Raw genomic sequence first — 57,671 nt, forward strand, 5'->3', positions numbered from 1 at the left:
GCCAGCGGTGTGATCGGCCATGCCCTGGCGGTCGCGGTCGATGGCCACCAGCACACCCTGCTTGATCGCCTCGGCGGCGTGCGCTTTTCGCTGACCCAGTCGATGTCGCTCGGCGGCCACGACGGCGCGGCACTGGCGTGGCCGAACGCCGCCGACGGCGAGGCCTTTCACGCCCTCTACCAGCAGCTGACGCTGCAGGCGCAGGTGCTGGCATTCGCCGATCTGTGGCGCGCCCTGGCCGTGGTCGCCCTGCTGCTGCTGCCGGTCTGTCTGCTGCCCAACCGGACGTTCGCACCACGCTTCAAGCGCCCCAAACCGCTATGAGTCGTCGCCAATCTCATTGGCCCCTCACCCCTCTCAATGACCCATCATCCATTCCCCTGAAACCTCGAGAGCGCCATGACGCAGTCTGCCGATAACGCCCAGCCCCGGCGGCGAAAGCCGCTGATCCTCGCCCTATGCATCGTCGTAATCGCCGTTGTCGCCGCCGCCGTTCTGGCAGGGCAGACGTTGACGCCCGACGACGACGCGTGGACCAACGATGCCCATCTCGACGCCGATTACGTCGTGATCTCACCGCGAGTGAATGGCAATCTGGTTGCCGTACACGTCGACGACCACGACCGCGTGGCGCGCGGCGACGCGTTGCTGGAGATCGACCCGCGCGACTATCGCGCTGCCGTCGATGAAGCCGAGGCGCAGGTGGCCGCCGCCCGGGCAAATCTGGCCGAAGTCGAGGCCGAGCTCGCCCAGCAGCCGGCGAAGATTCGCAATGCCGAGGCAACGGTGAGCCAGGACAACGCCAATGCCGACTACGCCCGCGCCGATGCCGAGCGCTATCGCCGCCTGCGCAACAACAACAACGTCTCGGCCCAGGACGCTCAGAAGGCGGATGCCAATGCCCGGGCCCTCGACGCCCGGCGCGAGGCGGACCAGGCGAATCTGGAGAGTGTGCGTCAGCAGCGGAAGATCCTGGAGGCGCAGAAGGAGAGTGCCGAGGCAGCGCTGGCGAGCGCACGGGCGCAGCAGGAGAAGGCGCGACTGTCGCTCTCCTATACGCAGATCGACGCCCCGGTCGATGGCGTCGTCGCCGAGCAGTCCGCCCGCGTCGGCGCCTGGGTCGATGCCGGTAGCGCCCAGCTCGCCATCGTGCCGGTGCACGGCATCTACATCACCGCCCACTATCGCGAAGTCGATATCACCCATATCGAGCCCGGCCAGCCGGTGGATATCACGGTCGACGCCTATCCCGATCTCGACCTGCACGGCCACGTGAAGAGCCTGTCACCGGCCACCGGCGTCACCTTCTCGCCAGTCTCCAGTAACGAGACCTCAGGCAACTTCACCAAGATCCTCCAGCGCCTGCCGGTGCGCATCGCCCTCGACCCGGACCAGCCGGGCCTCGATCGCCTGCGGGTCGGGCTGTCGGTGGAGACGACGATTCATACCAACGCGCCCGATTGAGCAGACACGCGAGCTTCGCGTCTTCATCAAAAAGCCCGGCTGATGCCGGGCTTTTCAGTGGTTGGGGAGGGCGCGGCGCCAGGCCGGAAACCACGCCGCAACGCGCGGGCCGGCCTCTAGTGACCCGAGTGGCCTGAGTGACCGGCGGCGCGTTCGCAGTTGGCGGTGTAGGCGCTGGCGTCGACGTCCAGCGTCAGGCGGTCGTTGACGGTGTCGTAGAAAAACGGGGCGTGGTCCGTGTCGGACCCGGCAAGCTGGTACTGCCCACAGACACCGTAGTCGTACTGCACTTTCTGCAGTTGAGACAGTTCCACGGACGACGAGGTGTCGAGTTCGCTCGCGATCGCCTGCTGGATCTCTTGATCGACCTGGCTGGGCGAGAGCACCTGTTTGCCGAAGATGACCGCCCCAACGATCACCATGGCGGCGAGCGGAAGGACGACCTGCAGTAGGAAGGGGCGAGATTTGATCATGGAATCAGTGTTCCTTGGCTGTGAAGTCATTCAAGAACGTCACGACGCGAGAGCGGCGCCGAGGCATCGACGACGCCTCGACGCCTGCACAATCACGACGTCGCCGCGGTCTGCCGCGCGCGCTCACCGCGCCGGCGGACGACAGCGTCGATCAGCGCCATGACGATCATCGAGGCGCCGGTGAGCGGGAAGATCACCCCGCCGATCGCCAGCAGTGCGAGCACGCCGCGCAGCCGCCGCGGGTCGGACGGTGCCGGCGGCACGCCCATCCGGCCGCTGGGTCGACGCTTCCACCACATCACACCGCCGCTGGCGCAGAGCAGCACGATCCCGGCGCAGGCGAGCGCGAGGACGAGCTGGTTGGCCAGCCCATACTGCTGTCCCATGTGGGTATTGATGCCCCACTCCAGCGTTTTGCCCATCGGGCCGTAGTCGGCGTAGTTCATGTCCAGCAGCGGCTCGCCACTGTACTGGTCAAGATGCACCACTCGCTGTTGTGACAGGTCGTCGGGATAGATCGACCCGGTATACACGCCGGTGGCGCGACTCGGCAGGCTGATGGCGTAGCCCGGCGCCAGACCGAGATCGTCGAAGGTCTCGACGGCGCGATCCAGCCCGATCGGCCCGGCGGCGGACGGCTCGGAGGTCGGGATCTGCGCCTGCTCCATCGACCAGGTCGTGGTGGTCTCGCGCTGAACCAGGCGCTCTTCGGAGACCGGCACGTTGACGCGCACCCCGTCCGGATAGCCGAAGTTGTTGCCGTTGGCCCACTCGTTGACCTGCGAGCCCCACAGCGTCGACCAGGGCATCCCGGTGACGGCGAGAAAGAGGATGAAGCCACCGACGAAGATTCCCGTCACGGCGTGCAAATCACGCCAGAAAAGCCGCTTCGCCGGCCGCGAGCGCACCGTGACGACACCGCCCCGCTGCCTTTGGGAACCGGCGCCCCTTGGCCACCAGAGATAGATCCCCGTCAGCACGAGCAGAATCGCCCAGCCGCCGACGATCTCGATGATCAGGCTCGCAGTCTCGCCGAAGTAGCTGAGGCTGTGGATGTACCGAATGGTCCACATGATGCTGCCGCGATAGGGGGTCGACCCGGTCACCTCGCCGCTATAGGGGTCGACGTAGACCGCCTGCTTGCCATTGGCGGTGGTGATATCGACTTCCGCCGCCCGGTTGTCGGCCGGCGGCGGCACGTAGCGGAAAGCATCGCCGGCGTACGCCGCCAGCGCGGCATCGACCTGGCGCTCGGGCGTGACGGTCGGCGTCGCCTGCGCCTCGACCATCACGGTGTCGTTATAGAGCCACTGGTTGATTTCGTCCTTGAACAGATAGAGCCCGCCGGTCACGGCGAGCGACAGCAGAAACGGAATGACGAACAGGCCGGCGTAGAAGTGCCAGCGCCAGACCGCACGATAGAGATCGCCGGCGTTGGATGGTGAACGAGCCATGAACCCTCGCATCGAATCGTCGACTGCCCGTCCGGGCAGCGGTTAGGGAGATCCCCGCGGCGCGATGCGTCGCGGCGGATCTCGTCATCACGAACGATCGAGGAAGCGTGGGGGCGCCCGAGTCAGGGCGTTGGGGAAGGTAGTGGCGACCGCGCGGGCGTCGCGCACGGGCGGGCAACCGGCGCGCGGTGGCGGCACGCCGCCGAGGTTCAGCCCCAGCTCCGCCTGCGCCACCGCCGGGCAGTGGCTGAACAGCGAGCAGTAGCCGCACTGGTCGTGCAGGCCGGGACCGTCGGCGTCCCCGGCGTCACTGGCCGTGTCAGCGGCGTGCGATGCCCCCATGACGTGGTGCATCGCATGCGCCTCGTGGGAGGCCGCGTCGCCGGAGGCGTTGATCGCCGCGCTGGTCTGACCGATGGGCGCGCCGAGCACCAGCAGCAACATGGCAGCGAGGCTGAGCCAGGCCGCGAATCGCGTGCTGTGGGGCGGGCGTGACGTCATCGAATCAACCGTGGATCGCAGGGGTAGATGGCAGCAGCGGGTGCCGCGGTGAATGGCGGCGATGAAAAGCCGCGGTGAATCGCCGCGAGCGAGGCCATGCTAGCGCATTCGTCGATACGAACCACGGCTGTCAGCGCCATGCGACAAAGTGTCTCGGTGAGACGCGATCCGGACGGCGACTCAGCCGGCGCTGTTGCCGGCGCCCTCGGGCAGGCTGTTGGTCGCTTTCAGGGCGTCGGCGACCTCCGGGGGCATGTAGTTCTCGTCGTGCTTGGCGAGCACCTGCTGCGCGGCGAAGTCGCCATCGTCGCCGAGCGTGCCGATCACCACCACGCCCTGCCCCTCGCGGAACAGATCCGGCAGGATGTCGTCGAAGCGCACGGGCACGTCCTGAGCGAAGTCGGTGACGACGAAGCTGACCGCCAGCGAGTCGGGGTCGCGCTGGACGCTGTCATCCTTGACCACCCCGCCGAGACGCATCGTGCGGTCGTGGGGCGCGTCGCCGGCGGCGATCTGCGACGGCGTGAAGAACAGATCGATATTGGCGCGCAGGGCGTAGAGCGTCAGCCCCACGGCGATGGCGACCAGCGCCATCAGCCCGGCAATGATCGTCAGCCGCCGTTTGCGCTGGAGCCTCATTCGCCCGCTCCTGGAGAGGCGACACTCGTCGGGCGCTCGCCGCCGCCCACCTGACGCTGCCGCCGACGGATCTGCGCGCGGGTGCGCTGGCGTTCGCTGCGGGCGAACAGCAGCGAGCCAACCAGCAGCAGCGCCGCCAGCCCCCAGGCCGGCCAGACGTAGGGCGCATAGCCGTGCATGGAGAAGAAGTCAGCCAGTGAATCAAAAGCCATCGCGAAGACTCCAGTAAAAGAGCGCGTTGCGTAAGCGCCAGACAGCGCGCGCATTGCGTAAGAGAGAGCCAGGCGTGCGCATCAGGGAGCCGGCACCACATGGTCGATGACCACGGTTGGCGAGGCGTCGTCGTCGAGGCTGACCGTATCCAACCGGCCGTAGAGATCGCCGGGCTGCGGCTTGGCCTGGCCGCTGGCAGAGACACGCACCAGCAGGTCGACGCGCGTCGCCTGGGAGAGCGTCGCCGCATCGGTCATGGCGCTGTCGTCGTTGATCGCCAGCGTCTGCGGCAGCGCCCCCAGCGTGGTACGGGTGACGGCCAGCGGTGCTCGGCCCCCATCGCTGTCGCGGGCGACCAGAAAGACGCTGGCGTCGCTCGGCAGCCGCCCGGCCAGCCGCGGGTCGAGCGTGACCTGCACGCGCAGCGCCGCCGCGGCCGGGGCTGCGTCCTGTCCCAGTCGCTGCTGGGCGGCGGCCACTGCCTGCTGCAGTGCCTCCACGGTCTTCGGCTCGTCGTAGCTCGCCAGCGCCTTGCGCCAGTAGCCGATCGCCTGCTCATAGCGGGCATGCTCGAAGGCCTCGACACCCAGCAGATTGTTGACCACCGGCTGGCCGGGCTCGCGGGCGAGGGTTTCGTCCACCAGCGCACGGACGTCGTCCGTCAGCGTGCGGTCGGCGGCGAAGAACTTCACCTGCGCCAGCTGTGCCAGCAGCGTCGGCTCGCGGCCCTCGAGGCGGATCAGCGCCTCGATCGCTTCCGCGGCCTTGGCGTAATCACCGCTGTCGCGATAGCGCGGAAACAGCTCGAGCCAGACGTCGGGGTTGTCGGGCTGGCGCTCGGCTTCGGCTTCCAGCGCCGCCTGCTGCGTTTCCGGCGGCAGATGCTCGAGCGACTGCACCAGCCGGTAGAGGGCGAGATCCTCCCGCGCGCCGAAATGATCGTAGAGCGCGCCGCCGGCCACGATGACGCCGAGCGCCACCACCGGCAGCAGCCAGCGCCCCGCGTTGGGCGCTGCGAGCGCTCGGCCCCGCTTGGCCTCGGCGTCCTCGAGCAGCCGGCGCTCCAGCTCCAGCCGATCCTGCGCGAAGCGCTGCTGGTCGATCTCGCCGGCGGCAAGCTCCGCCTCCAGCGAACGCAGCCGCTGGCGATAGATCGCCACGTTCTCGGAGTTATGGGTGTCCTTCGACTCGAAGGCGAGCTGTGCCTCGCGCAGCGTCGCGGCCCGGCGCAGCGGCCAGGCGACGAGCGCCAGTGCCAGCAGGGTGAGCAGGCCAATGCCGATCCAGAGCGGTGTCATGTCGCCTCCGGGGGGCACGGCGTGCGGTAGGCAGGTAGCGGTAGCGCCGTCACTTCACCGCCTCCTGCACCCAGCGGGTGCGCGATTCGCGCTTGAGGATCTCGCTGCGCAGGCGGTAGAGCGTCAGCGCGGTGAAGAAGCAGTAGAAGCCCAGCACCATGAGCAGCAGCGGCATCCACATGCTCTCCGGCATGGCGGGGCGCTCGGTGAGGGTGAAGGTCGCCGGCTGATGCAGGGTGTTCCACCACGACACCGAGTACTTGATGATCGGAATGTTGACCACGCCGACCAGCGTCAGCACCGCGACCGCCTTGGCGCCCTGCTCGGGGCGGCTGAACGCGCCCCGCAGGGCGATGATGCCGATGTAGATGAAGAGTTGGATCAGCATCGAGGTCAGCCGCGCATCCCAGGTCCACCAGGTGCCCCAGGTGGGAATCCCCCACACGGCGCCGCTGAACAGCCCCAGCAGCGTCATCGCCGCGCCGAAGGGCGCCATCACGCTGGCCGCCATGTCGGCGAGCTTGATCTTCCACACCAGAAACACCACCGAGGCGAAGGTCATGGCGAGAAAGACGCTTTGCGCCAGAATGGCCGCGGGCACGTGGACGTAGATGATCCGGTAGCTGTCGCCCATCTGATAGTCCGGCGGCGAGAACGCCAGCGACCAGACCGCCCCCACCGCCAGCAGCGCGGCCGCGGCGATCCAGAATACCGGCTGCAGCCGCCCGCAGAGTTGATAGCACCACTTGGGCGAGCCCAGCTTGTGTATGAGTTTCCACATTCCGATCTGCTTACCTCTCAATGCATTCATTCCGCCGGAGCGGGTCAGCCGTCGACACTGATACGCAGCGCACCGGCGATGGCGAACGGCGCGCCGGCGATCGCCAGCGCCAGCATGGCGCCGAGCAGCGCCATCGGCGCCGTGACCGGGTCACCGGCAATCGCGGCATTCACCGCCCCGGCCCCGAAGATCAGCACCGGGATGTAGAACGGCAGAATCAACAGCGACAGCAGCACCCCACCTCGGGGCAGGCTGACCGTCAGCGCCGCACCGACCGCGCCGATCAGGCTGAAGGTGGCCGACCCCAGCAGCAGCGCCGCCATCAGCGTGGCGACCCCCGCCGCCGGCAGCGACAGCAATAGCCCCAGCAGCGGTGCGATCAGCGCCATCGGCACCCCGGTCAGCAGCCAGTGCGCGAACGTTTTGGCCAGACAGAGCGCCGGCAGCGGCTGCGGCGAGAGCAGCATCTGCTCCAGGCTGCCGTCGTCGAAATCACTACGGAACAGGGCGTCCAGCGAGAGCAGCACAGCCAGCAGCGCGGTGACCCACAAAAGCCCCGGGGCGAGAGTCGCGAGCAGCGCCGGCTCCGGCGAGATGCCCAGCGGGAACAGCACGATCACCAGCGCCTGAAAGAGCAGCGGATTGATCCACTCGCTGCCGCGGCGCCGGGCGATCGCCAGCTCGCGCTTCACCTGCCTCACGCAGGTGGCGGCCAGCCCGCGGGGCGCTAGCGTCGGCGCCGCGGTCGCGGTCGACTCAGGCGGCGGCATGCGTGGCTCCCAGCCGCAGGCGCTCGATGCACGCGGTCGGTGCGAATTCATGATGGGTGGTCAGCACCACAGCCCCCCCGGCGTCGCGGTGCGCCAGCAGCCGCTGCTCCAGCCAGGCCACGCCGGCGCGGTCGAGCGCGGTGAAGGGTTCGTCGAGAATCCACAGCGGCCGCGGGATCAGTTCGAGCCGCGCCAGCGCGATGCGCCGCCGCTGCCCGGCGGAGAGCTGCCCGGCGGGCAGATCCTCGAAGCCGTAGAGCCCGACGGTCTGCAACGCGGCCTCGATCGCGGCCGCGTCGACGCAAAGATCCGCCAGCGCCGCGGACCAGGCGAGATTCTCCATCGCGGTCAGCGACGTGGTGACGCCCGGCTCGTGGCCCAGATAGAGCAGCGCCGTGCGGTAGTCCGCGCGCGCCCTGGCCAGCGGCTGGCCGCGCCAGCTCAGCGTCCCCGCCGTCGGCGCCAACTGCCCGGTCAGCATCTTGAGCAGGGAGGTCTTGCCGCTGCCGTTTGGCCCCTCGATGCGCAGCAGGGTGCCGTCGACGACGTCGAGATCCAGCCCGTGGAGCAGCTCGCGCTCGTCCCGCTCACAGGCGAGCCCGCGTCCCGTCAGCGCAACCGTCATGCATCCCGCCCGGGGTCGTCGGCCTGCCCTGGCTCATCGTCACGGGCATTGTGACGTGCGATCAGCCCGTCGAGATGCCGGCGCTCCTGCGCGCTCAGCGTCTGCGGGCCCGCCCGCCGCCGGCGCACGACGAACAGCGCAACGATGCCGCCGCCGATGACGACGAGCCCGAACGGCAGCCCCCACAGCAGCCAGGTTCGCGCTTCGAAGCGCGGGTCGTAGAGGGCGTAGTCGCCGAAGCGCTCGACCATGGCGCCCTCGATCTCGGCGTCACTCGCGCCGTCGCGCAGCATGGCGGCGACCCGGGCGCGCATGTCGCCGGCAATCGGTGAGTTCGACGCCCCGATCGACTCGTTCTGACACTTGGGGCAGCGCAGCCGCCCGCTCAGCGCCTCGAAGCGCTGGGCCAGCGCCGGGTCGTCGAAAGACTGAACGTCGATCGCCGCCTGCGCCGCCGTGGTCAGCAGGAGCATCGCCAGCAACACCAGCGGCCGGGCGAGCCCCAGGAGACGCGTTACCGCCATTTCGCGATCTCCGGCAGAATCACCTGCTCGACGTCATCCGGCGTGATGTAGCCGGTATGGTGATAGCGGATGAACCCGTCACCATCGACGATGAAGCTCTCCGGTGCGCCGTAGACGCCGAGGTCGAAACCGAGGCTGCCTTTCGGGTCGAACAGTGAGACGTCGAAGGGATCGCCGTAGGTCTCGAGGAACTCGTGGCCCTTGTCGCGGGTGTCCTTGTAGTCGACGCCGACCAGACGCACGCCGCGGTCGGCCAGCGTCTGAAGCTGCGGCATCTCCTTTTTGCACACCGGGCACCACTCGCCCCAGACGTTGACCAGGGTCACTTCGCCCTCGCTGTCATCGCCGCCCTCGAGCAGCGAACGGTCCAGGCGCCGGTCGGGGTCGTCGAGCGTCGCCAGATCGAAGGCCGGAAAGCGATCAGCGAGCTTGGCCGAGGCGCGCGCCGAGGGGTCATGGGAGAGACCGCGGTAGAGAAAGACCACCAGCACCGCAAAGATCAGCAGCGGCACCAGCAGGAGCAGACGACGTTTCATGACAGCGCCTCCGGGGAAGGGGTCACGGCAGCGCGGGGCGCGGTTCGGCGGCGGTAGCGGCGATCCAGCACCGCGAGCACGCCGCCGCTGGCCATGATCAGCGCGCCGAGCCAGAGCCAGCGCACGAAGGGTTTGATCTGGATGCGCAGCGACCAGTCGCCGTCGTCGACCTCGTCACCCAGCGCGACGTAGAGATCGCTGAAAAGCCCCGGGCGCAGGGCAACATCGGTCATCGGCATGCGGCTGGCCTGATAGAAGCGCTTCTCGGGGTAAAGTTCGAATGCGCGGCGCCCCGGCGGCACGACCTCGATGGTGGCGGTATCGGCGAGATAGTTCGGCCCGCGGCGTTCGTTGAAATCGGTCATGCTGAAGCGATAGCCACCGACCTCGACCGTCTCTCCCGGGCCGAGGCGCACGTTTTGCTCCGCGCTGTAGTTCGACACCATCACCACGCCGACGATGGTCACCGCGACGCCCAGGTGCCCGAGGAGCATGCCCCAGTACGCCGGGGTGAGCTTTTTCAGCGCCGTCCAGCGCCCCGGCGAGCCCTCATGGCGCGGGCGAATTCGATGGATCAGGTCGCGGGCGAGGGACAACACCAGCCAGAGCGCGAGCAGCAGTCCCAGCGAGACGCCGAGATTCCACGTGCCGCCGTAGAGCGAGGGAACGATGGCCGCGATGACCACCGCCGCCAGCGCCGAGAGCGCCAGCCGCCTGCCCAGCTCCCGGCCCGGCATGCGCTTCCAGCGCGCCAGCGGCCCCAGCCCCATGAACACGCAGAGCAGTGCGGTGAGCGGCACGAACAGCGCGTTGAAGTACGGCGGGCCGACGCTGATCTTGCCGAGATCGAGCGAGTCCAGCAGCAGCGGATAGAGCGTGCCCAGCAGCACGGTGACGGTGATGATCACCAGCAGGATGTTGTTGATCAGCAGCAGCGCATCGCGGGAGAACCAGCCGAACCCGGAGGCAGAGACCACTCGGGGGGCGCGCAGCGCGAAGATCGTCAACGACAGACCCACGGTGATCCCCAGCAGAATCAGGATAAAGGTGCCCCGGGCCGGGTCGTTGGCGAAGGCATGCACCGAGGTGAGCACGCCGGAACGCACCAGAAAGGTGCCCAGCAGCGACAGCGAGAAGGTGAAGATCGCCAGCAGCACGGTCCAGTTCTTGAAGGTGCCGCGCTTTTCGGTCACCGCCAGCGAGTGAATCAGCGCCGTGCCGGCGAGCCACGGCAGCAAGGATGCGTTCTCGACCGGGTCCCAGAACCACCAGCCGCCCCAGCCGAGTTCGTAGTAGGCCCACCAGCTTCCCAGCGCGATGCCCACCGTCAGGAAGGCCCAGGCGAGGTTGGTCCAGGGGCGCGCCCAGCGGGTCCAGGCGGCGTCCAGCCGGCCACCGATCAGCGCCGCCAGCGCGAAGGCGAACACCACCGAGAAGCCCACGTAGCCCATGTAGAGCATCGGCGGATGGATGATCAGGCCGAAGTCCTGCAGCAGCGGATTGAGGTCGTTGCCGTCCGCGGGCACGTTGGGCAGCAGCCGCGAGAAGGGGTTGGAGGTCATCAGGATGAACAGCAAAAAACCGCTGCTGATCCAGCCCATCACTGCCAGCACCCGGGCGAGCATGTCCCGCGGCAGATGGCGGGAGAAGACGCTGACGGCGAAGCTCCAGCCGCTCAGAATCAGCGCCCACAGCAGCACCGAGCCTTCGTGACTGCCCCATACCGCGCTGAGCTTGTAGTACCAGGGCAGCATCGAGTTGGAGTTGTGGGCGACGTAGGCGACGCTGAAGTCGTCGAGCAGAAAGCTCGCCGCGAGAAAGAGAAACGCCAGCGCCAGAAACGCGAACTGGCCCCACGCCATCGGCTGGGCGAACGCCATCCACAGCGGACGACGCTGCGCCGCCCCGATCATCGGCACGCTTGCCTGAACCAGCGCCATGGCCAGCGCCATGATCAGTGAATAGCTGCCCAGTTCAGGGATCATCGTCGTCATGGAACCGCTCTTTACTCAAGGGATGGTCTTGCTGGCCGCGACAGCTCGGCTCGATCTCGCCTCACCGTGCCAAACCGGCTGTGGATACTTCACAGGATGTGGATATCTCGAACGGCGCGAACACGTCGCCCGCGGTGGCGACGTCACCCCGAGCGCATCACCGAAAGACGCGAGGCGTGAGTTCGCATCGAAGTCCGGCGGTCGCGCGCGCAACGTCAGCCAGCTTCGCGTGCACGATCAGTGACTTAGTCAACGACCCCGCCCACGACTGAGTTAGCGAGAGGCGGCGCACCGCGGGCAAAGCACCGCCGGCCGGGCCGATAGCGGGGCGCTACGATACCAAAACAGACCGCGAGAGGCCCGTTTAGCGTGCGAATGATGTATTCATCTAGCTGTTGGCGCTTGTCGCCGGTCGCACTCTGTTGCCTCATCGCCCCGCCCCACGATGGCAACAGCGTTGCAATAGCGGGCGTCGATGCCGGCCGTGAAGCGCTCCGATTAGAAAGTGACTTGGACGGCGGCGCTGACCCGCGATGTCTTGCTGGACTCAGGCTACGCCGGCCGATTCGGCGACGACGTTAAAGACACGGGAGCAACGCGGCCCTGACTTGGCAGCTTTGAGCGGGTGACTAGGGCTTTGAGTTGAGGAGGAGTCTTCGGTAGCGAGGACTGCGTCAGAGAAGGCGCATAGAGCGTTGACGACTTAACTGCCGACGCCGAGAGTGCGAAACCAATGGACTGGGAGTGCCCGGTCGGCGTCTACACCTCGGTGAGTACACCGGGATTTTTCGCTTTTTAGCGGGTAACGAAGCGACTCTCGACAGCATGGCCTTGGCGTCTCGGCGCCCAATGTTACCTATAGCGCGTCTAGGCGAGCCTCTTGAATCGCCTTCAATGTCTTACCGCTGGCGTCCTTCCAAGCCACTCGCCCGTTCGATGCGCCACCCACCAATACGCCGGCGGCGGTCGAGGGTGAGGCAAACCGGAAGCCCTGGGTGAATATCAGCTTGCCCTCCTGCGGCGCCAAAACGCCGCGCGTTTTCAGCATCTGACGCTGCTCGCGCATGTAGTCGTGAATGGAGGCGGTTTCATCCGCGCGTGCCAACGAGCCCTTCAACACCACGAAACCATCCGTCACTTCTTTACCGCTACCTTTCGCGCCTCGCTCGTCGAGATAAAGCGTTAGAGACGGCTCGGTCGATTCCGATGACTCATTACTGGTTTGGCTACTGGCCGACTCAAAAGCATCGACGCCCAGCAGCGGGAAGATCACCAGCATCTCAGCGAGAAACCACTCGGCATCGGCCTTATCCGCTTCATTGAGCGGGGGTGGTGCAGGGTAAGCGGTATTCTCCACCGCCCATTGGTTGGCGGATTTGGCCAACGCCAGCAAGCGCGCTTCCAGATAGCGCACGTTGGCCTTGTTCAAGCCTTCGTTGGTGCTGGTAAAGGCAATGGCCCGCGTCCAGAACTCCTTGCCCGCCACGTGCTGTTTGATTCGCTCGCCGAGCGCATCCGCTTCGCCGACATAGAGCTTGGCCGCGCCGTCGTCCGTTTGCCCCGTGAGGACATACACGCCCGGCTGAGTCATCTCGCTTCGCGTCAGCGCGCCTTCGAGCTGGGAGCGGTTGGCCACCACCGCCCGGCCGGTCCAGTTGGACTTCTCGACGATGCGCAGGCCCTCGGGCGTGCCGTCAGCGAGGAAGATGCGGATGGAGGTTGGGCGGCCCTGCGGCGGTGTCATACAAACTCCAAAACGGTGATGATCATTGATTCGACAGAAACTCGGCCTGCCTGAGAATCAGCTCGATTACCTCAGGCGATTTATCCGGTGGATACTTGTAACGCTGCAGCGTGCGTCGCACCAAACGCGCAGCTTGGCACGCACGCTTTCGCGTACCTGCCAGTCAATGCACCGCGGCCGCCGTGGGCATCCGCCAACGAATTGAGCCGCAATCAAAGTCACTGCTAGACCGTGACCAAAGAGGACTTCGCCCGACCATATAGTCGGCATCATCCGTTTCCACGGCTAAATCAAAGGTTGCTTAAACCAATAAATAAAAAAAGACTCTTTACCTCACCAAGTCCATAAGCTTGCCGTAGGAATCCACTACGTCATACGTCACCTTCGCCGTCGCGATCGTGTCGAAAAACTCATTGGCACACTTGATCTTGGCCTTCTCGATTTCACGAAGCTCCAACGATGACATGCTGCCCTTGGTCTCTGCCACGAAGTAGACGTACTTGACGTCATTTTTGTTGAAAGCAATGGCCCAGTCGGGGTTGTAGTTGCCCACCGGCGTCGGGATGAAGAAGCTCTTCGGCAACTTGGCGTAAACCACTACCTCCTTTCCAGTATCGAGCTCTTCAACGAAATCCCGCTCGATCTTGGAGTCGGTCACCACGTAATCATAGACGTGGCGGTCGGCCTTGTAGGCTTGATCGAGCTGGTTCTCCGACTTCTCAATGGTGAAGATTTCCCGACTGTGCTGCTCATTGAGCGGGTCGTAGCTGATGTATTCAACCACCATACTGGCCTTCTGCTCATTGATCAGCCTGGCGGCCTGGGCCATGAAGTCCTCGGGGTTCATCTGGTATTGCTTGAAGGTCTTCGGCTGTATCTTAAAGAGAATTGCCGCGATGGTGCGCCGTGTCAGCTGTGTAGCCTCGGCCAGGCGGCCGATCAGATCGTACTGAACCGCCGAGTGAAGCGCGCCGTCATGTTCGACCCGCTCGCTCTCGTTAACGGTGAAAGCCTGCCCGCTGGTCATGTCTTGATAGCTGGCTTCAGCCTTCTGAGTGCCGCGCTCCACCTGATACTCCAAGCGCTTCACCTTGAGTTTCTCATTGAGCTCACCGACGCATTTCTCTACCAGCTCGTTGGAGTCGAAGCTAACGGAGTAGGCGGCCTTGCGGTTAATGCGCTCCCAGAGCTCTTGGAATTCCTTCTTATGGAAATTGTCGTTGAGCGGGTTCAGCTTGGCCTTGCGGCCGTCCCCAATGTGCGGCAACTGGGCGTTACTGAAGACGCTGTCGATCAGTTGGAAGACCTGCTGAGCATAAGGCTGTAGTGCCTCCGGCAGTTCGGCCAAGGTGCCCGCCTCCTTGGCCTGGTGGTAGTCATCGGTGATGTGATCGGCGCTATCCGTGTAGTCGTTCTTGAGCAGATAGCGGTAAATCTCCTTGGCCATGGCGGGCGTGACCTCGGTCTCCCCCTCATCCGACACTAGCAGCTTACCGGTGAAGTAGGCCTCATCGGCGACCCGTGGACGCTCGGAGAGTTCCTTACTGATATCGCGCTGCAAGGCGGTGACGAAGTCTTTATAGCTCTCGCTTGCGACCACTGTCAGCTCGTTGATGTCGTGCACCGTCATGGGATCATCCATGCGATCACCTAGCTGGTTGACCGCAAGACGCAGGCCGCGCCCCACTTCCTGACGCCGGGAGATGGTGTTGTCGCTGTGCTTCAGAGTGCAGATGACGAACACGTTGGGGTTGTCCCAGCCCTCCCGCAGTGCGGAGTGGGAGAAGATGAATCGCGTGGGCTCCTCAAAGGAGAGCAGGCGCTCCTTGTCCTTCAGGATCAGGTCGTAGGCATCGACATCGTCCGTCTCGGTAGAGCGCGCCTTGGTGATGGGGTCGACGAGGCGCCTAGACTTTTTGTCGATGGAAAAGTAGCCGTTGTGGGTATCCGAGGCGTTGATGCCCTTAAGGTAGCGGTTGTACTCGCTGTCCTCCAGGGTCATCACCTGATTGAGCTGCTCGTTGTACTCCTCCTCGAAGATGCGGGCGTACTCACCCAGCACCTCGCCGCCTTCATCGTACTGGCGATACTTGGCCACCTCATCGATGAAGAACAGCGTGAGTACCTTGACGCCTTGGGAGAACAGTAACTGTTCCTTTTTGAAGTGCGCCTTGACCGCTTCACGGATCTGGATCTGGCGCAATGCCTTCTCGGTGACGTCGACGGTCACTTCCCCCGCAGTGAGTTCAACGCCGTTGGTGAAGCTAAGCTGGTCCACTCGAGCGTCAATGTCCGAGACGACGAAACCCTTGTATTGATCCAGCCCCCCCGAGAGTTCATGCAGATTGTCACCCTTGCCCAGCTTGCGGCGCTTGCGCTTCACGCCAGTGGCTGACTTCTCCTCATACTCGACCCAGGCGACGGGGGGCTTGTTCTTGGCCGTCTCGATGTTCTCGAGGTAGAGATAGGCATCAGTACCGGTGAGCCCCCTGGTGGTGACACCGTGCACCGAAATCTTCTTCACCAACTTCTGGTTGTAGGCGTCCAGAGCGTCTAGGCGGTGGATCTTGTTGTAAGTCGTCTTGTGGGTCGCCGAGTAGCGCACGATGAAGAGGGGGCTGAACTCGCTCAGTGAGCTAAGCGTCTTCCCCCCTTCCATCTTCTGCGGCTCATCGAGGAACAGGATCGGGCGGTTGGCCTTGATCACGTCGATGGGACGCCGCGACTGGAAGTCGTCCAGCTCATCGTAGATGCGGCGATTATCGGCGCCACGGGAGTTGAAGGCCTGCACGTTGATGACCATCACGCTGATGCCGGCATCCGAGGAGTAGCTTTCCAGGTTGTGCAGCTGCTTCGAGTTATAGATGAAGAAGCGCGCCTTCTCGCCGTAGCTCTCCAAAAAGTGATCAGCGGTGATTTGCAGCGACTTGTAGACCCCCTCGCGGATCGCGATGCTGGGCACCACCACGATGAACTTGCTCCAACCGTAGCGCTGCTTCAGCTCGAACATGCTCTTCAGGTAGACGTAAGTCTTGCCGGTACCGGTCTCCATCTCCATATCCAGATTGATGGGACAGCCGGTCTTGTCGTCTTTCTTCAAGCTGTCGGAAACCGGGAGGTTCTGACGGCGCTGAACCGACTTGATGTTGTTCAGTAGCTCAAACTCCGTCAGCTCAAGCGCCGCGTTCTTGAAGCCGGCGTCGTCGGGGTCTGGGGAAGCATACATATCCCGCTGCAGCGGCTGCGCCACGGGCGCGGCCTCGCCCGGGTCAATACGGTAGCGGATACCGCTGCTAAAGGGCTGACCAGCAAAGCAGTCTGCCAGCGCCTCGACCGCTCGCGTCTGGTATTCCTGAGTCTTGAACTTGAGCTTCATGGCCTTCCTTTCTGCACCGGCACCGGAGCCTGCAGAAAAAGCTCACGATGCTTTAATTTTAAAATCAAAAACTTAGATATAAATTCGTTCAATCTCTTTCTGCGGAGCCGCCGTTTCTTTCTGCAGACCTTTCTGCATCAGCCTCTGCCAGCCGCCATTCCGGCGCACCGCGACTGCCAGCATTACGGATCTGGCCGGCTCGGCGCAGCTTGGTCAGAATGTTGGCTATCTTGACTTTCTTTTTTGGCTCATCCAAGGCATCGCTGAGCTTGTCCCACAGCAGGGTATCGATCTCCTGGCGTTTGGCGGAGCCGAACTTGGCCAAGTAGTCGGTCACCAGCTTGGCGTAGAAGGCGTCATCCTGCCCGCGGGTGTGGATGTACTGGGCCTTGGTCGCCGTTGCGGTGGCAATCTCGGCGGAGACGCGCAGATTGGGCTGCCGGCCCTCGATGAGTTTGGCGCGGCGCAGACGACTCGCCATCTCCTTGTCGAGTGGCAGCTGTTTCTGCACACGATCCAGGGCCAGAATCTCCTGCAGAGAGAGCTCGGTCTTCTTGATCAGCATGCGTGTGTAGGCCGGATCGACGATGCTGCCATAGATCGTCAGCCGCACCCGGGCGGGGTCGGTCACGTCATAGTCCGGCATGGGGAGATAGCGCTTCGCCTGCCCCAGATGTATCTCGTGGATGCCGTAGCCCATGGTGTCGATCATGTTCAGCTCGACCATGGCATTGACCAGGAAGGGGTTACGGTAGTGCATGGGCGTCTTGTGGCCGGTGACATAGTCTTCCGGTCTACCCTCGAAGAATGCACCGGCGTTTTCCAGAATGAGCCGGTCCGGCTCTTCGGTGACCAGGACCCGGCCGTTGCGGATGTAGTCCTGGTGAGCAATGCAGTTGTGCAGTGCCTCCAGCACGATTCGCTGGTCATATTTGGCCAGCTCCACGCCCAGTAGCTGGTCCTCCGGCAGGATTCGCACCTGCACGTTGCGAATCTGCTGGTAGAGTCGCGTTGTAGCCAGCAGGAACGGCGGGCCGAAGTGCTGGTAGGCCCGCTCCGGCCCCTCCAGCTTCCAGGTCAGCTGAGCCGGATTGGGCGATAGCAGCGGCACCGCCTCCTCTTTACCCAGCAGCAAGAGAGCCGCCCGGGTCACCTTGCCATCCAGGGTCAGCTTGGCGCGATCAAGAAAGGTGGCCTGCGGCCACTCCATCACTTCCCCGGGCTCGAAGCGGTTGGCGTACTTCCTAGCAAAGGATTCTCGGGCCTTGTTAATTGCTTCAGGGTCGAGATGGTCGAGTGTGGCATTCGGCACCAGTTGCACGGACCAGTCGGTAGCATCGGTCTGTCGCCGGATCGTATCCAGCTTGTCCAAGCCAAGGCTGGTCAGGCTCTCTCCAGCGCGAGCGTAGTAATGCCCCAGCCAGGCGATAGGCATGCCCATCGGCGCAGCCGGAATCTCGAACAGCAGTACCCGCCCCTCCGGCGTTTCCAGCTCGTGGATGTCACGGAAGGTGATACTGGGTTCGGTGCCGTCGGCGATCTGCATCTTGAGCTTGTCGAGCTCGCCGGGGGCCTGGCGGTACTCGGACCCCAGGATGCGCCGGGTCTTGTCGTCGATGCCAAAGACCAGCCAGGCGCTTTCGCCGGCACGCAGATTGGCCTCGTTGGCCAGCGCCGAGAGGTACTTGCCAAGATCCGAGGTGGAGAAGCCCTTGCCACCGCGCTTGAACTCGACCACCTCGCTCTCCCAGCGCTCGATCAGGGAGTGCAGTAACTGCTTCAGCGCCTGCTCGTCCATGCTCATGGGCTTAGATCACCTTGACGTCGGTATTGGGCGACTTCTGAGCGAAGATCTGCTCGACGTTGATCTTGACGCTGTCGCTGGCGAAGCCGGCATCGCGGAACACCACGCGCAGCGGCTCGTACTCGGCGAGCTGCTTGACGAAGGCCTCGTCGATATCCAGATCGAAGCAGGCGGCCAGGGCCATATGCTTCTCGGCTCCGTCGACGAAGAAGACGGTTTTTCCATCAATGTCCTGACGAGAGATGGGGAGTGACAAATCCACCCCCCAGTCCAGCAAGACCTGGAAGAGCAGGTCTTCTGAACTCCGGCCCTCGCGGATATTGTCGATATTTTCCGACAGCAGGTCTTGAGAGAGCACGTCAGATCTGTAATAAACATCTTCAAGATTAGAGCTGTCGACTTTTAATACACGAAAGCCGACATCAAGTGAACTTCCATGGAGACCAGTTTCATTCTTAATTTCATTTCCAGCACGGCGGATACGCTCTTTACCAATGTCTGCTATCGTAGCCATTCCTAGATTTTGTGCAGCTTTTCCATGTGGCTTTGTATTATCAATGGGCTCGGGCATTTGAATCATGATAAATGGACCAGGGCTCATTGAAGCTAGGCGAGCGTGCGCTGTTGAGCAAGAGCCGGCAAAAAAATCGAGACATAAATCGTCAGGTTGCAGGCCTGCAACCTGAAACATCCTATCTATTAGCTTCAGTGGCTTTGCTGTGTCAAAGGGAGCGGCTCCATTGAACAACCCTTTTAGCTCACTTGCCGCAGAGCGGGTATTCCCAACATCTTCACTAAACCAAATTGTTTCTGGTGCTCGGCCAGATTGATCTTCCAAGTAAATTTTTCTAATTATCCGCGACTCATCAGCTGAGAAAACTATCTCGCCATCTTGAATCTTTTTCTTGATTGTTTCTTTTTTCCACCGCCAGCCATTTTCTGGCGGATCTATAGTTTTTCCTGATGGAGTAAAAATAGGGAAAATCAAGTTTGGCCGATAAAGGGCATTCCTGACATCTCCGGCGCGCCATGAACCTCTTGGATCGTCATCAGGGTTGGAGTAATTCTTATTATCTTTTTCGGTGCGCTCCAAAGGTTGCACAACATACTCATCCGACCTTCTATAACATAAAATGTGATTGTGATGGACTGAAAAAAGTTGCGTATATCCTTTTGGTTGCACGCTATGCTGCCAAACAATATTTGCTACTAAATTATTTTCACCAAACACCTCATCGCAAATATGCCGCAAGCTCGACGACTCACAATCATCGATGCTGATGAAAATAACGCCATCTGGCCTAAGGAGGTTTCGAGCCAACCTGATGCGAGAATGCATCATTGTTAGCCAATCAGAATGAAAACGGCCATTGGTCTCTGTGTTCGCAGTTAGCCGGCATCCAAAATCGTCATTCTGACTAGATCGACTCAAATATTCAGCAACACCTTCTGAGAAGTCATCATCATATATAAAATCGTTGCCGGTGTTGTATGGAGGATCAATGTATATCATCTTGACCTTCCCAAGATAGGTCTCCTGAAGAAGCTTTAGAGCCTCTAAGTTATCTCCCTCGATGAAAAGATTTTTGGTGGTATCGAAGTCCACACTCTCTTCCCTACAGGGGCGCAGGGTTTTCGCAATCGGAGCATTGGCTGCCAGCAGGGCTTCCCGCTTGCCGGGCCAGTTGAGGTGATAGCGCTCCTGAGGCCCATCAACGATATGATCGGAGAGCTCTTGGCGCAGCTGGTCGAAGTCGATGGATTGCTTCACTCGCCCCTGCTCATCCCGCGCTTCAGTGACGCAGCTAGGGAACAGTTCGGCCAGCTTGGCAATATTGGCCTCGGTGAGGTCAGGGGAGTGCATCTTCAGCTTGTCCATGGTGTCGCGTGTCTCCGAACCTTTGCGGTCGTGATCAGGTGTCATAGTCGGCAATTTTCTCACGGATCGAGCGCAGCTCGGCGTTGATCTCGACCTTGCGATTGAACTGTTTCTCGTTGCGCAGGCGCTTCTCGAGCTTGTCGGCATCCTTCTTGAGGGATTCCACGGCCTTGAGCCGCTCCAACTGATCCGGCAGGGCTTCGCCCTGACGCGGCGGCACTGGAAGCAGACTGCGCAGCAACTGCTGATAGAGCTGCTTCAGGTCGATGGCCGTGGGCAGCGGCTGTCGGGGCGTCTCGGCTGGCAGCCAGTCACTGCTGGCATAGTGGTCATCAAGCACCCATTTGCTGAGGTCGGCCTGGCTGGGCCGCTTGTAGGCGGCGGTGACACGGATGCCGCGGGTGCCATGTAGCTCGAACAGAATCGGAAAGGGTATGGCGCGATCGATGGCCCGCAGCACGTCTCGGTGCAGGTCTTCGCCCTTGAGCGTGATCACGAACACCTGCAACTCCGGCACATCGTCAGTGCCAGGCAGGTTAATCGTGTTATGGGCCAGCTTGGCATGCCAGGTGATCTGGGCGACGTCGTCTCGCAGGCGCTCCCTAAGGGTGGCGGTGGCCCGTACATGCGCCAAAATGCGTTGCTTGGCCACCACGCGGTCGAGCACGGTCTTGGCAGGGTACTGATAGAGCGGTGCCGTCATGATTCTTTCTTGCTTTCTCCGCTGGCCGCATGGCGCTTCGTGCTCGCGCCTGTGGCTAAGCCTGCCTCACGAATGACGATAAAGGTAATCAGCTCGAAGTCGTCGAGCCCTTCGATGGTATCGACCAGTGCCGTGGTCTCGCCACAGCTGAACAGGCTATCGATGTCCCTATCCTCCTTCACCTCAATCATCGATCGGATGGCCTGATCCAGTAGCGCCGAATAGGCGTGCATCTCCCGGCCGTCTTTGGTTTCCTCATTGAAGGCGCGATAGACGGCTTCTATAGGGTCGCTCAGCCCTCTGCAGGCGGTGCGTGCCAGGTCGAGCAGGCGCTTGACTTCGGTGTAGTCGCTGATCACCTCGCCGGTGTGGCTGATGTAGACCAGGTAGAAGGGATGTAGGCGGTTTTGCTGTTGCAGACTACTGCCTTGATGGCCTACCCGCTGATTGAGGTTACGCAGCGTGAAGATGACCCCAGGCTGCAGGCCCTTCTCGGGGCGAGCCGGCACGACGGTATGCAGCCCGTTGGGAATGCGGCTCAGGTCGCCGTTCTCCTTCATGTAGCCCAGCAGGTCCATGCGGAATTCATTCAGGCCCAGGTCTGTAATCGACACGCCGGACTTTAGGTCCTCCATCTCCACCACTTCGTCCTGCATCCGCCGCAGCTGCTCACGCCGGTAAGCAACGTCGTTGGACTGAGCGTTGAGCACGTTATCGTCGCCAGTGGCGGTGACGTCGGCGATCACCATGCGGTTCTCAACGCGTTCCTTGAGGTTGATGTACTCGTCCAGACTGATGTCCGGCCAGTAGTTGACCAGCTGGATGCTGGCGTTGGGCGAGCCGATACGGTCGATACGCCCGAAACGCTGGATGATGCGTACCGGGTTCCAGTGGATGTCGTAGTTGATCAGGTAGTCGCAGTCCTGCAGGTTCTGGCCTTCTGAGATGCAGTCGGTCCCGATCAGGATGTCCAGCTCGCGGGGCTCGTTGGGGTACACTACGTCCTTGCTCTTAGCCTTTGGGGCGAACAGTGTCAGCAGGCCCTGGAAGTCGTAGTGCTGAGGGCTGCCCGGCATGGCACCAATGGTGGATTTGGGCGCGTCGCTGCCGGTCACGATGCCGGTGTGCACGCCTTGGCTCTCCAGCAGGCTCCCCGCCAGGTTCTCGTAGAGATACTTCGCGGTGTCCGCGAAGGCGGTGAAGATCATCACCTTGCGGTTGCCCGGGTTGATCGGCGAGACCAGCTTGCTGGCGATCTGCGTCTTGAGATGCTGCAACTTGGCGTCGTCGGCCGGGGTGACTTTGGCCATTTCCTCTAACAGCAGCTCGATCCACACCAAGTCATTGTTCAGGTCATGCTCCCAAGACGGCAGGTCCATGTCCTCCAGGCTGATCTGGATCTTCTTACCCACCGTGGCATCGCCCGGCATAGGGATGCTGTCGTCGTCCGGATCGGCGTCTTCGAAGGACGCGGCAATATCGGCGAAGCCCTCAGAACGGCCGGTGCGTTTGAAGGCCTCAATCTTCTCCAGAATGTTGGTATGGCTATCACGGAGCCCTTCTAGTGTCAGGCGAAACGCCGCCACCGAGCTTTCCAGGCGCTTGAGCAGGTTGGTTGTCATCAGGGCCTGTAGGCTTTTCTCCCGGTCCACCTGCTTGAAGCTCCCTCTCCCGCTGGACACTTCAGTGTCATACATCTCTTCGTACTTCTTGAGGCGGCTGGGAAAGATGTAGCTGATAGGAGCGTAGACCGAGAGCTTCAGCTGGGAGAGTTGCTGGAAGATCTCGTTGAAGCCGATCACGTCGGGTCGATGGGTGAGCGGGCGGTGAAACGAGAGCGGCTTGCGGCGCTCCGGGAAGCTGCCGATATCACTGGTATCGTAGAAGGTTTCGATATGCCGGCGTGAGCGAGCGATAGTGACGCTGTCCAGCAGTTCGAAGAAGTCGAAGTCCAGCGCCTGCAGGATGGTCCCCGTGGTGCGCTTCTCAGGCGGGAGCGCCGACCACTCGTTGAAGGTGGCCTGGGCGCGCCGGAAGATGCCCTCGATGTCCTGGGCTCCGCTTAGGTGACGCGTCAAATTCTCGGCTTCGCCCTCGTAGGCCAGGGCCAGCTGATTCTTGAGATCGTTGAAGCGATTGTTCACCGGCGTTGCCGAAAGCATCAACACCTTGGTCTTCACGCCCGCCCGAATCACCTGATTCATCAACTTCTGGTAACGAGTCTCGCGATCCTTGTAGACGTCGTTGTTGCGGAAATTGTGCGACTCGTCGATGACCACCAGGTCGTAGTTACCCCAGTTGACACGCTCCAGCGGCATCCCGAAGGACTCCCCACGAGTGCGCTGCAGGTCGGTATGGCAGAGCACGTCGTAGTTCATCCGGTCCTGGGCCAGCACGTTGGTGGTCAGATTGCGGTTGTAGGTCAACCAATTGTCGGCGAGCTTCTTGGGGCACAGCACCAACACGGAGCGGTTGCGCAGCTCGTAGTACTTGATGACTGCAAGGGCAGTGAAGGTCTTTCCGAGACCCACACTGTCGGCCAAGATGCAGCCGTTGTAGCTTTCCAGCTTGTTGATGATGCCGGTGGCCGCGTCGCGCTGGAAGTTGAACAGCTTCTGCCAGATGACGCTGTCCTGGTAGCCTGTTCGGTCATTGGGCAGTACATCCTCGCTAAGGTCTTCCAGGAACTCATGAAAGATGTGGTAGAGCATCAGGAAGTAGATGCGCTCCGGCGGGCTCTCCCGGTAGACCGAGGCGATATGCTCGCGCAACCGTTCGGTGACGTCTTCAAGCTTTTCCTCGTCCTGCCACAGCTGATTAAAAAGAGACATGAACCGGGAGGTGTGCGCCGGCTCGCTGAAGCGGGTGACGAAGTTGGAAACCGCGTTGCCTTGCTGGTAGCCCAAATCCACTGCGGTGAAGCCTTGCAGCGGCATATAGACCGTATCGCCGCCCTGGGCTTCGACGCCGGCGAAGGGCTGCATAGCAGCCTGGCCACGGTTGGAGCGGAAGCTGGCCTTACGGCGCATCCAGTCGGCGCATTCTCGGGCGATGGCTCGCTGGGTCAGCTTATTCTTGAGCTGGATCTCGAACTCGCTGCCGTGAACGCTGCGCTCACGCTCCGCCTTGGGGATGCGGAACTCGCGGTGCTCCTTACGAATCCTGTCGCTGGCATGGTCAGGTAAGAAAGTGGGCGAGGTGAAGATGAACTCGACAGCATCCAGTGCCTCCAGCTCATCCTTGAGAGCCTCGTAGGCGTAGATTGAGAAGCAGGAGGCCGCAATCTTGAGTCGGGTGCCAGACCGCAGGGTTTCTTTCAGGTCGTCGCCGAGTAGCCGACTGACGTTGTCGATGATTTCCACGATCCTGGCTCCCTATACAAAATTGCGACTCAACCAGCTCTAACACGCAATTTATTAGCACGCTGGAGCTTATTGCATCGGGGCTGGCGTTATACATAACGCTACTGTCACGTCCGCACGATCATGGCAGTGCAAAGTGACGTGCATCAGGCTTAGGCAGGGTTCATGTTCACTCTAGAGAGAAAAATCGACATGACGGGCTCGTCATGTCGATGCGCTGGACACGTTAGCGCGTCGTGTAAAGAAAACGCCGAAATTTCGACACGAATGCCGACATCGGTATAGAAAACTGGATTTTCTATACCGATGGCGCGGTGCGATGAGTCCAGACCTTCCGATAGGGCAGCCGGCTAGTCGCCGGTCATCCCCTACCCCACCCGCACCACTCTCCCCACGAACTCAAGCGCCCTTGGCCGGTGCGACACCAGCAGCGTGGTCTTGCCCTGCATCAGGTTGCCAAGCGCCTCGAGTACGCGGGCTTCACTGTCGGCGTCGAGCCCTTCGGTGGGTTCGTCGAGCAGCAGGATGCGGGCGTCTCTGAGGAACGCGCGGGCGATGGCGACGCGGCGCGCTTGACCGCCGGAGAGCCGGGTGCCGACTTCGCCGACCAGCGTCTCCAGCCCCTCGGGGAAGTGAGCGATCTCCTCTTCCAGTCCGGCAAGTCGGAGCGCCTCATTGAGCTCGTCATCGCTGGCGTCGGGTTTGGCGAGCAGGAGGTTGCCGCGGATCGATGCGTTGAACAGATGTGTGCGCTGGGCGACAACGGAGATCGTCTGTCGCAGCGTGGCATCGTCGATGTCGCGCACCGACACCCCGCCGATGGCAATCTCGCCCGCCTGGAATTCCCGAAAGCGCTGAATCAACGCGAGGATGGTGCTCTTGCCGGCGCCGCTCTCGCCGACGAGGCCCACCGCTTCGCCCGCCTCAAGTGTCAGTGAAAAGCCCGCCAGCGCCCAGTCGGCATCGTCGCGGTAGCGCATGCTGACGTCGTCGAAGGTGATGTCGAACCGCGCCGGCGTCCTGGCGGCAGCCGGGTCGGGGGCGGTCACGGCGGGCTTGGCATCGGCGATCTCGACCAGGCGCCGTGCGGCAGCCGCCGTCTCGCCGAAGGCGGCAAAGGCGGTTGGCAGCGCGGCGACGGCCTCGAAGCTTGCGAGAACCCCGAGCGCGAGCATCGCGAGCTGCGGCCCGGGCACGTCACCAGCAGCGACGCAGGGAATCACCAGGATCAGCGTACCCCAGAGGGCGAGGTTGGCGGTGAGCCCGGAGAGCGCGCGACCGATGGCGCCGACCCACATTTGCCGGCGCTGGTAGCGAATCAAGCGCTCGGCGAGCCCGGCAACGCGCTCGCGCTGGCGCGTCACGGCGCCGAGCACGGCGAGTTCCCCCAGGCCGCGCACGGTGTCGGTGGCGGCGCCGTCGAGTGCGGCGCGCGTCTCGGTCAGCCCGCGCCCGGCGGCGTCACCCAGCTTCAGCGCGAGTAGCGGCAGCACGGCCCCAGCGAGCACCAGCGCGGCAAGGTCGAGCAGGGCGATGCGCGTGTCGAACAGCGCAAGCCCCGCCACGATGACGATGCCGCAGAGCAGCGCGTTGGTGACCGGCGCGACGATGCGCAGGTAGAGATTGTCGAGGCTATCGATGTCGGCGCGGATCCGGCTCAGCAGGTCGCCGCCGCGCCAGGTGTCCATCGCCGCCGGCCCCAGCGGTTCCAAGCGCTCGTAAAACCACACCCGCAGCTCGGCGAGGCAGCGCAGCGTCGCCTCGTGGGTGACCAGCCGCTCGCCGTAGCGGGCGCCGGTGCGCAGAATCGCCAGGCCGCGGATAAGCGCCGCCGGGGCGAAGTAGGCGATCGTCTGCAGCCCCAGCCCGGCCAGCGCCATGGAGGCGATGAACCAGCCGGAGAGCGCGAGCAGCGCAACGTTGGCGAGAATCACCACCGAGCCGAGGGCGATGCCGCCGAGCATCCAGCGGCGATAGGGTGTGAACAGCTTGAGCAGTCGCAGCAGGCCGGTCATGCGATCCCCCTGGCAGCGAGTTCGACGAAGCGGGCGAAGGCGCCGCCGGTGGCTTCCAGCGCCGCCGGTGTGCCCTGCTCGACCACGTGGCCGCGGTCGAGAAAGACGATGCGGTCGGCGGTGCGGGCAACGTCGATGTCGTGGGTGACGAGCAGCGTCGCGGCATTGATTGATGCGCTTTGCACGCCTGCCATCACGCGTCTGGCGGTGTCCCCATCCAGCGCGGCGGTGGGCTCGTCGAGAACGAGCACTTCGGGCTGGCTGAGCAGCGTGCGCGCCAGCGCCAGGCGCTGGATCTGGCCGCCGGAGAGGCCGCTGCCGCCGTCGCCCACCCAGGTGTCGAGGCCGTTTTCCAGCGCCTCGACGAAGCCGTGGGCGTCGGCGCGTGACAGCACCGCTGCGATCTCATCCGGCGTCGCGTTCGGCGCGCCGAGGGTGAGGTTCTCGGCGATCGTGCCGGCAAACAGCGTGGGCCGCTGCGGCAGGTAACCGAGCCGGGCGCGCCAGGCCTCGACATCGATCTCGCGAAGATCCACGCCGTCGAGCTCGAGTCGCCCCACGCTGGGGTCGAAAAAGCCGAGCAGCAGCTTGGCGAGCGTGGTCTTGCCCGCGCCGCTGGGGCCGACCAGCGCCACGCACTCGCCGCGGGCCAGCGTCAGATCGACCGCTTCGACGCCGTCGCTCTCGGCGTTGTCGACGTCATGCCGAAAGCCCACGCCGTCGAAGTGAATCGTCTGGATCGGGTCGCTGGGCAGCGACAGGGCTTTTTTTAGCTCGCCGCTACCCTCGCGCTGGTCGCTGTCTGGCTCGCCGCTGACCTCGCTCAAGATGGGCATCAGTTCGCCGACGGCGCCGATCGCCTGCATGCGGGCGTGGTAGTTGGCGCCCATGTCGCGCAGCGGGCGGTAGAACTCCGGCGCGAGCAGCAGCGCGAAGAGCCCGGGGAGAAAGTCGAGCTGGCCGTAGTAGAGCCGGAAGCCGACGTAGACCGCGACCATCGCGACACCCAGGGTGGCGAAGAATTCGAGCACCAGTGACGAGAGAAAGGCAACGCGCAGCACCCGCATGGTGGCGCTGCGGTACTCATCGGCCATGCGGCCGACGGCTTCGGCCTCGCGGCGGCTGGCGCCGAACTGCTTGAGCGTGGTCAGCCCCTCGATGGCGTCGAAGAAGTGCGCGCCCATCAGCGAGAGCCGCCGCCACTGACGCTGGTTCAGCGCCTCGGCGCCGCGGCCGACGATCACCATGAACAGCGGCAGGATCGGCGCGGTGACCAGCAGGATGAGCCCGGAGACCCAGTCCAGCGGCAGCACGGCGACGAGAATCGCCAGCGGAATCATTGTCGAAAGCAGCTTCTGCGGCAGGTAGGCGGCAACGTACTGCTCGATCCCCTCGACCGCCCCACCGAGCACGTTGGCGATCTCGCCGCTGCGCTGCCCTTCCATCCAGCGCGGGCCGAGCGCGGCCAGGCGGTTCATCACCTGATCACGCAGGGTGCGCTTGAGCCGGGCGGCGGCCTCGAACGCCAGCGCGTCGGAGGCAATCGACGCGAGCGCGCGCAGCGCAAAGACGCCCAGCAGCGGCCACAGCCACTGCCAGACCTCACTCAGACCGGCGCCGTCGATGATCGCGGCATCCAGCACGCGGGCCACCAGCCAGCACTGCGCGATCAGCGCCAGCCCGCCGACCAGCCCCGAGCCGGTGGCGAGCATGAGCGTACTCTTCACCGCCCCGGCGCGGTCTTTTAGCCAGCGCTCGTGGCGTTTGGCCTCACCGCCATGGCTCGGCCTCTGCGATACGGCCATTCCTACCTCCGAAGATAGCGGTGCCCTGAGACGCCGACCCGCCCCGCGCACGAGGGCAACGAAGCGGGCGGGAGGCGACGGGACAACTCAGTGGGCGTGAGCGGCGAGCTTCGTCACCCGCGCCCGAAACACCCAGATTTGATAGGCGTTGTAGAGAATCATCACCGGGACGAAGCCGCCCATGGTCATGGTGAAGGTGACGATCGAGACCTGCGGGCTGGCGGCGTCGAAGATCGTCCAGGTGCCCGGCACTAGGTACGGAAACATGGTGGCGAGCATGCCAAAGCCCATGATCACGGCGGCAGAGTTGAACCAGAGGATGGCGGCGAGATCGCGATCATCGAGGGTCGCACGACGCATCCGGGCAATCGCGAAGACACTGACCACGAACAGCAGCCCCCAGACCCAGAAGTGCGCGCCGAACCACTTGTCAGCAGCCCAGGGAAAGATCAGCGCGCTCCAGACCGTAGTGATGCCCACGGCGGCGATGGCGAGATAGAAGATCGTCATGGTCCACCTGGCGGCATCGATGCGGATCGGTTCGCCCTTCTCGAAACGCGCGCGCACGAAGAGCACCCCGGCCAGCGTGACCGCCACCACCGAGGCAACACCCACCCAGACGCTGAATGGCGAGAGGAAGGTGAAGGCGCCGCCAACGTAGGTCGGCACGCGGCCCTCGACGTCGGTCTGCGGATAGCCCTGGAGCACGGCGCCGACGCAGACGCCGCCGAAAAAGGTGACGGTAAGGCTACCCAGGCCGAAGACGCCGTCGCTGAAGCGCTGCCAGAACGGCGAGGCGAGATGGCGGAACTCCAGCGAAATGGCGCGGGCGATGATCCCCCACAGCACGAAGGCGAGCGGCACCATCAGATAGCTGAAGGCGGAGCCGTAGACGAAGGGGAAGGTACCGAAAAGAATACCGCCAGCGACGATCAGCCAGGTCTCGTTGGCGTCCCAGGTGCCCGCCATGGCGGTCATGATGGCGCCGCGCTCGTCATGGTCGCGGACGAACAGCGAGAAGATACCGGCGCCGAGATCGGCGCCATCCAGCGCAATGTAGATCAGTACGCTCACGCCCAGCGCGAGCCACCAGGCCAGCGCGAGCACCTGCTGAGAAAACGAGAGTATTTCCATGGTCTATTCCTCGGTTCGAGCGGGGCTCAGGCCGGCTGCTGGGCGTCGGGGTGCATCGCGGGGGTGGCGCCGTCGTTGTCGTGCGGATCGAACGCGGCGATCGGCGTGTCGAGATCCGGCCCCTTGCGGCAGATCTTGGCCATGAAGTGCAGCGTGCCGAAGAACACCGCCGTCTCGAACACGGCAAAACCGACGAACCAGAAGATCGCCAGCGTCGGCGACATGTGACTGACACCGTCTTCGGTGCGCATCAGGCCGTAGACGACCCACGGCTGACGGGCGATTTCACGCGTCCACCAGCCGGTCCAGACGGCGAGATAGGGCAGCACGCCGGCGGCCATCACCGCTTTCAGGAACCAGCGGTTGTCCGCGATGCGATCAATGGAGAGCTTGCCGCGCACGGCAAGCCAGCCCCCCCACAGGCCGAGCAGCAGCAGCACGCCGCCCACCGCCACCATGATGCGGAACGAGTAGAACGTCGGCGCCACCGGCGGCTGTTCATCGGCGGGAAAGTCATTGAGCCCCGGCACCGGTTCGGACCAGCTGTGGGTCTCGAGCAGGCTCAGCACGTGCGGAATCTGCACCGACCAGGCGTTGCCGTCACCGGCTTCGTTGGGCCAGCTCACCACGCTCCAGCTCGTGTTGGCCGAGCCATCGGCGTTGTAGGTGTCGTAATGCCCCTCCATTGCCGCCAGTGCCGCCGGCTGCGTCTCTGCGGTCACCTGGCCGAGCTCGTCGCCGACCCACAGCTGCAGCACGGCCACCACGATCAGCGCCAGAATCGACAGCTTGAGCGGACGCTGGAACAGCGCCACGTGACGACGCTTGAAGACGAACCACGCCGCCACTGCCGCGACGAAGGCGAGCGAGAGTTCGACGCAGGCGATCAGCATGTGCGGGAAGGCGCTCATGAAATGCGGATTGAAGATCGCCTTCGACCAGTCGACCACCTGAAAGACCCCGTTTTTCAGCTCGACGCCGGCCGGCGACTGCATCCAGGAGTTGGCGTCCAGTATCCACATCGCCGATAGCGTCGAGGAGATCGCCACGTTGGCCGTGGCGAAGAGGTGCATGCGCCGGCCGATGCGGCCCCAGCCGAAGATCATCAGGCCGATGAAGCCGGCCTCGTACATGAAGGCGGTGATCGTCTCGTAGCCGAGGATCTGGCCGAAGAAGGGGCCGGCGGCCTGGGAGAAGGGGCCGTAGAGAATGCCAAAGGCCATCTCCATGGTGACCCCGGTGGCGACGCCGGCGCCGAAGTTGACGATGAACAGTCGCTCGAAGAAGCGGCAGAGCCGATACCAGCCCTCGTCGTTGCTGCGGACCCAGCGCCACTCGGCGAAGAACAGCAGCATCGCCAGCCCGATGGTCAGCGGCGGATAGAGAATGTGAAACGTGGTGATCCAAGCGAAATCGATTCGCGAGATCAGCGTGGAAAGATCCGTGGCACTCACTGCGCCTCTCCTGTCTGACGGTAGACCGCCGTGGTCGTCGCGGGTGCGAGTGACTGACCGCTCGGTGACACCGCTTCCGGAAGGCGTGAACCGACCAAAGACTCGGAAACGGTCATCGCACCCTGAGTGATAGAACTATATGACCAGAGCCATATGATTAGGGCGGTAATGATTGACCCTAAGCGAACTTCAGGCAACGACAGATGGGCTTTTGGCCTGCGACATATCGTCAGCGCCAGGATGTCGCACCCGTCTCGACGCCCGTGGCCGGACGATCGACTGGTACTCATGGCCCGGTGGCTTCTGCGACCATCGCCGCAGAACCTCCCCGTTACCGCCGGGATCGACTACCCTTGCCCTCCTTCGGAGGGTGCGACGCTCCGATGCCCATTCTCGATCATTCAGGACGGCCCTCTTGTCGACTTCTGCGCTGCCCCGTCGGGGCGTACTCACTCTCGTCGCGCTGCTGCTGGTCGCGCTCAACCTGCGCCCGGCGCTGACCAGCGTCTCCCCGGTCCTCGCAAGCCTTGCCGAGGCGCTGTCGCTCTCCCCCACCGCCCAGGGCGTGCTCACCACGCTGCCGGTGCTCTTTCTGGGGCTCGCCGCGCCACTGGCGCCACGACTGGTGCGACGGTTCGGACCGGAGCGGGCGGTGTTCGCGGCGATCGCTTTGCTCGCCGTCACCCTCGCCGTGCGCCCCTATCTCATCATCCCGGGGCTCGATCTGCCCGGGATCGCCAACCTGGGGCTTTTCGTCACGACGGCGATTGCCGGCGGCTGTATCGGCGTCACCGGTGTCTTGCTGCCGGGCATCGTCAAACGCGACTTCCCCCACCGAGTCAGCGTGATGACCGGGCTCTACACGGTGGCGTTGAACCTCGGGGCGTCCGCGGCCGCGGGCACCACCGAGCCGCTGCGTCAGGTGTTCGCGGGTGTCGTCGACACGCCGTGGCAGCCGGCGCTGGCGTTCTGGCTGCTGCCGGCGGTGATCGCCGCGCTGTTCTGGCTGCCCCAGCTCAAGGGCACGGCGGCGGTCCGCGTCGCCGCCCGCCACGGGGCCCGGCTACGCGATGACCCATTGGCGTGGCAGGTATCGCTGTTCATGGGGCTGCAGTCGGCGCTGGCCTATTCGGTGTTCGGCTGGCTGCCGACGATCCTTCGCGACCGCGGCCTGGATGCGGTCACCGCGGGGCTGGCGCTGTCGGTGTCGATTCTTCTGCAGGTGAGCACGGCGATTCTGGCGCCCTGGATCGGCAGCCGGATGCGGGATCAGCGCACGGTGATCGTGGTGGTGGTGTCGATGACGCTGACCGGCCTGCTGGGCTGTCTCTTCGCGCCGATCTCCACGGTCTGGGTATGGGCAGTGGTGCTGGGGCTGGGTCAGGGCGGCACTTTCAGCATGGCGCTGACGCTGCTGGCGCTGCGCGCGCCGGATGCTGTCACGGCCGCCAACCTCTCGGCCATGGCGCAGGGGATCGGCTATACGCTGGCCGCGCTGGGGCCGCTGCTGGTGGGGCTACTGCACGACTGGAGCGACGACTGGAACGCGGTCGGCGTTCTGCTCGCCGCCATTGCGCTCTGCGCCATCGGGGCGGGGCTGGGGGCAGGCCGAGACCGACAGGTCGCCTCCAGCCTGGGTGACGCCTGACACCCGACACCATGACGAGCGGGAACCGCGGCGGCGCGGCCACCGCTTAGAAGGCGATGTCGACCACCAGGGTGTCACTGTAGGCGCCCGGTGGCGGCGTCGCCTGGTCCGTCAGGATCTCGGCACGGTAGATGAACCCCTGCGCCGTGATGCCGGTACCGGCGCCGGGATTGGTCTCCGCACTGGTCGAGGCGCGTCGCGCGCCGCCGCTGTTGCCCCAGCGCGTCGTGGATGCCGGGCCCTGAAATATTTCGTAGGCGAGATAGTCGCCGCCCGCCGCCATCCGCCGCTGACCGCCGGCGGCGTGCTGGCCGTTGTCGATGCCGACGCTGAAGCTCTGCCCCTTGGTGCAACGAACCAGCAGTGTCTGCGTCACCGGCTCGAACCCTGAAATCAGCGGTGCGCTGCCGAAGTCGACATCCGGTGCCTGAACGATGCAGTCCGGCGCGATCGTCAGCGTCAGATTGATCACGCTGGTCGCGTTTCCCGTTCGGGGGGCGCCGAGGCAGAGCCCGCCCAAGCCGATCTCGCGACAGACGCTCCAGCGCCAGACGATGGTCAGCGTGTCGGTGTAGGTCCCGGCGGAGAGATTGCCCGCGGCTGCCGGCACGCGAAAGGTCATGGGGACGTTCACCCAACCGCTGCCGGTCTGCAGGAATCCGCTGTTGTAGTAGTTGAACGGCGCACCCGGCGTCAGGGCTGGCGCCTGCGGGTTGTCGCTCGGATAGGCGGCATAGGCGATGCTGTCGCCCGATGCGTGACGCAGGCGCAGGTCGTTGGCACTGCTCACCGTGGCGTTGATGAAGAACCCGCCGGGGAGCACGGTCAGGGCCGTCGCCGGGCAGCTGATGCCGGCGTTGGGCACCGCCCGGGCACTCTGGGCGCTGACGCCGGCGGCGAGCGAGCTCTGGGTGCCGAAGCTGATGAGCTGACTGGGGGTGTCGAGCTGACAGGCGCTGCTCGGCCGAGGCAGGAAACCCAGCACCAGCGCCAGCAGCAGAAGCCCGGCCCGCCAGCTCAGCGGCGCGGTCGTCATTCGTTTCTCTCCCGTTCGCAGAGTACGGCGCCCGGCTGATAGAGCCCAGGGCCACCGGGGTCGATCGGAATCGTGGCGACACACACACCGCCGTCGATACGGGCGCGCACCACGGTCGCCTCGGTCAACCCCTCGAAGTAGGCGAGCCCATCCCAACCGACCCGGGTGATGACGCCATCGGGCTGGGTGACGACCGTCCCCACCGGCAGTGTCGCGCCGCGCCGATCGACCAGCTGCACCTGCGTGGTGTTGAGCCGCGTCAGCGGAAACCGCAGTAGATAGCCACTGCCGGCGGCCACCGCGACCTCCTGCTCCACCGACGGCGTGCGGACATTGGCCGGCAACGACATGGTGTTGATGGCGTACTTGTTGGGATACCAGGCCGTGCTCCAGGGCACCAGCAGATAGCCATGACGACCGGTGACCCCGATGCGCTGATTCTGGTAACGAACCGGAATGTCGGGTTCGCCATCGGTCGAGACGACCACGAAGGCGTCGCGGATCTCGTTGGCAGCGAAGGGGTGGTTATCCACCATTGCGAACGCGCCGGACAGCTCAGCGAAGGCGAGGCTGTCGTCGCCGTAGTCGTAGTAGCCGGCCGAGGCGGTCAGTGCGGCGTGGCGGTAGGTCAATTCTGCCTGCGGGGTCACGCCGGCGGACGGCTCGCGGGAGGCGCCGAGGTCCCATCCCCAGCCGCCGGCGAGCGGCGCGGCACGAGCGTAGCGTGCGCGCTCGCGGGTGCCGTCACGGCCATCGTGGTAATACCCCAGCGACGCCACGCCACCGAGACCGGGCAGCGAGACGGTGATCTGGGCCAGCCCCGACCACGGCTCGCCGGGTTCCCGGGTGGCCGCCAGCGATAGCTGCGCGCGGTCGGTGATCGGGCGCTGATAGGAGAGATTGAGAAAGCGCGACCCGAACTCCGCGCCGCGGATGTCGAAGTAACCGGCCGTCAGGCTACCCAGCGCGCCCAGCGAGGTGCTCGCGGTCAGCTGCGAGCGTGTCTCCTCGCCATTCACGACCTGGACCGCTGCCCAGCTCGAGAGATCGGCGAAGTCGGCACTGCGCCGTTCATGGCGCACCCCCAGGCTGTAACGCGGCTCACGATATTCGTAGGCGATACTCCACGCCTCGCCGCCCACGCGGCTATCCCTGCCTTCCCCCCCGCTCTGCTGGCGGGAGAGTTCCAGCGTGCCCAGCTGCCCTAGCCGCGTCGTCACGCCGACCCCGCCGAGCGCCATCACCTCGGCCGCTTCGCCGTGGACACCGAGCGTCAGCCAGTCGGTGATGCCGTAACGCCAGGAGGCATCGACGGCGCCGGCGCCATAGCTGAAGTCCTGCTGGGCGTAATCCTCGCGAAGCGCGCCGACGCTTGCGCTGTAGCTCGAGAACCCCGGGCGCAGCAACTCGCTGGTGACGTAGAACGGCAGCGTCGTGATCACCTCCTGGCCGTTGGCATCGCGGGTCACCAGCGTGGCCTCGCCGGCCCCGTTGAGGGTGGGAATATCGGCAAAGGTGAAGGGCCCGGGGGCGATATTGCGCTGGTCGACACGATTGCCATTGACCAGCAGGTCCACCGTCGTCGGCACCGCGCTGCTGCCGGCAAAGGCGGGCAGCGGGTAGGTCACGAGATCGGGACGCAGCGCGAAATTACGCGAGACCTGGACGCCGCCGAGACGGACGGAACGCGTCCACCCCAGCGGTCGCGTCACCACGTCGCCGGCTTCCCAGGTCAACATCGAGCTCTGATCGAAGGTCCGCCAGGTGGTGTCGTAGCGAATGTAGTGATCCTCCTCGCTCCCCATACGCCGCTCCTGATCGTGGCTGAAGCGTCCCGTGCTGCTCAGTGACCCGCCGATACCGAAGGCGCGCAGTTCGTGCCAGAGCGACATGCTCTGCGCTTCGGGATGGCTATGGCTGGTGTAGAAGTTGTAGTTGAGCAGCGCGCCGGGAGAGCTCAGCGCCGGCTCGAAGGTCTCATCACGGCGCGGCCCCAACCACTGCGACGGCAGCCAGGCGCTCGGCAGCGTCAGCCGAAGCTGTTGCGTCGCCGCGAGGTACTCGACCTCTGCCTCGGCCATCCCCGTCAACTCGAGCAACGCGTCATCGCCCCCCTCGACCGGTAGCGCCACTTCCCCCAGATCGCGACGTGTCATCCAGAACTGTGCCCCGTCGCGACGCACCGGCACGAGGCGTCGAGTCGAGTGGCCGTTGACGATCAGTTCGAGATAGAGCGTCTCGGCCCCCGCCGAGGGGCCATCGCCGGGCATCGCCCCGCCGACGGCACCGGGCATCGGCAGGCCGGTGGGCGGCGGCGGCAGCCCCTGGGCGGCGGCAACGACCGGCAGCACGGCGGCCAGCACGCCCACGGGCCAGCGCGCGACACGAAGAGAAGCGATCATCAGAACCCCGAGCGGGCTCACTCACCATCGCGGGGGAGAGTGACCGGCGAATGTCCGTTGAGCTTTGCCGTCACGCTATCGAACGAGACCGGGCCGGATAATGGCCAACGCTGGGAGCCCCCTGCCAGCACGTAGCCGAGCAGCCCTTCGGCGACTATCGTCGAGCCATTGGGGCCGTGGCCCGCAACCGCCGTCAACCGGGCGTGTCGTTCGCCACGGTTGGTGACCTCGAGCTGGGTCTGGCCGTCAGCCTCGACGATTCGCCAGCGCAGATCGGTACCGCTGCCATCGTGATCCGCCAGCCCTTCGCCGTGGCTGAAGAGCGGCAGCGAGTAGCGCATCTGCAAATTGACTCCGGCCCGGCGCTGGCCGTCCGTCCCGTCACTCTCGAGCATCGGAATTTCGTCAAGAATGATGCGCCAGGCTTCCTCCTTGCCCGCGGGGGTCGGCGACTCTCGCACCAGTCGGATCAGATGACGCTCGCCACTGCCGATCTCCATCATCGGCGGGCTGGCGACAACGCCGAGCTGCGACGGGTAGCGGTTCTCGCCCTCGCGCTGCTCCCAGCCGACCACGCGCACCTGAAGCCACACCTTCTCTTCACTGCGATTCTCGACCCACAGCGCGGCGGCCGGCTCGTCCGCCTCGAACACAGGATGCACCGGCCACAGCAGCAGACTGGCCGCCGAGGCCGTCGGCAGCAACATCGTGAGCGACATCAGCGCTGTCAGTGCCACCAGCAGTGCGAAACACCACCGGCGAAGGCGTGGGCTAGGGGGATGGGTCGGTCGTGTTGCGCGCCAACCGATGACGCTTCGCTTCCACATCGCTACCACTCCAGCGTGACCGTCAATCGGTCCGTGTAGGTGCCCGCGGCGGCGCTCTCCGGCAGCGCCAGCCGGGCGAAAAGCGGCAGTGTGACGCGTGAGCTGGCCGCGCCCAGCGCAAACGACACTGGCTGGTCGACACTCAGGCTGCGAGCCAGCCCGGCGTCGGTGAACAGCGTATAGGCCAGGCGCTCTCCGCCGCTGCGCGCCAGATGTCGCGTGCCGCCCTCGGCGTTCAGACCGCCGTCGACACGCATCGTCAGCGACAGGCCGGGCGTGCACTCGAGACTCAGGCTGGCCGTCTGGACCAGCGCACTGGTCAGCACCGCGCCGGAGAGCGCGGAGACCGTGCCGAAATCCAGCCGTCCGAACTCCGCCGCCCCGCCTCCGCCGCCGCCGACCAGGCACCCTTCGGTCACCCTGGCGGCGACCTGAAAGCGCTGCTGTGGCGTCTGGGCCAGCGACAGCGTCGCCAGGCACGATGCGCCGATGACGATGACAAGGGCGAGTGCGAGGCGGACGGCCGGGATCAAAACGTCAGGACGACGTTGAGCGTGTCGTTATAGGAGCCGGGCGTCAGACCGTCACGCCCCACGGCGCGACCGTAGAGATTCAGGGTCTGCGCATTGACGCCATCGGCTGTGCCGGAGAGCGGTAGCGACTGTCCGGCGCCAACCTGCTGCGAGCGCTCGGCGTCGGTATACAGCGAGTAAGGGACGAAGCTGGTGCCGTTGCTCAGGGCGTGGCGATTTTCTGCATCGCTGTTGGCGTCGAAGCTGCCGCCGCTGATCGCGACCGACGGCGACGTTTCCGGCGAGCAGATCACGCTGATCGCGCTGCTGCCGTTGAGCACTTCGCTGTCGGTTTCCTCGAACAGCGTGGTCTCGGTACCGAAGTCGAGCGTGCCGAAGTCGAGCCCGCTGACCCCGTCCACCCCGTTGATACGACACGCCGCGGTAAGTTCGAGGGTCACGCCGATGGTCCCCGTCACGCTCTCCGTCGATTGCGCGACGGCCTGAGAGGAGACGCTGCCCGCCAGTGCAACGGCGAGGGCGATACCGAGATAACGCTGAGTTGTCATTACCAGTCACTCCTGAAGTCTTTTGCCAGAAGCCGGGGTCTCGGAATCGCAGCGCGTTTCGCGCCAATCGACTATCGGGGCCGGTCAGAAAACAACGATGTATCTACATCAGCAATATTGGCCTGCCGGCAATATCGCTCTGTCCTTCTATTTAATCTGCGTTAAATAACGCGAGATATAAAACGTTGCGCACGGGAACCCGTCGGGCGCTCTGCCGTCAGCGCGCCACGAGATTGATGCCGATGGATCGAGCGGACGCTAGGGCCGAAGAGAAGCAGAGCCCACTGAGGGATGCCGGCAATTTAGCACCGCTGCAACGCATTGGAAATCAAGTTAACAGGCAATAAAAGCGCTATTTCGCGGGATTGAAAGTCAGACAACTAGCTCTTTGTCATTAACACACTCATTTATTTCACATCTTTAAAGACCCAATTCCCGACGAACCCGTCAATTTAATTCGACTAGATGTTTAGTTTTCTATTGTTGAAACTGCGCTGGCTTTACCGCCGAAAGGCACTTTCTGGCTCTTTCCGCGCGAAAGAGGCATCACCAGCGCGAGAGAGGGATAACCGCCGCGAGCGCGTCACGGGCATCAAAAGAAGGGACCGGGCGGGAAAGGCGCACCACGATGGGCAAACCTGACGCCGTCAGATTGACGACGGCGAACCCCGGGAGACGATCCGCGCCGCTCGCTGGGCGCCTCCGGGTCACCCTCGTCTCGTGCGAGGGCGAGCCCCGAACGGGCGATAAGCGCGGTGCCGCGAGCCGGCGGCGGCACCCCCAGAACGGGCCGACGTCCTACTCGGGGCTGAGTCGATCGGCCCCCCAGCTGCGCCGCAGGTAGCCCAGCACTGTTTCCAGCTCGGCGTCGGGCACGGCGGCCAGCACGCCCTCCTCCTGCGGATCGAAATGGAAGATGTAGAGGCGCGAGGCGAACTGCACTAACGGCAGCGAGGCCTCGCCGAAGCGTTCGCCGCTCCCCTCGGTACCGACCAGCACGCCGTCGCCCCAGTCCTGACCGCTATCGTTGTTGGGATTGAAGAAGTAGACCCGCATGACGTCGTCGGGGCCCAGGGCGGCACGCAGGATGGTGATAGCGTGCCAGCCAATGAAGCGCCCGGCGCTGTCAGTAACCGCAATGCCCGCCGGCTGCGGGTGTACCAGCGGTTGGTTGCCGTTGTAGAGCGGATGATAGGCCGCGTAGAAGTGCCGATAGAATGTCACCGGATCGTCGATCCTGCCCGTCCCCACATCCACACTGATGTGAAACCCGCGCCCCGCCCACCAGCCATGGAATTCAGGGTTGATCCAGCGGTGCGGGTCCCCCTCTCGGCCGCTGCAGAGTCTGCCCATCTCGGCGTAGATGCGGTCGAGATGCGGCACCACCAGCAGCGATACCGGATCGAGATCCAGCGTTAGATTGGGAGCCAGACCGACGCCGGACGCCATCGACGAGATCGACTGACCCTCGAAGAGCATCACGATTTCGTCGTCGCGGGCCGCCCACACCACCATCTGCAGCAGGTAGTCGGGGTCGTTGTAGGCCCACATCGACAGGGCGCGCGCGGACTGGCAGGTCGGGTTGTTGCCCTGGCCGACACCGAGCGGCAGCCCCAGCATGCAGAGCACGCCAGAGAGCAGAAAGGTCTCCGGCGTGGCGGCGTCCCCGTAGGCGAGGGTCAGTCGCTGGCGCGAGAAATCGCTCAACCGCAGCGCGAGCTGTCGCCACAGCGCCGGGCCGAGCGAGGGCTGATAGAGGATGCCGCGCTCGAGCAGCAGCGACAGGCCGTAGACCGCCTGCGGCGCGGCCGGGCTCGCCACCGCGTCGATCAGTGCTCTGACAAGCTGGTGGTAGCAGAGCAGGCAGTCGCGACCGGTGGTGGAGAGTCCCAGCGCCTCGCTAATCAGGTGCTCGCCGTGATCGAGCAGGTAGCGCAAAAGCACCGGGTGATAGGCGGAGACGAGGCCGGTGTCGTGCATCGCCCGCGCCATCCCGGTGGCCTCCTGCTGAAGTCCCAGCGTGTCCATGGCCGCCAATCGATCGGCGTAGGCCGCCACCCCGGGATCTTCACGACACCCCTGGGTCGGCCCGAAGAGGCTGCTGACCAGCCGCGCCGCTCCCTGACCGCTGGTCCCGAGGTCGATCTCCGGATTGGCCTGGCAAAGCGCGATCTGGGTAATCATCTCGCCGATGGGACCGACCAGCAGCGGACGCTGCGCCAGCAGTCGCCAGATCTCGTCGACCATGGTGTCGACGATGTGCTCGTAGCCCACGCGCTCGGCAAGATAACGGCACAGCGCCCGCGGCACTTCGGCCAGACGCCCCTGGGTCTCGCGCTCGGCCTCACCGCCCATGTCGAACAGTCGGGAGAGGTTGAGCGCCAGCGTCTGGGTCAGGTAATGATGGGCCTGCTCGGCGGAAATCAATGCGTGGGCGTAGTCGCCCCGCGCCACCGCGAGCATTCGCAGCTCGCTGAGCGATTCGATGACCACGGTATCGGCGTGCGGACTGCCCAGCGCCTGCGGCGTCAGCACCGGCAGCAGCCGCTGAGGGGTCGCCCAGTCGGAACCGGCGAAGACACCGGCGCGCTCCATGGCCTCGGCCCGCTGCTCGAGCGCGGCGCAGCCACCGGCCTCGAGCATCACACGTCGGGCCGTGTCGAAAACCCGTGTTACCCGAGTGGCGCGCGCCATGCTAGGCGCCTTGGCGAGGGCATCGAGGGCGGCCTCGAACTGCGCCAGCCGCGTATCCAATCGCGACGCGAACGCCGCTTCATCCGTTGGCACCGACATCACGCTCTCCTGCTGCCGCGATCCGGCACCGCCTCAGGGGCGGCAACCGATGGATCGGCCGATCGACGGCCTTTCGGGGCGATGGCCCTCAAACGTAGAAGTCCAGCGATTCCTGATGCTTGAGCAGGTCGCGCAGCTGGTGCGGGTCATCGCCGAAGAAGAACACCAGCCCCCAATGCGTCCCGAACGCCGTGCGCTTGGTGACGGTCGCTTCCAGCGGCTGCGTGAGCTCGTGGAAATCGAAGTAGGGGTGCTGCTCGGTCTCTTCGGGAATCTCGAGCCGGCTGACCACCCGCTTGCGCGGATAGGCGCCGAAGCAGCCCGCGTGGCCCTTGGCCCCGGTCACCGGTTCGGGGAAGAAGGCAGCGACTTCCTCGGCCGTGGCCTTGGGATCGAAGACCAGCATCGACGCCTGGTAGGCGTTGAAGCCGTAGGCGCGCTCGATCAGCTCGAACGCCTTGAAGCCCGGCGGGCGATAGGCGACTTCGCCGAAGTACATGGTGCCATCGCTGGTCACGAAGTACTCGGGGTGAATCTGACCGAAGCGAATATCGAAGGCATGGATCAGCAGCTCGATCTGGCGGGTGATCTGCTCGCGGTAGCGTTCGAGTTCCGGCGTCGCCGGGACGAAGACCGAGTAGCCGAGCGTCACGTATTCGGAAATGTTGAGAAACTGGATCTTGCCGTCCCAGACCCACGCTTCCACCGCGAACTCCCAACCGTCGAGATGGCTCTCCATCAGCAGCGGGTACTCGCTGTCGGAGATGTACTCGATCTCGTCCGGCGAGCGAATCATCCGGTGGCCGAGGCAGCCCGCCTTGTCGAAGGCCTTAAGGTGGATCGGGTCGTCCGGGTCACCGTCGAGCTTCAGCAGCGTCTGATTGACCCGCTTGAAGAAGCGCACCACGTCGCTTTTCTCGTGCGCCTCCTCGAAGATCCCCACGCGAATGCCGCCGAGCTGGGCGCGGCGCTTCATCAACGCCTTGTCGCGAAAGAGCACCGCCTGACCGTGTAGTCGCGGGTTCTGCATCAGGACCGAGTTGATCGCCCCGGCCCACTCCACGGTCTCCTCGTAGAGCGGCACGGCGGCGTCCACGCCCATGTCGCGCAGCGTCTCGGCAATCTCCATGGAGCGGTCGTTCAGCCGCTCGAAGTCCCAGGAGAGATAGGGAATCGAGTGCTCTTTGCAGTAATCCTCGGCCCAGGGCGGGGCGACGACGACGTAGCGTCGATCGAAGGTTTCTGCCGCTTCCACGGCACCGAGACTCCAACCCAGTAGTGCGATGTAACCTTTGTCGGGATTCTTGTTCATGTAGGACCTCTCAAGGTGACGAATGAACTCGCATCGTCGGAACAGTGTAGTCCGCAGTACGCGCCAAGTCAGACGCAACCCCGCATTTTGCGACGATTTATCGACAAATACCGGCGTAATCACCGCAGTGAAACCGCTGCCAGGCCGCACCATGACGGCGCCCCGGCGAGGGACGTCCACAGCGAAACGCAGGCCGTCGAGTGCTACGCTGACCCCCACCCCCAAGGAGTTCCCCATGTCCGCCAGAGCCATCACCCCCGATCAGCAGCAGCACCTCATCGAGATCGTTCGGGATGCCGCCAAGACCGAGATTCTGCCCCGGTTTCGCAACCTCTCCGACGAGGCGATCCGCTCGAAGAGCGCGCCGGACGATCTGGTCACCGATGCCGACCAGGGCGCCGAACGCATGATGACGGCGGCGATCCGCGAGCTGATGCCGGAAGCGACGGTGATCGGTGAGGAAGCGGTGGCCGAGGGTGGCGCGTCACTCGAGGCCATCAGCGGCGCGGAGCTCGCGCTGATCATCGACCCCGTGGATGGCACCTGGAACTTTGCTCGCGGCCTCAACCAGTTCGGCGTGATTCTGGCGGCGACGAGCTTCGGCGAAACGATCTTCGGGCTGCTCTACGATCCGTTGACCGACGACTGGATCGTCGCGCGTCGCGGCGAGGGGGCCTGGTTCGGGCGCCCCGACGGCACCCAGCGCCAGCTACAGGTGTCGGATACCCACCGCTTCAACGAGATGGTCGGCTCCACCTCGATCCGGCTCTTCCCCAAGCCGCAGCAGTATCAGCTGGCGGCGACCTTTCCCGACTTTCAGCGCATGATGGCCTTCGGCTGCGCCTGTCACGAGTACCGCACCATGGCGTTCGGCTTCGTCGACTTCATGCTGACTGGCAAGCTGATGCCGTGGGATCACGCCGCGGGACTGATGATTCATCAGGAAGCGGGCGGCTACTCGGCGCTGCTCGACGGCACGCCCTACCAGCCGACGATTCATCAGGGCACGGTACTCGCTGCCAGCTCGCGCCAGCACTGGGAGCGGCTGCGGGACAAGTTTGCGTTCCTGATCTGATCCTCGTTGAACGCCGACGCCGGGTGCCGAGCCGGGAGCGGCGACCGAGCGATACGCCCGTGCGACAAACGCGAGACGAAAAAGACCGGCGCCGAAAAGGCGCCGGTCTTTGTCTTTCCATCAATGGCAACGGGCCATCGATGACACTCGCCAGCGACCGCGACGGGCCGTCGAGAACGACCCGTTGCCGATCACGGCAGGCTCCCGCCGACCGGGTTACGGAATGAGCTTCTCGGCGCGAAGGCGATCGAACAGGTCGAAGAAGGCGCCCCGCGTTTCGCGGAAGTGATCGAAGCCGAAGTCGCGGCATTTGGTCGTGTCGTTGACGCACTCCTGATCGCGACCGAGGTCCGCGTCGGTGTGCCACCAGGAAGCGAGCTTGTCGACGTCCGGCTCGACGAGATCGTACTTATCGGCCATCTCGCGCCAGGTGGATGCCGCGCCGGCCATCTGGGTTTCCAGCGGCTGCATGGTCTCCGGGTCGTCCGAGGCTTCGGGCCCCTGAACCGCTAAACCAAAGTACTCGCCGATCTCCTGCCACATCCGACGCCAGCGGAAGACATCACCATTGACGGTGTTGAAGGCCTGATTGGCGGCGCCGGGCGTGGTCGCGGCCCACTCCATCTGGCGCGCCAGCACCAGGGCATCGGTCATGTCGGTGAGCGCATTCCACTGGATCTGCGAGCCGGGGTAGATGAACGGCTGACCGGTCTCCTTGCAGATCGACGCGTAGACGGCGAGCGTGGTGCCCATGTTCATGGCGTTGCCACGGGCGTAACCGATCACGGTGTGCGGGCGGTGCACGTTCCAGGCGAACCCCTGGCGCTCGGCGGCCGCGAACAGCTCGTCTTCCAGCGCATAGTAGAAGTTATCGCCGGGAACGCGCGGCTCGGATTCGCGGAACGGCGTCTCGATACGCCCGCTGCCGTAGGCTTCGAACGAGCCCAGGTACTGCTTGGTCCCCGTCACCAGCGAGGCGTGCTCCACCGGCGCCGACTCGAGCCCGGCGAACAGATTGCGCATCATCTGGCTGTTCGCTTCGACGTTGGCCTTCTCGTTGTCACGGCGGATCCAGGTGCAGTAGAACACGTGGGTGATCGGCAGCCCGGCGAGCGCCGTCTCGGTGGCGGACTTGTCGAGCAGGTCCGCGGCGACCGGAATCACACCGCTCTGCTCGGTGGCGCGGCGCGACAGACCGTAGACCGTCCAGCCGCTGGCCACCAGATAGGACGCCAGATTGCCGCCGGTGATGCCGGTCGCGCCGACGACGAGTGCAGTGCCTTTACGCATGATCGCTTCTCCTGTCGAGAGAGGTTCTGTCGAGAGAGGTTCTGTCGACAGATGAATGAGCCACTCGGTGAACGCCGAGTTGATGCCGGCAGTCTGGTAGGGCATTCAAGTTGCTACAATCGAAAGTGTCGCAAATCTTCATTGCAAGGAGCGCAACACGATGTCCCTCGACACGCTGGATCTCAATGCGCTGCGCACCTTCGAGCGAGTCGCTGCCACCGGCAGCTTCACCGCCGCCGCCCACCACTTCCACCGCGCGGTCTCGTCCATCTCACGTCAGATCAGTGCGCTGGAGAGCGCGCTCGGGCAGCCGCTGCTTTACCGCCACACGCGTGCGGTCAGCCTCACCGAGGCGGGGGAACGCTACTACGATGAGGTGCGCGATATCCTTGAGCGACTCGACCTCGCCACCGAGGCGCTCGCCTATCCGGATGCCAAACCCAGCGGCGTGCTGCGGATCAACGCGCCCGTCGCCTTCGGCCAGCAGCAGATCGTGCCGTTGCTGCATCGGTTCCAGCAGCAGCACCCTGGTATCACCGCCGAGCTGCAGCTGAGCGATCATGTCGTCGATCCGGTCCGTGAGGGCCACGACATTACCTTTCGGGTCGGCGATCTCGCCGACTCTTCGCTGGTGGCGCGCCGACTCGCCCCCATGAATTACGTGGTCGCCGCGGCGCCCGACTATCTTCGAACGCACGGCGCGCCACCGACGCCGGAGGCGCTCGACGCGCATAACTGTCTGCTCTATCAGGGTGAGATGGGCCGCCAGCGCTGGTACTTCCAGGCATCGACGCAGACGGCGTCGACACCCTTCGATGTCACCGGCAACTTCTACAGCAACGACGCCGGCAGCCTGTTGCGTGCCGCCCTCATGGGACAGGGCGTGGTACTGTTTCCCACCTGGCTCATCGCGGAGGCGCTCGCCCGCGGCGAACTGGTCCCGCTGTTGCAAGACTGGCGCAGCGAGGTCGTTCCCGGGCGCCGGGATCTCCACGTGCTGACCACGGAGCGCCGGCTGCGAACGCGCAAGGTGCGTGCCTTCCTCGACTATCTACAGGCGGCGCTGACGCCGCTTCCCCCCTGGGACCGATGGCGAGACGAGAGCGTGCTGCCCTCGCAGTCGTGACGCTCGGCGAGCCGATAGAAGAAGCTCATTGGCGATCGGCCCGCCGACGATCTGCACTCATTGCGGTATTGTTCACCCCTTTCCCACGACAGGAGCCCAACAGCATGTCACTCGACAAAGTTCTCTACCGTGCCGAAGCCACCGCCACCGGCGGCCGCGACGGACGTGCCACCGCCAATGATGGCGCCTTCGATCTCGAACTCTCCACACCCAAGGAACTCGGCGGCGCCGGCGGTGAGGGCACCAACCCGGAGCAGCTCTTCGCCGCCGGCTACTCGGCCTGCTTCATCGGCGCGCTGAAACTGGTGGCCTCGAAAGAGAACGCCAAGCTGCCCGACGAGACCCGCATCCAGGGCGAGGTAGGTATCGGCCCCCAGGGTGACGCCTTCGGCATCCAGGCGACGCTGACGGTGAACCTGCCGGGCATGGATCGCGAACAGGCCGAGGCGCTGGTCGAGAAAGCGCACCAGGTCTGCCCCTACTCCAACGCCACCCGCGGCAATATCGATGTGACCCTCAACGTCGAGGTGTAACCCGGTCGACACCGATGTCCGCCGCTCGCGATAGCGGCGGACATCGGCTGTCTCCCGCCGCCCGCATGCGCGGCAAGCGCTTGTCGGTGCTCACTCCCACGCTGCTTCCCGAGGTTGACGCTCCGATGCCCGCCACCGCCCCGCTGGCCACAGCCCCGCTCGCCACGCCCGCCGACGTTCTCGGCTTCTGGTTCGACGAACTCGCCCCCAAACAGTGGTTCAAGAAGGATCCGACGCTCGACCGAACCCTCACCGAGCGCTTCGGCGAGACGCTGATCGCCGCGGCCCGAGGCGAGTGCCAGGCCTGGCGAACCGGTGCCGAAGGCAGGCGGTGCGACGCCGAAGGCAGGCTGGCGGAGATCCTCGTGCTCGATCAGTTTTCGCGCAATATCCATCGCGACACGCCGTCAGCGTTTGCTCAGGACCCGCAGGCACTGACGCTTGCCAAGGCGCTGGTCGAGTGCGACGGGGATAGGCAGCTACCCACGCAGCAGCGCGTGTTCGCCTACATGCCGTTCATGCACAGCGAGAGGCTTGCCGACCATGACCGCGCCGTCGAACTGTTCGACCAGCCGGGCATGGAGGAACAGCTCCGCTACGAGTATCGCCACCGCGAGATTCTCGAGCGCTTCGGCCGCTACCCGCACCGCAACGCGATTCTCGGACGCGAATCGACCCCGGCGGAAGTCGAATTTCTCCGTCAGCCGGGGTCGTCTTTCTAGCGCGCTCCCACCATCTCCGACGTTGGGTCGTGTCAGAGAACGATGAAGCCGACGCAGGCCGCGGTGGCGAGCCCCATCACGCCGTTGAAGATTCGCCACGCTCGCGGCGTGGTCAGTAGCCGGCCGATCGCCATGCCGAAGCCCGCCCAGAATGAGATGCAGAAGAACGCCACCCCTTCCATGACCAGCGCCAGTACCGTGGCGTTGAGCACGAGCGGCCCTTCGTGAGGCAGAAACCCCGCCACCAGCGCGATCCCCATGACCCATACCTTGGGATTGACGAACTGGAAGGCGGCCGCCTGCCAGGCCGTCAGCGGCCGCGCGCCCTCACGGGCGGCAAAATCCGGCGGCGGTGCGCTGGCGATCTTCCACGCCAGATAGAGCAGATAGACCGCGCCCACAACCTTGAGACTCTGTTGGATCAATGGGTAGCGCTCGAACAGCGTGCCGAGCCCCAGCGCCACGCTCAGGAAGAGCACGAAACCGCCGGCCATGATGCCGAAGATGTGCGGCAGGGTACGCCGGTAGCCGTAAAGCGCACCGGACGCCGTGAGCATGACGTTGTTGGGCCCGGGAGAGCCCGTCATCGACGCGGCAAAGAGGGTCAGCGACAGCCACCAGGCGAGCGACGTCATGACTGCCCCTCCGCGTCGTCCCACACCAGGGTGACACGGCGATTGCGGGCGCCGCGGTTCTTGATGCTCGCCACGCGAACCCCACCGATCTCCGCGGTCGCGGCCACATGGGTGCCGCCGCAGGGCTGATAGTCGACATCGCCGATGCGCACCATGCGAATCTCGCCGACGCCGCGGGGCGGTGCCACCGACATCGTCCTCACCAGCGCCGGATTGGCGTCGAGCTCTGCGTCGCTGATCCACTCGGTGGATACCGGATAGTCGGCGGCGATCAACGTGGCCAGCCGCGCGTCGAGTTCCGCCTTGTCGAGCGTCACATCACCCAGGTCGAAATCGAGCCGGCCGCGCTCGGCGCCGATGCTGCCCCCGGTGACCCCGTGGGGTATCGCCACCGCCAGCAGATGCAGCGCGGTGTGCATGCGCATGTGGGCATGGCGGCGCGACCAGTCGAGCCGCTGGATTATACGCTCACCGACGGCGAGGTCGTGATCGGCAGCCAGGTGGTGGTTCACCGCGCCCGCCTCGCCCTTGCGGGTATCGACGACCGCTATCTCGCGCCCGTCGGCGCTGACGAAGACGCCGCTGTCACCGGGCTGGCCGCCGCCATGGGGGTAGAAGATCGTGCTGTCGGTGACCACCACACCGTCGCCGTCCACGGCCACGACGGTGGCGGTCTGCTCGTGGGCGTATGGGCTATCGCGGAACGCCAGCGTGGTGGACATCGGATTTTCTCCTGAACCATCGATCGACAAGGGGAGATGACGACGTCTTATTGTATGCATACAATAAGAGAGATATTGTTGCCATCTGCTGCGAATTTGAGCATAACCGTCACCGTTTTCGGGTCAACAGGATTTTTGTCACCATGACAATTTGGACACCCACGCTGTCGGGCCAGGGCCCGCGCTATCGCCAACTCGCCGATGCCATCATCGACGCCACGACGCGCGGCGAGCTGACGCCGGGAACGAAGCTCCCGCCTCAGCGGCGTCTGGCCGACGCACTCGGCGTCACCGTCGGCACGGTGACCCGCGCCTACGCGCTAGCCGAACAGCAGGGGGCGGTCAGTGCCCGTGTCGGCAGCGGGACTTACGTGCGTGACACGTCGGTCCGATCCAGCACCTTCGACACGATCTTCGAACAGCCGCGCCAGCCCGACCTGATCGACCTCAGCCACGCCACGCCGCCGCCTTCGCCGCGCCGATCACAGAATCTGGCGCGGGCGCTGGAGGCGATCGCCGGCCAACCAGCGGCGCTGCGCGCCGGCGTCGACTACCAACCCGAGACCGGGCAGACGTGGCAGGTGCAGGCGCTGGCCGGCTGGCTCACCCGCCTCGGCCGGCCCGTCGAGGCGGCGAATCTGCTCATGGATCAGGGTGGCATGCACGGTATTCACCTTGCCTTGAGCGCGCTGCTCGCCCCCGGCGAACGGGTGGCGGCAGAGCAGCTCACCTATCCGGGACTGGTGAGTGCGCTGTCGCAGCTCTCGTTGAAAGGGGTGGCGGTGCCGTTCGACGATCATGGCATCGACGTCGAGGCGCTGGCGCGGGCCTTTGAGCAACAGCCGTTCCGGGCGCTCTACGTCATGCCGGACTGCCATAACCCAACCACCAGCCGGCTCAGCGAGGCACGCCGCGAGGCGCTGGTGGCGCTCGCTCGCGAGCGGCAGTTCTGGCTGATCGAGGACGACATCTATCCCGATCTGCCGGGCGAGGCGAACACGCCGCTCTACCGGCTTGCCCCGGAATGCACGATCACGCTGTTCTCGGTATCCAAGCTGCTCGGCGGCGGGCTACGGGTCGGTGCGCTGCATGCGCCCGAAGCGGCGCGCCCGCGCCTGACCGCGGCGCTCAGGGCGCAGTGCTGGATGCCACCGCCGCTGATGCCGATGGTGGTCGCCCACTGGATCGACAGCGGTGACGCCGATGCGCTGATCGCCTGGCAACGCGAGGAGCTGGCGTGGCGCTTCGACCGCGCCATGGAGCGGCTGGCGGCATTTCGTCCTCGCGGCCAGCGCGGTGGTTTCTACCTCTGGCTGCCGCTGCCGGCGGATCTGCGTTCGAGCCACGTGGTGGAGCAGCTTCGCCAGCGCCGAGTCGTCGTCAGCAGCGCCGAGAACTTCTGTCTGGGCAGCGTCAGCGCCCCCCAGGCGATCCGAGTCTGTATCAGCGCCGCCGAGAGCCGCGAGGCGCTGGAGAGCGCGCTGGACACTCTCGTCGACACGCTGGGGGACCCCGATCCCCTGCTGTGGGAAACGCTCTGACCATCGAGACACGAGGCCACGAGGGAAAGCCCTGCCGCGCGTCGGCGACAGTCTGAGGAAAGCGCCGCCAGGGCATTGACCGGGAAAAGCTCTCAAATGATAATGATTCTTTTTAATTAACTAGAAGAATCGACATGCCTGCTTTGCAAGATCGGTATCGCTTTCTGGGTCTTTGCTTGCTGCTGGCCGCGATGGTTTCGGGGTGGGCTGCGCCAGCCGCACACGCCGACGGCTTCCCACTGACCGTGACCGACCTTGCCGGGCGTGAAGTGACGCTCGATGCTCCACCCAGGCGACTCTTTCTCGATGATCCCCGCCATCTCCTCGCCCTGGCGACGCTGCTTCCAAACCCGGTCGCGCGGATGAGCGGGTGGCGGGGGTCGCTTTCACGCTTCGACAGCGAGGCGCAAGCGCGCTTCGCCGACGCTTTCCCCGAACTCGACTCCCTGCCGTCGCTCGGCCACGGCAACGCTCCGCTCAGCGCGGAGTCACTGCTGACGCTATCGCCCGACCTGGTGGTGACCAATCTTGCCCGCTACCCGGATCTGCACAACTCGCCGCTGCTCGACCAACTCGAGGCGCTGGGCATTCCGGTGGTGTTCATCGATTTCCAGCGCCACCCACTCGCCGACACCGTGCCCTCGCTGGCGCTACTCGGCGACGTGCTGGATGCCAAGCCCCGGGCCGCGGCCCTGACACAACGGCTGCAGGCCGCCATCGAGGCCGTCGACGACTGCGTCGATGGCGTCACGGCGAGCCCCAGCGTGCTGATCGATATCGCCCCGGGGCTGAAGACCGACTGCTGTCGCAGCAACTTCGATACCGGACTGGCCGACCTGGTCGAGCGGGCCGGCGGTGACAACATCGCCGCCGGGCTCTCCCCGGGCAGCGAGAACGTGCTCAACCCTGAGGCGATTCTGGCGCGCAATCCCGATGTCATCGTCGCCACGGCCGCCGGGTGGTCACAGGGAGGCTCTATCCGGGCCGGGTTCGGCGTCGAGGTGAACACCACCCACCACGACATGGCCAAAGTCGTCGCCCGCCGACCGGGCTGGCCGACGCTCTCCGCGGTGACCGACGGTCGCTTTCACGCGCTCTGGCACGGTTACCACCAGGGGCCCTTCGCCGCCATTGCGCTTCAGACGATCGCCCGCTGGCTCCATCCGCGGCAGTGTGCGGCCCTGGACCCGCAGGCGACCCAGGACGCGCTGTTCACGAGCGAGCTGCCCATCACGACTGACGGTACGTTCCAGACGACGTACCCCGCAGCATCCGATACCCGCTGACGCGCGTGTGTCGCCGGCCGCCCCACCGATAAAGCGGCTCTAAAGCCGTGACCTCAGCCCGCTGACGCGGCACATTCAAGAGATATGACCCATGCGGCACTTCCGCCTTACCCGCCCCCTCCCGCTCAGCGCGACGCTGTTTCTGCTTCCGCTCGCCGTGCCCGTCTCGGCGAGCGCCGAGACCACCGACACCTCCTCTCTGACGTCGATCACGGTCACTGCCGACCGACTCGGCACGACGGCCGAGGGCTATCGACCCGGGGCCTCCGACACGGTCACAGGCCGGTCCACCGACTTCCTCGACCAGGCGCGCACCGTCGATGCGATCACGCCCCAGCTGCTCTCGGATATCGGCGCCGACTCTCTCACCGATGCCATGGCCTACATTCCCGGCGTGACCCAGGCCAACACCATGGGCGGCACAGAGGCGGGCTTCGTCAAACGGGGGTTCGGCAGCAACAGCGACGGCTCGATTCTGCGTGACGGCATTCGCCAGCCTCGCAACACCTTCCCGCTCTTTACCACCGAGCGTGTCGAAGTACTCAAGGGCCCCGGGTCGTTTCGCTACGGGATCCAGGAGCCCGGCGGAGTGATCAATCTGGTCAGCAAGAAGCCGCAGTACACCTGGCAGCGCCACATCAGCGGCAATACCAGCTCCTTCGGCGGCGGCCGTGCCAGCGTCGATGTCACCGGTCCGCTGGGCGAGACAGGTGCCGCCTTCCGCTTCATCGTCGGCCAGCAGGACGAAACCTACTGGCGCAACTTCGGCAACGATCGCCAGACCGTCATCGCGCCGTCTCTGACCTGGGAACGTGACGACACTCGCCTCTGGTTTGCCTACGAGTACCGCGACTACGACCTGGTGCTCGATCGCGGGACCGCCTTCGTCGACGGCGAGCCGATCGACGTGCCGCGCCACCGCCGGCTGGATGAAGACTGGTCCGGCGTCGAGGGTCACGATCAGTCGTTTACCGCACGCTGGGAACAGGATCTGACACCGGACTGGACCAGCCGACTCACCTACGGCTGGAACCGCCGCCAGTATGATGACGGTCAGCCGCGGGTGCTGAGCGTCGACGAGGATGGCACAGCCACCCGGCGGGCGGACGCCAATCACGGCTTCGATCGTCGCGTGATCTATACCGCCGCCGAGCTGCTCGGCGATGTGACACTGGCCGGCACCCGCCATGAGATGACGCTCGGGATGGATCACGAACGCCGCCGCGACTACCTCGCCGACCGCTATCGCGGCGCCACCGATACGATTTCCGTCGACTCCCCCCGCTATGGCGATCTCGACATCGAAGGCGCCACCTACCAGACCCGCCGCAGTCATCGTCTCGACGAGATCAACAGCACCGCCGCTTACGTCGACGACAACATTCATCTCGGTGAGCGCTGGATCGTAGGGCTCGGCGGTCGCTACCAGGCCACCGAGCAGTATGGCGGTCAGGGCCGGCCTTTCGAGGTGAATAGCGATACCGACGACACGGTCTTTCTGCCCCACGCCAACCTGCTCTATCGACTCGACCCGCAGACCTCGGTCTATGCCAGCTACAGCGAGTCGTTCGTCCCCAACTCACCGGACAGCGACAGCGGCAGGACCTTCGACCCGGAAGAGGGCCGCGGCTGGGAGCTCGGTCTCAAGCGCCGGCTGCTGGACGACCGGCTGGAAGCGTCGCTGGCGTGGTTCGACATCACCAAGGAGAACGTCGTGGTCGCCGACAAAGGCGTCTCGCGGGCGATCGGCAAGAGCGGCTCCCAGGGCGTGGAGCTCGCCCTGCAGGGTCAGCTGACCGAGCGCCTCGCGCTGCTCGCCAATTACGCCTACACCGACGCCGAGATCCTCGACGATGGCGAAGGGAGCGCCGAAGGCAACGCGCTGCCCAACGTGGCGCGGCATACCGCGTCGCTGAGACTGGCGCAGACGCTGCCCGTGGACCCGGACTATGGCCGCTGGCGCATCGGCGGTGGCGTGCGCTACGTCGGCGAGCGCGAGGGCGACGACGCCAACAGTTTCACGCTGGATGACTACACCGTGGCCGACGCCTTCATCGCCTGGGATAACGGCTGGCTGGGGGACAACACTCACCTGCAGCTCGACGTGAAGAATCTGTTCGATACCACCTACTACCCGTCGAGCGGCGGCGATACTCGCGTCGTCGTGGGTGAGCCAATGGAGGTGGCACTTCGCGCCGGCGTGACGTTCTAGGCATGACGCGCAACGCCAGGTGCCCCCGCTTGGCTCAGTAGCCCAGCGCCGGGTCGACGCGGTTCTCCAGTGCCTCGCCGGCCAGGTAGCGCTCGACGTTGGCAAAGAACAGCCGCAGGCAGCGCGGGGCGTAGTCGGCATCAAAGAGCCCGCTATGGGGTGTGACGATCAGGTTGCGTGTCGCCCAGTAGGGCGACGCCGACGGCAGCGGCTCTTCGGGAAAGACGTCGAGCACCGCGCCGCGCAGTCGCCCGGCCTCCAGCCGCTCGGCAAGCGCGGCGACGTCGAGCACCGGGCCGCGGCCGATGTTGATCACGCCGCCCCGCTCGGGCATGGCATCGAGCGCCGAGGCGTCCACCGCGTGATGCGTCTCGGCAGTCAACGGCAGCGTGATCAGCAGGAAATCGGCCTCCGCCAGCGCCTCTTTCAAGCGACGCTGGGGCAGGCTGACGTCGGCGAGTTCGTGCTCGCGCCCGGAACGGCTGACGCCGACCACGCGCAGGCCCAGGTGGCGAGCGGCCCTGGCGGCAGCGCTACCCAGCGCCCCCATGCCGAGAATCACCACCGTCTTGCCGTCGATCGGCGCCAGCGCCGTCTGCGCCCAGTGCCGGTCGCGCTGCTGGGTGGCAAACAGCGGCAGCTGATTGTTGAGCATCAACAGCGCGGTCATCGCGAACTCCCGCGCCCGCGCGTCGTGATTGCCCTTGGCGTTGGTCACCTGCACCGTCGGCGGCAGACGGGACAGCGGAATACGATCGACCCCGGCGCTGGTGATGTGAACCCAGGCGAGCTTCGGCGCTCGCGCCGCCAGTTCGGCCAGGTCCAGCTTGCCCACCACCACCAGCACCTCGATCTCGGCAAGGGCCGCCTCGAGCGTCGCGAGATCACGGCTGACCTCGACCGTCACCTGTGCCCCCAACTCGGTAAAGGTCTCAAGCACCGCCGCGACGTGGGACTCGGTGAATTCGGGGGACTGGCGAAAGTCCGGATCGGTGAAGACGTGGATGCGAAGCGGGGTCGAGCGGTGCGTCATGCGGACTTCTCCGGCAGGGTCGATGGCGAGAGGGAATCGCAGTGTGACGGGGCTTGCCGAAAGCGACAAATCACGCCGCGCCAGCGCACCGGTGAACACCGAGTCGACTCGCTCTCTACCGCCAAGCGATTGCCGACCCCGCGCATCGGCCTTTCGATTTGCGCGTGGATCGTTCACCCTCTCAGCGGCCGACGCGCCGACTCCTACTCAACGCGGTGCTCCTCTCTCTTCATCAGTGACACAGCATGACGACCCCAACCTCTACAGACGCCCCCTCCGACACGCTACTCGACATCGCCAATCGCACGATTCAGCGAGAGGACGCCGATGGCCGCGCCTACGAAGCGTTCTACGAGGCCTTCCAGGCGCGCCGGTTCTACATCGTCGTCAAGCCAATGCCGGATGGGGAGGTGGGTATCGCCTTTCGCGAGAGCCACGGGGTGCAGAGCCTCGTCGCCGGCGAGGACCGTGAACTGCTGCTCGAAAAGCTCGACACCGAAGGCCTGGCGCTCCAGGAGGTGACCGGATTCGCCATTCTGCGCCTGACGGAGCAGGAAGAGTTCGTGCTCGGCATCATGGAAGGCCGCGAAATAGACGACTGGCTGCTACTGACCTACGAACAGCTGGTACTGCTGGCGCGCATCGCCAATATGCAGGCCACACCGAGCGACACCGACCCCACCACAGAGGCCCCGCAACCGCCGCCCTATCCCAAGGCCTTTGTCGACTGGCTTTATCGCTACTGCCGTGACAATCACGACATCGAGCGGTGCTGGTTCGTCATTGCCACGATCGGCTCGCCTCGCAACCTCGACGTCGCCGTCATGCTCGACAGCGGTGGCGATAGCTATCATCTGGAACGCATTCGTCAGCAGGCCCGGTCGGCGTTCGTCGCCAGCGTCCACCTCTACGACGAAGCGGGGCTTTCGCGCATCGCGCGGGAGGACATGTCGGCGAACGTTCGACGCCACCCGCCGCTGTTCGACCGCCGCCACTCGCAGCATTTCCTCGCCCGCGGACTGCGTGCGCTCCGGCGCCATCCGGTCACCCACCTGCGGATCGACGTGGAGCCGGACGTCGAGCCGAAGTAGCTCCGGGCCAACGCGTGGCGCCAGCAGCGCGGGGAATCGTAACGCGCTAGCATGACAAATCCCGTTACCGCTCGGAGCCCCGTCGCATGTCGCTGCCACCCGTCCTCACTCGCCGCCCCTTCGTCTTTCTGCGTCACGGTCAGAGCACGCGCAACCACGAGCGCCGGATCGGCGGGCAGCAGGACGTTGGTCTGACCCAGCGCGGTCGAGAGGAGGCGCGCTACGCGCTTGACCTCCTGGGCGCTATCGACTGGTCGCTGGCGGTCTCGAGCCCGCTTGCGCGCGCGCGGGAGACAGCCGAGCTCGCGCTCGGTCGAGCGCCGGATCGCCTCGACGCTCGGCTGATGGAGCGCCACTGGGGCGAGTTCGAGGGCCAGCCGATTCCCGCGCGACTGCCCTATCTCGATACCCCGGCGGGCGGCGAATCCTGGACGGCGTTCGTCGACCGCATCGTGGCCGGACTGAACGATGCCCTGAACGCCGCCGAGCGGCCACTGATCGTCGGCCACTCCGGCCTCATTCGTGTCATCCGCTGGATCGCCACCGGCACGCCCGAGGGGCCGCGCTCAGGCAATGCCGTGCCACTGCTGATGACACCGGAAGGTGACCGAGGCTGGGAGATCCGTCCCTTCGCATCACAGGACGCAAGCCGCCTGTGAGCGCTCGATACGGGATGCCGGGGCCGAAAAGCGATAGTGCTCCTCGCTGATTTCGCCGCGGATGAAGGCCAGCAGGCGCTCGTCGGCGGCTTCGTCATCGAGGGTCGCGCCAATGCGATGGTGGATCACCAGTCGCGCGCGCTGGTGGTTGAAGAGACCGCCGATCAGAAAGAGCGCGCTGCCGATCAGGAACTGCCAGGCGAGAAAGCCGAGAACCTGGGCGCGGTTGGAGACCTCCTCGAGCGACCAAAGGTAGGGCACGGAGGCGACGAGAAAGAGCACCGAGCCGGTCACGAACATCACAGCCGTGAGATTCATCAGCTGCAGCGTTATCAGCGAGGAGGCACGGATGATCATCAGCACGTTGAGACCCGCGCCAAAGACGAAAAACAGCGAGCCAACGACGAAGCACCAGGCGCCGGCGACAATCCAGTGCCACCAGGAGAGAAAGAACAGGCTGCCCACGGTGAACAGCAGCGTGCCGGCGGTATAGGCGCACAGCGACACGATCTCCAGCAGCCGCGATGGCGAGGTGTGGGATTGAAACCAGAACGCCCGCACCTCGATCATGTCGTGGGCAAGCACCACCAGATAGACCAGCGACCCGACGAAAAAGAGCCAGGCACCGATGTCCTTCCACGGCTCCAGCGAGGGGAAGAACAGCACGCTGCCAATGACGAACAGCACACCGCCGAGTTCGTAGAGTAGCGCGTTGACGCCCTCCCACCACCTCTCCTTGCGGAGATCGGTCTGGCTTCGCTTGAGCCGCGCGGCACGCGGTCGGTTGGTAAAGAGGTGGGGCATGATTCGGTTTCCACGGAGCAACGAAGCTGAAAAGGGTGACGGTTCAGTCGCTTGCACGCCAGGCCCGGGGGAATGCGGCGAATCGCACAACGCCTCAACGCGCCCCTGCCAGCCCGCGTCGCCGCGGCTCGCGATGACGAGACTGTCCGCGCCGTCGGCCGTGACGAGCTCGCCATCCGCGTGCCAGAAACCGCTTCGGCCGATCGCCTCCATACCGCCGGAAGGCGCGTTGTGATTGGCGACGCCGACCAGCCAGTCGTGGCGCGCCGCGGTGCGGGCGAGCTGGGCGGTGTCGGCAGCGTAGCCGCCCTCGGTGATGAGCACGCCGGCCAGATAGACCGTCGCGCCGAGCGCGGCGCAGCGCTCGGCGTGCTCGGGCGCGTTGGTATCGGCGCAGATGGCAATGGCGATGCGCTCGCCGTCGAGCGCGAGCAGACAGTCACCCTCGCCGGGCTCGAAGGCCGTCTCTTCGCCCGGGTGCAGATGGCGCTTGGCATAGGTCGAGACCTCACCGTCGGCGGATACGACCAGCGCACCGACACGGGGACGTTCGCCGCCCACCAGCGGTAGCCCCGCGACAATACCGATACGATGTTCCGCGGCCGCCGCCATGAGCGGCGTCAAACGCGCGTCATCCGGCGTGAACGCCAGTTTCGCCGCCAGCGCCGGTTCATAGCCGGTCAGCGACAGCTCGGGGAAGACGAGCAGCGTGACGCCGGCACGGGCTGCGGCGGCGATGACCGCGAGATGCCGCGCGAGATTGGCCTCGACGTCGCCCGCCACCGCACCGATCTGCGCCAGCCCCAGTACGGGTGCCGTCATGCCCGCGTCTTCGTCACCTGCCACGTCAGCGACTCGCCCGCCTTGTAGGGTACGAAGGTGTTGTCGCCCTCACCGACCGACTCGGCCACCGGCGTCGGCTGACGGGTCAGCGTGACCGTGCCCTCGTTCAGCGCCAGGCCGTAAAAACGCGGTCCGTTCTCCGAGCAGAACGCTTCGAAGTGCGCAAGCGCCCCTTCCTGCTCGAAGACATCGGCGTAGACCGAGAGCGAGGCCTCGGCGTTGAAGACGCCGGCGCAGCCGCAAGCGGTCTCCTTGGCAGCAGTGACATGGGGCGCGGAGTCGGTCCCCAGGAAGAATCGCGGATGCCCGCTGGCGACGGCTTCACGCAGGCCACGCTGGTGCGCCTGACGCTTCAGGATCGGCAGGCAGTAGAGGTGCGGGCGAATGCCACCGACCAGCATGTCGTTGCGGTTCTGCGCCAGGTGCTGCGGGGTGAGCGTGGCGGCGAGAGT

General features: G+C 64.9%; 48 protein-coding genes (2 of these 48 only partly in view). 12 read left to right on the forward strand and 36 right to left on the reverse strand.

What is annotated here, in order from left to right:
* Together DOM41_RS01840 and DOM41_RS01845 are read left to right on the forward strand one after the other, a co-directional pair.
* Positions 1-324: the end of an MFS transporter gene (locus DOM41_RS01840; protein ID WP_110685133.1), read on the forward strand. Its footprint begins 1,221 nt before the window's first position; 324 of the gene's 1,545 nt are visible here — the last part of the coding sequence; its start codon lies beyond the left edge, outside the window; it ends in the stop codon at positions 322-324.
* 75 nt (positions 325-399) lie between these two features.
* Positions 400-1,464 carry an HlyD family secretion protein gene (locus tag DOM41_RS01845; protein ID WP_110685134.1) on the forward strand — a complete coding sequence of 355 codons (1,065 nt, stop codon included), beginning with the start codon at positions 400-402 and terminating at the stop codon, positions 1,462-1,464.
* A 116-nt stretch (positions 1,465-1,580) separates the two neighbouring features.
* Here the strand turns inward: DOM41_RS01845 and DOM41_RS01850 are convergent, their stop codons facing one another.
* The 23 genes from DOM41_RS01850 to DOM41_RS01960 all read right to left on the reverse strand — a co-directional run bounded on the left by DOM41_RS01850 (position 1,581) and on the right by DOM41_RS01960 (position 30,548).
* On the reverse strand, positions 1,581-1,937 hold the full coding sequence (locus DOM41_RS01850) for a hypothetical protein (RefSeq protein WP_110685135.1): 357 nt from the start codon (positions 1,935-1,937) through the stop codon (positions 1,581-1,583).
* Between the two features lie 92 nt (positions 1,938-2,029).
* The gene (locus DOM41_RS01855; RefSeq protein WP_110685136.1) at positions 2,030-3,391 is read right to left on the reverse strand and encodes a PepSY-associated TM helix domain-containing protein; all 1,362 of its coding nucleotides are present in this window, start codon (positions 3,389-3,391) and stop codon (positions 2,030-2,032) included.
* An 87-nt stretch (positions 3,392-3,478) separates the two neighbouring features.
* Complete coding sequence (locus DOM41_RS01860; protein WP_110685137.1) at positions 3,479-3,892, reverse strand: DUF2946 domain-containing protein; 414 nt, start codon at positions 3,890-3,892, stop codon at positions 3,479-3,481.
* 180 nt (positions 3,893-4,072) lie between these two features.
* A complete protein-coding gene (gene ccmE / locus DOM41_RS01865) occupies positions 4,073-4,531 on the reverse strand; it encodes a cytochrome c maturation protein CcmE (RefSeq protein ID WP_110685138.1) in 459 nt (152 codons plus the stop codon).
* Complete coding sequence (ccmD, locus tag DOM41_RS01870; protein WP_110685139.1) at positions 4,528-4,743, reverse strand: heme exporter protein CcmD; 216 nt, start codon at positions 4,741-4,743, stop codon at positions 4,528-4,530. The genes ccmE and ccmD overlap by 4 nt, the downstream gene beginning before the upstream one ends.
* An 81-nt stretch (positions 4,744-4,824) precedes the next feature.
* Positions 4,825-6,042, reverse strand: a complete 1,218-nt coding sequence (gene ccmI / locus DOM41_RS01875) for a c-type cytochrome biogenesis protein CcmI (protein WP_110685140.1) — start codon at positions 6,040-6,042, stop codon at positions 4,825-4,827.
* A gap of 49 nt (positions 6,043-6,091) precedes the next feature.
* Entirely contained in the window at positions 6,092-6,823 is a 732-nt protein-coding gene (locus tag DOM41_RS01880) for a heme ABC transporter permease (RefSeq protein WP_110685141.1), read from the reverse strand.
* 44 nt (positions 6,824-6,867) lie between these two features.
* Positions 6,868-7,593 (reverse strand): heme exporter protein CcmB, encoded by a 726-nt coding sequence (ccmB, locus tag DOM41_RS01885; protein WP_110685142.1) that lies wholly within the window; start codon positions 7,591-7,593, stop codon positions 6,868-6,870.
* Positions 7,580-8,218, reverse strand: coding sequence for a cytochrome c biogenesis heme-transporting ATPase CcmA (ccmA, locus tag DOM41_RS01890; protein WP_110685143.1), 639 nt, complete (start codon positions 8,216-8,218; stop codon positions 7,580-7,582). The genes ccmB and ccmA overlap by 14 nt, the downstream gene beginning before the upstream one ends.
* Positions 8,215-8,742 carry a cytochrome c-type biogenesis protein gene (locus DOM41_RS01895; protein WP_110685144.1) on the reverse strand — a complete coding sequence of 176 codons (528 nt, stop codon included), beginning with the start codon at positions 8,740-8,742 and terminating at the stop codon, positions 8,215-8,217. The genes ccmA and DOM41_RS01895 overlap by 4 nt, the downstream gene beginning before the upstream one ends.
* A complete protein-coding gene (locus DOM41_RS01900) occupies positions 8,733-9,278 on the reverse strand; it encodes a DsbE family thiol:disulfide interchange protein (protein WP_110685145.1) in 546 nt (181 codons plus the stop codon). The genes DOM41_RS01895 and DOM41_RS01900 overlap by 10 nt, the downstream gene beginning before the upstream one ends.
* The gene (locus DOM41_RS01905; protein WP_188112348.1) at positions 9,275-11,263 is read right to left on the reverse strand and encodes a heme lyase CcmF/NrfE family subunit; all 1,989 of its coding nucleotides are present in this window, start codon (positions 11,261-11,263) and stop codon (positions 9,275-9,277) included. Before DOM41_RS01905 ends, DOM41_RS01900 begins: the two co-directional genes overlap by 4 nt.
* A gap of 865 nt (positions 11,264-12,128) precedes the next feature.
* Positions 12,129-13,016 (reverse strand): GIY-YIG nuclease family protein, encoded by an 888-nt coding sequence (locus DOM41_RS01910; protein WP_110685147.1) that lies wholly within the window; start codon positions 13,014-13,016, stop codon positions 12,129-12,131.
* 22 nt (positions 13,017-13,038) lie between these two features.
* Positions 13,039-13,137 carry a type I restriction enzyme endonuclease domain-containing protein gene (locus tag DOM41_RS17935; RefSeq protein WP_425353265.1) on the reverse strand — a complete coding sequence of 33 codons (99 nt, stop codon included), beginning with the start codon at positions 13,135-13,137 and terminating at the stop codon, positions 13,039-13,041.
* A 207-nt stretch (positions 13,138-13,344) separates the two neighbouring features.
* Entirely contained in the window at positions 13,345-16,392 is a 3,048-nt protein-coding gene (locus DOM41_RS01920) for a type III restriction-modification system endonuclease (RefSeq protein ID WP_110685148.1), read from the reverse strand.
* Positions 16,393-16,480: 88 nt separating this feature from the next.
* Positions 16,481-18,196 (reverse strand): RNA-binding domain-containing protein, encoded by a 1,716-nt coding sequence (locus DOM41_RS01925; protein WP_245391698.1) that lies wholly within the window; start codon positions 18,194-18,196, stop codon positions 16,481-16,483.
* 4 nt (positions 18,197-18,200) lie between these two features.
* On the reverse strand, positions 18,201-20,075 hold the full coding sequence (locus DOM41_RS01930) for a site-specific DNA-methyltransferase (RefSeq protein ID WP_110685149.1): 1,875 nt from the start codon (positions 20,073-20,075) through the stop codon (positions 18,201-18,203).
* Positions 20,076-20,109: 34 nt separating this feature from the next.
* Positions 20,110-20,778 (reverse strand): DUF4391 domain-containing protein, encoded by a 669-nt coding sequence (locus tag DOM41_RS01935; protein ID WP_110685150.1) that lies wholly within the window; start codon positions 20,776-20,778, stop codon positions 20,110-20,112.
* Entirely contained in the window at positions 20,775-24,140 is a 3,366-nt protein-coding gene (locus tag DOM41_RS01940; RefSeq protein WP_110685151.1) for a helicase-related protein, read from the reverse strand. Before DOM41_RS01940 ends, DOM41_RS01935 begins: the two co-directional genes overlap by 4 nt.
* A gap of 368 nt (positions 24,141-24,508) precedes the next feature.
* Positions 24,509-26,155 (reverse strand): thiol reductant ABC exporter subunit CydC, encoded by a 1,647-nt coding sequence (cydC, locus tag DOM41_RS01945; protein ID WP_110685152.1) that lies wholly within the window; start codon positions 26,153-26,155, stop codon positions 24,509-24,511.
* Positions 26,152-27,960 carry a thiol reductant ABC exporter subunit CydD gene (gene cydD / locus DOM41_RS01950; protein WP_110685153.1) on the reverse strand — a complete coding sequence of 603 codons (1,809 nt, stop codon included), beginning with the start codon at positions 27,958-27,960 and terminating at the stop codon, positions 26,152-26,154. Before cydD ends, cydC begins: the two co-directional genes overlap by 4 nt.
* 87 nt (positions 27,961-28,047) lie before the next feature.
* On the reverse strand, positions 28,048-29,094 hold the full coding sequence (locus DOM41_RS01955; protein WP_110685154.1) for a cytochrome d ubiquinol oxidase subunit II: 1,047 nt from the start codon (positions 29,092-29,094) through the stop codon (positions 28,048-28,050).
* A 26-nt stretch (positions 29,095-29,120) separates the two neighbouring features.
* Positions 29,121-30,548, reverse strand: a complete 1,428-nt coding sequence (locus DOM41_RS01960; protein WP_110685155.1) for a cytochrome ubiquinol oxidase subunit I — start codon at positions 30,546-30,548, stop codon at positions 29,121-29,123.
* Positions 30,549-30,963: 415 nt separating this feature from the next.
* Here DOM41_RS01960 and DOM41_RS01965 point away from each other — a divergent pair, with 415 nt between their 5' ends.
* Complete coding sequence (locus DOM41_RS01965; protein ID WP_188112345.1) at positions 30,964-32,196, forward strand: CynX/NimT family MFS transporter; 1,233 nt, start codon at positions 30,964-30,966, stop codon at positions 32,194-32,196.
* A 46-nt stretch (positions 32,197-32,242) separates the two neighbouring features.
* Here DOM41_RS01965 and DOM41_RS01970 read toward each other — a convergent pair whose 3' ends face one another.
* The 7 genes from DOM41_RS01970 to DOM41_RS02000 all read right to left on the reverse strand — a co-directional run bounded on the left by DOM41_RS01970 (position 32,243) and on the right by DOM41_RS02000 (position 41,647).
* Positions 32,243-33,232: a Csu type fimbrial protein gene (locus DOM41_RS01970; protein WP_110685156.1), complete on the reverse strand. Its 990-nt coding sequence runs from the start codon at positions 33,230-33,232 to the stop codon at positions 32,243-32,245.
* Positions 33,229-35,634 (reverse strand): fimbria/pilus outer membrane usher protein, encoded by a 2,406-nt coding sequence (locus DOM41_RS01975; protein WP_157956817.1) that lies wholly within the window; start codon positions 35,632-35,634, stop codon positions 33,229-33,231. The genes DOM41_RS01970 and DOM41_RS01975 overlap by 4 nt, the downstream gene beginning before the upstream one ends.
* A 17-nt stretch (positions 35,635-35,651) precedes the next feature.
* Positions 35,652-36,461, reverse strand: coding sequence for a fimbrial biogenesis chaperone (locus tag DOM41_RS01980; protein ID WP_110685158.1), 810 nt, complete (start codon positions 36,459-36,461; stop codon positions 35,652-35,654).
* 2 nt (positions 36,462-36,463) lie between these two features.
* Complete coding sequence (locus DOM41_RS01985; RefSeq protein ID WP_110685159.1) at positions 36,464-36,994, reverse strand: Csu type fimbrial protein; 531 nt, start codon at positions 36,992-36,994, stop codon at positions 36,464-36,466.
* Entirely contained in the window at positions 36,991-37,542 is a 552-nt protein-coding gene (locus DOM41_RS01990; RefSeq protein WP_110685160.1) for a Csu type fimbrial protein, read from the reverse strand. Before DOM41_RS01990 ends, DOM41_RS01985 begins: the two co-directional genes overlap by 4 nt.
* A gap of 798 nt (positions 37,543-38,340) precedes the next feature.
* Entirely contained in the window at positions 38,341-40,335 is a 1,995-nt protein-coding gene (locus DOM41_RS01995) for a hypothetical protein (protein ID WP_110685161.1), read from the reverse strand.
* 88 nt (positions 40,336-40,423) lie between these two features.
* Positions 40,424-41,647, reverse strand: coding sequence for an ATP-grasp domain-containing protein (locus DOM41_RS02000; protein WP_110685162.1), 1,224 nt, complete (start codon positions 41,645-41,647; stop codon positions 40,424-40,426).
* A 235-nt stretch (positions 41,648-41,882) separates the two neighbouring features.
* Here DOM41_RS02000 and DOM41_RS02005 point away from each other — a divergent pair, with 235 nt between their 5' ends.
* Positions 41,883-42,722, forward strand: a complete 840-nt coding sequence (locus tag DOM41_RS02005) for an inositol monophosphatase family protein (RefSeq protein WP_110685163.1) — start codon at positions 41,883-41,885, stop codon at positions 42,720-42,722.
* Between the two features lie 216 nt (positions 42,723-42,938).
* Here DOM41_RS02005 and DOM41_RS02010 read toward each other — a convergent pair whose 3' ends face one another.
* Positions 42,939-44,012, reverse strand: coding sequence for an SDR family oxidoreductase (locus DOM41_RS02010; RefSeq protein ID WP_110685218.1), 1,074 nt, complete (start codon positions 44,010-44,012; stop codon positions 42,939-42,941).
* 175 nt (positions 44,013-44,187) lie between these two features.
* Here DOM41_RS02010 and DOM41_RS02015 point away from each other — a divergent pair, with 175 nt between their 5' ends.
* The 3 genes from DOM41_RS02015 (at position 44,188) to DOM41_RS02025 (ending at position 46,393) form a co-directional block, all read left to right on the forward strand.
* Positions 44,188-45,138: a LysR family transcriptional regulator gene (locus DOM41_RS02015; protein WP_110685219.1), complete on the forward strand. Its 951-nt coding sequence runs from the start codon at positions 44,188-44,190 to the stop codon at positions 45,136-45,138.
* A 104-nt stretch (positions 45,139-45,242) separates the two neighbouring features.
* Entirely contained in the window at positions 45,243-45,671 is a 429-nt protein-coding gene (locus tag DOM41_RS02020) for an organic hydroperoxide resistance protein (RefSeq protein ID WP_110685164.1), read from the forward strand.
* Between the two features lie 125 nt (positions 45,672-45,796).
* Positions 45,797-46,393: a DUF924 family protein gene (locus DOM41_RS02025; protein WP_110685220.1), complete on the forward strand. Its 597-nt coding sequence runs from the start codon at positions 45,797-45,799 to the stop codon at positions 46,391-46,393.
* Between the two features lie 32 nt (positions 46,394-46,425).
* Here DOM41_RS02025 and DOM41_RS02030 read toward each other — a convergent pair whose 3' ends face one another.
* The gene (locus DOM41_RS02030) at positions 46,426-47,028 is read right to left on the reverse strand and encodes a LysE family translocator (protein WP_110685165.1); all 603 of its coding nucleotides are present in this window, start codon (positions 47,026-47,028) and stop codon (positions 46,426-46,428) included.
* Positions 47,025-47,750, reverse strand: a complete 726-nt coding sequence (locus tag DOM41_RS02035; protein ID WP_110685166.1) for an alanyl-tRNA editing protein — start codon at positions 47,748-47,750, stop codon at positions 47,025-47,027. Before DOM41_RS02035 ends, DOM41_RS02030 begins: the two co-directional genes overlap by 4 nt.
* A gap of 143 nt (positions 47,751-47,893) precedes the next feature.
* On the opposite strand from DOM41_RS02035, the gene DOM41_RS02040 reads away from it, so the two are divergent.
* The 3 genes from DOM41_RS02040 to DOM41_RS02050 all read left to right on the forward strand — a co-directional run bounded on the left by DOM41_RS02040 (position 47,894) and on the right by DOM41_RS02050 (position 52,789).
* Positions 47,894-49,291: an aminotransferase-like domain-containing protein gene (locus DOM41_RS02040; protein ID WP_110685167.1), complete on the forward strand. Its 1,398-nt coding sequence runs from the start codon at positions 47,894-47,896 to the stop codon at positions 49,289-49,291.
* A gap of 134 nt (positions 49,292-49,425) precedes the next feature.
* Positions 49,426-50,577 (forward strand): ABC transporter substrate-binding protein, encoded by a 1,152-nt coding sequence (locus DOM41_RS02045; RefSeq protein ID WP_110685168.1) that lies wholly within the window; start codon positions 49,426-49,428, stop codon positions 50,575-50,577.
* A 91-nt stretch (positions 50,578-50,668) separates the two neighbouring features.
* On the forward strand, positions 50,669-52,789 hold the full coding sequence (locus DOM41_RS02050; protein ID WP_110685169.1) for a TonB-dependent siderophore receptor: 2,121 nt from the start codon (positions 50,669-50,671) through the stop codon (positions 52,787-52,789).
* A 34-nt stretch (positions 52,790-52,823) separates the two neighbouring features.
* Here the strand turns inward: DOM41_RS02050 and DOM41_RS02055 are convergent, their stop codons facing one another.
* Positions 52,824-53,822: a D-2-hydroxyacid dehydrogenase gene (locus DOM41_RS02055; RefSeq protein WP_110685170.1), complete on the reverse strand. Its 999-nt coding sequence runs from the start codon at positions 53,820-53,822 to the stop codon at positions 52,824-52,826.
* 245 nt (positions 53,823-54,067) lie between these two features.
* On the opposite strand from DOM41_RS02055, the gene DOM41_RS02060 reads away from it, so the two are divergent.
* Together DOM41_RS02060 and DOM41_RS02065 are read left to right on the forward strand one after the other, a co-directional pair.
* Positions 54,068-54,913, forward strand: coding sequence for a hypothetical protein (locus tag DOM41_RS02060; protein ID WP_110685171.1), 846 nt, complete (start codon positions 54,068-54,070; stop codon positions 54,911-54,913).
* Positions 54,914-54,999: 86 nt separating this feature from the next.
* Positions 55,000-55,572 carry a histidine phosphatase family protein gene (locus tag DOM41_RS02065; protein ID WP_110685172.1) on the forward strand — a complete coding sequence of 191 codons (573 nt, stop codon included), beginning with the start codon at positions 55,000-55,002 and terminating at the stop codon, positions 55,570-55,572.
* Here DOM41_RS02065 and DOM41_RS17670 read toward each other — a convergent pair.
* Together DOM41_RS17670 and pyrC are read right to left on the reverse strand one after the other, a co-directional pair.
* Complete coding sequence (locus DOM41_RS17670) at positions 55,549-57,198, reverse strand: YrhK family protein (protein WP_223160909.1); 1,650 nt, start codon at positions 57,196-57,198, stop codon at positions 55,549-55,551. The genes DOM41_RS02065 and DOM41_RS17670 overlap by 24 nt on opposite strands.
* A protein-coding gene (gene pyrC, locus DOM41_RS02080) for a dihydroorotase (RefSeq protein ID WP_110685173.1) crosses the window boundary here: on the reverse strand, positions 57,195-57,671 show its end. 579 nt of this gene lie beyond the right edge of the window; the window shows 477 of its 1,056 coding nt (coding positions 580-1,056); the start codon falls outside the window, past its right edge — the gene reads right to left on this strand; it ends in the stop codon at positions 57,195-57,197. Before pyrC ends, DOM41_RS17670 begins: the two co-directional genes overlap by 4 nt.

Origin of the sequence: Salinicola aestuarinus (assembly GCF_003206645.1) — a bacterium.
GTDB lineage: Bacteria > Pseudomonadota > Gammaproteobacteria > Pseudomonadales > Halomonadaceae > Salinicola > Salinicola aestuarinus.

Excerpts from the sequence above, each read along its gene's own strand:
- DOM41_RS01920 (WP_110685148.1), bottom strand. The coding sequence starts at position 16,392 with ATGAAGCTCAAGTTCAAGACTCAGGAATACCAGACGCGAGCGGTCGAG.
- DOM41_RS01855 (WP_110685136.1), bottom strand. The coding sequence starts at position 3,391 with ATGGCTCGTTCACCATCCAACGCCGGCGATCTCTATCGTGCGGTCTGG.
- DOM41_RS01990 (WP_110685160.1), bottom strand. The coding sequence starts at position 37,542 with ATGACAACTCAGCGTTATCTCGGTATCGCCCTCGCCGTTGCACTGGCG.
- DOM41_RS02010 (WP_110685218.1), bottom strand. The coding sequence starts at position 44,012 with ATGCGTAAAGGCACTGCACTCGTCGTCGGCGCGACCGGCATCACCGGC.
- DOM41_RS01910 (WP_110685147.1), bottom strand. The coding sequence starts at position 13,016 with ATGACACCGCCGCAGGGCCGCCCAACCTCCATCCGCATCTTCCTCGCT.
- DOM41_RS02025 (WP_110685220.1), top strand. The coding sequence starts at position 45,797 with ATGCCCGCCACCGCCCCGCTGGCCACAGCCCCGCTCGCCACGCCCGCC.
- ccmB (WP_110685142.1), bottom strand. The coding sequence starts at position 7,593 with ATGCCGCCGCCTGAGTCGACCGCGACCGCGGCGCCGACGCTAGCGCCC.
- DOM41_RS01975 (WP_157956817.1), bottom strand. The coding sequence starts at position 35,634 with ATGATCGCTTCTCTTCGTGTCGCGCGCTGGCCCGTGGGCGTGCTGGCC.
- DOM41_RS01935 (WP_110685150.1), bottom strand. The coding sequence starts at position 20,778 with ATGACGGCACCGCTCTATCAGTACCCTGCCAAGACCGTGCTCGACCGC.
- DOM41_RS01930 (WP_110685149.1), bottom strand. The coding sequence starts at position 20,075 with ATGGACAAGCTGAAGATGCACTCCCCTGACCTCACCGAGGCCAATATT.
- DOM41_RS01995 (WP_110685161.1), bottom strand. The coding sequence starts at position 40,335 with ATGTCGGTGCCAACGGATGAAGCGGCGTTCGCGTCGCGATTGGATACG.
- DOM41_RS02065 (WP_110685172.1), top strand. The coding sequence starts at position 55,000 with ATGTCGCTGCCACCCGTCCTCACTCGCCGCCCCTTCGTCTTTCTGCGT.
- cydC (WP_110685152.1), bottom strand. The coding sequence starts at position 26,155 with ATGACCGGCCTGCTGCGACTGCTCAAGCTGTTCACACCCTATCGCCGC.
- DOM41_RS02055 (WP_110685170.1), bottom strand. The coding sequence starts at position 53,822 with ATGACGCACCGCTCGACCCCGCTTCGCATCCACGTCTTCACCGATCCG.
- DOM41_RS01895 (WP_110685144.1), bottom strand. The coding sequence starts at position 8,742 with ATGGCGGTAACGCGTCTCCTGGGGCTCGCCCGGCCGCTGGTGTTGCTG.
- DOM41_RS02030 (WP_110685165.1), bottom strand. The coding sequence starts at position 47,028 with ATGACGTCGCTCGCCTGGTGGCTGTCGCTGACCCTCTTTGCCGCGTCG.
- ccmA (WP_110685143.1), bottom strand. The coding sequence starts at position 8,218 with ATGACGGTTGCGCTGACGGGACGCGGGCTCGCCTGTGAGCGGGACGAG.
- DOM41_RS01980 (WP_110685158.1), bottom strand. The coding sequence starts at position 36,461 with ATGTGGAAGCGAAGCGTCATCGGTTGGCGCGCAACACGACCGACCCAT.
- ccmE (WP_110685138.1), bottom strand. The coding sequence starts at position 4,531 with ATGAGGCTCCAGCGCAAACGGCGGCTGACGATCATTGCCGGGCTGATG.
- DOM41_RS01860 (WP_110685137.1), bottom strand. The coding sequence starts at position 3,892 with ATGACGTCACGCCCGCCCCACAGCACGCGATTCGCGGCCTGGCTCAGC.
- ccmD (WP_110685139.1), bottom strand. The coding sequence starts at position 4,743 with ATGGCTTTTGATTCACTGGCTGACTTCTTCTCCATGCACGGCTATGCG.
- DOM41_RS17670 (WP_223160909.1), bottom strand. The coding sequence starts at position 57,198 with ATGACGGCACCCGTACTGGGGCTGGCGCAGATCGGTGCGGTGGCGGGC.
- DOM41_RS02020 (WP_110685164.1), top strand. The coding sequence starts at position 45,243 with ATGTCACTCGACAAAGTTCTCTACCGTGCCGAAGCCACCGCCACCGGC.
- DOM41_RS01955 (WP_110685154.1), bottom strand. The coding sequence starts at position 29,094 with ATGGAAATACTCTCGTTTTCTCAGCAGGTGCTCGCGCTGGCCTGGTGG.
- DOM41_RS01905 (WP_188112348.1), bottom strand. The coding sequence starts at position 11,263 with ATGATCCCTGAACTGGGCAGCTATTCACTGATCATGGCGCTGGCCATG.
- DOM41_RS02005 (WP_110685163.1), top strand. The coding sequence starts at position 41,883 with ATGTCCGCCAGAGCCATCACCCCCGATCAGCAGCAGCACCTCATCGAG.
- DOM41_RS02045 (WP_110685168.1), top strand. The coding sequence starts at position 49,426 with ATGCCTGCTTTGCAAGATCGGTATCGCTTTCTGGGTCTTTGCTTGCTG.
- DOM41_RS02060 (WP_110685171.1), top strand. The coding sequence starts at position 54,068 with ATGACGACCCCAACCTCTACAGACGCCCCCTCCGACACGCTACTCGAC.
- DOM41_RS01880 (WP_110685141.1), bottom strand. The coding sequence starts at position 6,823 with ATGTGGAAACTCATACACAAGCTGGGCTCGCCCAAGTGGTGCTATCAA.
- DOM41_RS01925 (WP_245391698.1), bottom strand. The coding sequence starts at position 18,196 with ATGAGCATGGACGAGCAGGCGCTGAAGCAGTTACTGCACTCCCTGATC.
- cydD (WP_110685153.1), bottom strand. The coding sequence starts at position 27,960 with ATGGCCGTATCGCAGAGGCCGAGCCATGGCGGTGAGGCCAAACGCCAC.
- DOM41_RS02000 (WP_110685162.1), bottom strand. The coding sequence starts at position 41,647 with ATGAACAAGAATCCCGACAAAGGTTACATCGCACTACTGGGTTGGAGT.
- DOM41_RS02040 (WP_110685167.1), top strand. The coding sequence starts at position 47,894 with ATGACAATTTGGACACCCACGCTGTCGGGCCAGGGCCCGCGCTATCGC.
- DOM41_RS02035 (WP_110685166.1), bottom strand. The coding sequence starts at position 47,750 with ATGTCCACCACGCTGGCGTTCCGCGATAGCCCATACGCCCACGAGCAG.
- DOM41_RS01970 (WP_110685156.1), bottom strand. The coding sequence starts at position 33,232 with ATGACGACCGCGCCGCTGAGCTGGCGGGCCGGGCTTCTGCTGCTGGCG.
- DOM41_RS02050 (WP_110685169.1), top strand. The coding sequence starts at position 50,669 with ATGCGGCACTTCCGCCTTACCCGCCCCCTCCCGCTCAGCGCGACGCTG.
- ccmI (WP_110685140.1), bottom strand. The coding sequence starts at position 6,042 with ATGACACCGCTCTGGATCGGCATTGGCCTGCTCACCCTGCTGGCACTG.
- DOM41_RS01850 (WP_110685135.1), bottom strand. The coding sequence starts at position 1,937 with ATGATCAAATCTCGCCCCTTCCTACTGCAGGTCGTCCTTCCGCTCGCC.
- DOM41_RS01900 (WP_110685145.1), bottom strand. The coding sequence starts at position 9,278 with ATGAAACGTCGTCTGCTCCTGCTGGTGCCGCTGCTGATCTTTGCGGTG.
- DOM41_RS01845 (WP_110685134.1), top strand. The coding sequence starts at position 400 with ATGACGCAGTCTGCCGATAACGCCCAGCCCCGGCGGCGAAAGCCGCTG.